Raw genomic sequence first — 55,626 nt, 5'->3', positions numbered from 1 at the left:
GCGGGCACCGCCGACCTCGCCGGTGAAGCCGCAGCGCGGGTGGAAGCCGCAGCCGGAGGGCGGGGTGAGCAGGCTCGGCGGCGCCCCGGGGATCGGGTGCAGCTCCTCGTGGACGTCCGAGCTGAGCCGGGGCATCGAGCTCAGCAGGCCCCAGGTGTACGGGTGCTGGGGCTGGGTGAGGATCTCCTTGACGGAGCCCCGCTCCACGGCGCGGCCCGCGTACATCACCAGCAGGTCGTCCGCGGTGTTGGCGACCACGCCGAGGTCGTGGGTGATCAGGATGATGGCGGAGCCGAACTCCTGCTGGAGGTCCTTGAGGAGGTCGAGGATCTGCGCCTGGACGGTGACGTCCAGGGCGGTGGTCGGCTCGTCGGCGATCAGCAGCTCGGGGTTGCAGACCAGCGACATGGCGATCATCGCGCGCTGGCGCATACCGCCGGAGAACTGGTGCGGGTAGTCGTCCACCCGCAGACTGGGCTGCGGGATACCGACCTTGGTCAGCATCTCGATGGCGCGCTGCCGGCCCTCGCGCTTGCTGGCGCCGGTGTGCTTGATGAACGGCTCCGCGATCTGCCGGCCGACCGTGTAGTAGGGCGACAGGGCGGTCAGCGCGTCCTGGAAGATCATGGCCATCTTGTTGCCGCGGAGCTTCTCCAGGGTCTTCTCCCTGGCCCCGGTCAACTCCTGGCCGTCCAGCGTGATGTTGCCGGAGAGTTCGGTGTTCTTGGGGTTGTGCAGCCCCAGGACGGCGAGGTTGGTGACGGACTTGCCGGATCCCGATTCGCCGACGATGCCGAGCGTCTGCCCGCGCTCCAGGTCGAAGGAGAGTCCGTCGACCGCCTTGACGATGCCGTCCTCGGTGGAGAACCGCACATGCAGGTCGCGGACGGAGAGGAAGGGGTCCGATCCGGTCGGGACCGGCGTGTCCTCGGTCTTGGTGAGTGTGGTCACTTGGGCTCTCCTAGGACAGGCGCACGCGCGGGTCGATGAGGGCGTACGTCGCATCCACGATGATGTTGAACACCAGGATCAGGGCGGCGCTGAAGATCAGCACGCCCAGGATCATGGGGAGATCGAGGGTGATGACGGAGTTGATCGCCAGTCGGCCGAGGCCGGCCAGCGAGAAGGTGTACTCGGTGATCATGGCGCCGCCGAACAGCGAGCTCAGGTCGATACCGAGGATCGTGACGATCGGGATCAGTGAGCCGCGCCAGGCGTAGCGCATGAAGACATAGCGCGCCGGCATGCCCTTGGCCTTGGCCGTGCGGACGTGCTCCTCCTGGAGCTGCTCGATCATCGTCGAGCGCGCCATACGGGTGTACTGGGCGGTGAAGATCGTCGACATCACCAGCCACGGCAGCAGCAGGCCCATGAACCAGCCGACCGGATTGCTGGTGAGCTCCACGTACTTGGGCGACGCCATGATGCCGCTGTAGACGAAGATGCCGAGAACGACCGGCCCCAGGATGTAGATCTGCACCGAGCTGAGCACCATGGAGGCCCCGGTGACCGTCTTGTCCAGCAGCGAGCCCTTCTTCCAGGCGGCCAGCAGACCGGCGCCCAGGCCGATCACCAGGAAGGCGACCGCACCGCCGACGGCCAGCGACGCCGTGGTGGGCAGCCGGTCCATCATCGTCGCCCAGACGTCCTGCTTGGTGGCGAAGGAGTAGCCGAAGCAGGGGGCGCTGCAGTGCCCGATGGTGTAGTCGCGGCCCGTGAAGATGCCGGCGAGGAAGTCCCAGTACTGCGTCGGCAGGGGCTTGTCGAGGCCGAGGTTGTGATGGATCAGGGCGACATTGTCGGCGGTGCAGTTCTTGCCGCACGCCATCATGGCCGGATCGCCCGTGGAGAAGAACACGAAGAACGTGAAGGCGCTCAGCAGGAGGAGGATGACGACCGCGCCGAAAATCCGGCGGAATAGGAAGGGAAGCATGGCAGTTCGCTGCTCTCAGGACGGCGGCGGCTGTGGGGAGTGACGGAGTGGCGGGGAAGGCCCCGGAGAGCGCGCGCTCCGCCGTGCCGCGCGCTCTCCGGACCGCCTTCCGGTGCTTGCTTCGGTGTGCCTCTTACTTCTTGAGGAACACCGTGTTCACGTCCAGGTAGTTGGTGTCGCTGTTGTAGCGGATACCACCCACGTTGGAGCCGTGCAGCTGGAGCACCTTGGTGTAGAAGACCGGGGCGGCCGGGTTGACCTTCTCCACGATGTACTGGTGCAGCTTCTGCCACTCCGCGGTCTGCTTCGTGACGTCCGTGATCTTCTCGATGCGGTCGATCTCGGCGCTGACGTGCTTGTCGCGGATGTGGGAGTAGTTGGCCGCGCCGTCCTGGATCTGCCGGGGGTCGTACGACGGCGGGATGACGGTGGAGGCGTCCGCCCAGTCCTGGCCCCAGCCGGTCATGTAGATGTCGAAGCCGTTGTCGACCTTGCCCATCTGCTGGTACCAGGAGGCCGCGTCGACCTCCTTCTTCTGGACGTCGAAGCCGGCCTTGTTCAGGGCGTCCTCGATGACCGCGGCTTCCTTCTGGCGGATCTCGGTGTTGGAGTAGGCGTAGACGAGCTTCTTGCCCGTCGCACCGGCCTCCTTGAGGAGCTTCTTGGCCTTCTCCGGCTCACCGTTGGGGTGCGTGAGCTTGCCGTAGGGGTCGTAGCCCTTCTTGTAGCCCGCCACGGTCGGGGCGAGCAGACCGCCGGCGATCTCACCGCCGTAGCTGCCGCCGTTGATGCGGACGATCTGGGCGCTCGGCATGGCGTAGGTGATCGCATCACGGATCTTCTTGTCCTTGATGCGGTCCATGTTCATGTTCATCTGCCAGACGTAGGGCTGGTAGCCCTGCACCAGGCGCTTGCTGGCACTGGGGTTGTCCAGCACCTGCTTGGTCTGCGTCGGCTCCACCGAGTTGGTGAAGCTGATCGCGTTCTTGGACTCACCCTGATCGGCCATCAGGCGCTTGGTGGAGTCCGAGAACTGGTGGTTGAAGGTGATGTCGAAGGCGTCGACGTACTGGTGGCGCGACGGGTCGGTCTTCGGGTCCCAGTTCGTGTTGCGCACCAGCTTCGCGGACTTGCCCTCCTTGAAGGAGGCGAACTTGTACGGGCCGGCGCAGACCGGCTTGACGTCGTAGTTCTCCTTGGTGTCCTTGGCGCCCTCCGGCACGGCGCTGTAGCCCGCGATGGCGAGCGCGTAGGGCACCTGCGACTGCGGCTTCTTGAAGTGGAAGATGACCGTCTTGTCGTCCGGGGTGTCCAGGACGTTCTTGGGCAGGTGGTCACCCTTGTACGGACCGTCCGGCAGGGCCTTGCGGTACGAGGTGCCCTCGCCCGACAGCCACGTCTGCAGGTACGTGGGGCCGTCGGTGATGAACTTGGCGTACATCCGCTCGATGGTGTGGCGGATGTCCTTCGAGGTGATCGGCTTGCCGTCCTCGAACTTGATGCCGTCCTTGAGCGTGTACTTCCACGTCTTGCCGCCGTCGGACATCTGGCCCGCGTCGGTGGCGAGGTCGCCGACGACCGTCTTCTTGCCCGAGTCGTCCTGCTTGTACGTGGTCAGGCCACGGAAGATCAGCTTGGACAGGTCGCCCAGGTCGCTGACGTACATCTGCGCCGGGTCCAGGTGGTTGAAGCTGTCACGCTGGAAGACGCGGAGCGTGCCGCCCTTGCGGCCGCCCTTGACCTCGGCGGCCGGGCCGGTGGAGTCGGCGACCGTGCCGAGCGCCACGGTCTTCGACTGCTCGGCGGCGTCCTTGTCCGTCTGGGACTTGTCCTTGCCGCCGCCGCCGCCGCTGCTGCAGCCGGTGAGCGCGAGTGAACCGGCCGCCAGGGCCACGATCACGGCGCGTGCTCTGCGCGTAGATAGAGCGTTCATGAGGTTCCAAGCACCTGCCTGTCGGTTGTTGTCCAGATGTGCTGTCTGACGCAACCGGTACGAGCCCGGCCCGGGGGGTGACAGCGGCCCCCTCAAATGGACGATCAGCGCCCGGACTTGGGATCGAAGGCGTCCCGGACCGAGTCCCCGAGCAGGTTGAAGCACAGCACGAAGATCACCATCGCGGCGCCGGGGAAGACCAGGAAGGTCGGGTCGTTCTCGTAGACCATGCCGGCCGTGTGGAAGAGCCGTCCCCAGTCCGGGGTCGGTTCCATGATGCCGACGCCCAGATAGGACAGGCCGGCCTCCGCCGTGACGAACAGCGGGAGCATGTAGGTGGCCTGCACCAGGATCGGTGTGACCACGTTGGGCAGCAGTTCCTTGCGGATGATGCGCCACGGCGAGGCACCGGTGATCTTCGCGGCCTCGACGAACTCCCGCTCGCGCAGTGACAGCACCTGGCCGCGCAGCAGCCGGGCCAGACCCATCCAGCCCAGCGCCCACTGCACCAGGATCAGCGCCACCACGCGCACATAGGTGGGGGTTTCGTCGCCCGGCGGGATGAAGAACGCGACGACCACGGGCATGAAGGCCACGAAGGTCAGCTGGCTGGGGAAGGCGAGCAGGAAGTCGATGACCCGGCCGAGCCAGTAGTCGGTCCGGCCGCCCATGTAGCCGGCCGTGACGCCCAGGAGGGTGCCGGTGATCACCACGAGGATGGTCACCGCCAGCGAGATTCCCAAGGACATCCGCATGCCGTAGAGCAGGTTGGTGAACAGGTCGCGGCCGAGCGCCGGTTCGATGCCGAACCAGAAGTCGCCGGAGATACCGCCGTTGGCACCCATCGGATAGCCGAACTCGTCGAAGAGGCTCGGGTCCTCGTTGCCGTAGAAGGTGTACGGGTTCTTGCCGTACACCTTGGCGATCACCGGGGCGAGCGCGGCCACGACGAAGAAGGCCAGCACGACGAAAGCGCAGATGACGCCTGTGCGGTCGCGCTTGAAGCGCCGCCACATCAGTTGGCCGGGGGAACGGCCAACGAGCTCACCGTCCTTGCCGTCCTTCGTCTTCTTCAGACCCTTGGAATCAAGTCCTGGGGTATCGGACTTGGTTGCCGCGGTCTGGGATGGACTAGTCATCGCGAAGTGCCCCCGCGCCGAGTTCTCTTGGAACGTGAAGCGGCACCTGGTCGCACCGCTGGATGAGCGGACTGTCGCAAGTGATTTATGGCGGAGTCAAGGGGATCGGGTGTGCTCGTGAACAGGTCGTCTACTTCTTGAGCGAAGATTGCGCAGATCGACGCTCAGGCGTGCTTGACAGGGGGTCGCGATATACGGCATGGGGGACATATCGTCACCAACTGCTTTAACATGAAGGCAACTTCACTGTCGCAACACCGATATACGGACGCGCCATGATGAACAACGTACGGCCGTGCGGGTGCCGTAGACCGGCCGGGACGCCAGGCGGCGTCCCGGCCGGTTGCTGCTTTGTCCGTGTTTCGTCCGTCGCCCCGTCCGGGTCTGTTGTCCCCGGGCCGGGACTGCAGTAGACCTGCGGTGGGCGCCTCCTGTGCGGGGTGCCGTGGACGACTCAGGTACTTCGATGCGGACGGGGGCGAGCCGTGTCCACAGTGCGGGACAGCGTTCTCACCCGCGGCGCGCGCGGCCTCGGCGCGCTGGTCTGCCTGCTGCTCGCGCTGCTCAGTGCGGGCTGGATCATCCGGGACCTGACCATCGCCCAGCACGGTGCGGATGTGTGGCGGGCCTGGCTCGGCGAGACGCCCCGGCCAAGGGAGTTCACCGCCTGGGCCACCTCGGTGCTCGACCCGCTGCTGGTGCTCGGCGCGCTCGTCGCCGCGGTCGCCGTGCTGCGCGCCGCCGTCGCCTCGTCCGTGGCCACGGGCGCCCTGCTCGCCCTGGCGGCCGCCACCGCACTGCTGCGGACCCCGCTGCTGTGGATGCTGGGCGCGGGCTGGCTCCAGGGACTGGACAGCGGTCTCACGGTGCGGGCGCGGCTGACCGCCCTGACCCAACTCGCCCTGGCGGTCGCGCTGATCGTGGTGTGCGTGGCGGGGCGGCAGCCGGACGGGACCACGGGGCACGGTGCGCGCGGGCTGCCGGAGCCGGCGTCCTCGGCGTACGGAGTGGTCCGTGCGGTGCCGCGCGGAGCGGGCCCCGGGGTGCCCGGCAGGCCGTTCAAGGGGCCGGCCGTCACCGCCGCCGTCCTCCTGGGCGCCGCCGGACTCGCCGTCGCCGGCTGGGAGTTCCGCTGGTGGGAGCGGCTCGACGGGGACATCTACCGCAAGGGGCTGCTCGGCGACGCCTCCGTCTTCCGCGCGCTGCTGCAGCCCCCGGTGCACTGGCAGGCGCTGGCGCTCGCGCTGCTGGCCCTGGGGGCCGCGGCCGCCGCACTGCGCCGGGCGGCCTGGGCCAGACCGGCGGCGCTGACCGCCGCGGCCCTGCTGTGCGTGCACGGGGCCGTGGCGCTCGCCTTTGCCCTGCGCACCGGGGAGTTGGGCCGCCTCGCCGCGCTGCCCGCCCGGGCCCAGCTGGAGGTGGGCACCGCGGCCTTCGTGGCCGCTGCCGGGCTGGCCGCGGTGATCGCGGCGGCCCGGCCCGGTGTCCCGTCGGCCGCCCCGGACGCGGACGAGGTGCTGGCGTACGGCGCCGCCCCGGGCGAGGCACGGCCGCCGCACGCCCCGCCCCCGCCGTCCACGCTCCCGCCCGGTTGGTGAGACGGGTGCCAGGGCGCCCGACGCCTACCTCCTCAGGACGGCATCCCCAACGACCGCTTGAGGAAGTCGACTTGGAGCAGCAGGAGGTTTTCGGCCACCTGTTCCTGTGCGGCCATATGCGTCACCCCGGACAGCGGCAGCACCTCGTGCGGGCGGCCCGCCGCCAGCAGCGCCGAGGACAGCCGCAGTGAATGGGCCACCACCACGTTGTCGTCCGCGAGTCCGTGGACGATCAGCATCGGGCGGTGCGGCTCCACCGCTCCGGACAGCCCCTCGTCCGTGAGCAGCGAGTTCTCCGCGTAGACCGCCGGTTCCTCGGCCGGGTGACCGAGGTACCGCTCCTGATAGTGGGTGTCGTAGAGGCGGAGGTCGGTCACCGGCGCCCCCACCACCGCCGCGTGGAAGACATCGGGGCGGCGCAGCGCGGCGAGCCCGGCGAGATAGCCGCCGAAGGACCAGCCGCGGATGGCGACCCGCTCCATGTCAAGGGGAAAGGATCCGGCCAGTGCCTGGAGGGCGTGGACCTGGTCGTCCAGTGTGTACTCCGCGAGGCGCCGGGAGACCGACTTCTCCCATGCGGGGGAGCGGCCCGGGGTGCCCCGGCCGTCCGCGACGATCACCGCGAACCCCTGGTCGGCGAACCACTGGGAGGTCAGATGGGCGTGGTGCGCGGCGACCACCCGCTGGCCGTGCGGACCGCCGTACGGGTCCATCAGCACCGGCAAGGGACCGTCGCTCTCCCGGTATCCGCCGGGCAGCAGCACCGCACACGGAATCTCCCGTTCCCCGGCCAGGACCAGACGGGGGCGGGCGGTCAGGGACGGCTCCTCGGCATGCGAACCGATCGTGGCGAGCGTCTTCTCACCGCCGTCGGGGTCCAGCCGCACCACCTCCACCTGGGTGCCGGGCCGCTCCAGCGATGCCTGGGACAGCACGGTCAGCGCACCGCCGCGCACCGCGGAGGACACCGTCGGGTACGGGCGCTCGCCCACCCGCTCCCAGCCGCCCTGGTCACCGCTGCCGCGGAACCAGGCGCGGTAGACGCCGATGTCGTGCAGGTCCGTGCCGCTCGCGGAGAAGAGGACGTCGTCCTCGCCGATGTCCAGGACGGCCCGGACGTGCAGCGGCGCCCCGGTCAGCGGGCGGTCGCCGACGAACAGCTTGCGTGCGCCGCCCTCGTCCGCGATCCGCACCAGCCGGCCGTCCGGCGTCCAGGCCGGCACCCCGGGGAACGGCTCGACCCACGCCTCGTCCTCGTCCTCGTGCACCGTCCGGGTCGTGCCGGTCGTGGTGTCGACGGTCAGATAGCGCTGGTCGCGCTGGTCGCGGGCCTGGACGAGCAGCAGCGGCGGCCCGGCCGCGGACCAGTGGACGCGCGCGAGATAGGGGTAGCGCTCGGTGTCCCAGGCAATGTCGGTGCGGGAGCCGTCCAGCCTGAACAGTGCGAGGGTGACCCCGGCGTTGCGGGTGCCCGCCACCGGGTACGCGACCCGGGTGGGCTCCCGGTCCGGATGGGCGGGGTCGGAGATCCACCAGCGCTGCACCGGCGCCTCGTCGACCCGCGCGGCCAGCACCGCATCGCTCTCCGGTGACCACCAGAAGCCCCGGTAGCGCCCCATCTCCTCGGCCGCGACGAACTCCGCGAGCCCCCAGGTCACCTCGGGCCCGTCGGGCTCGGCCAGCACCCGGTCCGCCGGCCCGGCGGCTGCCGCGCCGTCTTCGCCCCCGTCGCCCCCGTCCGACGTCGTCGCGCCGTCCACCGCCACCACCCGCAGCCGGCCGTCCGCCACAAAGGCCACCTGCCGGCCGTCCGGCGACGGCCGGGGGTCCACCACCGGCCCCTGGACCGGGAGTTCACGGGTGGTGCCGGCCCGCAGCTCGGAGACGAACAGCCGGCCCGAGAGCGTGAACGCCGCCAACTCCACGGCGGCGTCCGTCGCATAGCCGACGATGCCCGCCGAGCTCTCCCGGGTGCGCTCGCGGCGGGCCCGCTCCTGCGGGGGAAGGTCCTCGTCTGCGCCGGCCAGCAGGGCATGCGGGTCGGCGGCCGGGAACTCCCGTCCCTCTTCCAGGTCGAGCACCCACAACTGCTGGCTGCGATCGGTACCCGAACGGGAGCGGAGGAAGGCGACGCGCGCGCCGTCGGGGGAGAGCGCGTAGCTGCGCGGTGCGCCCAGGGTGAAGCGCTGCGTACGGGCGTATTGCCGCGGAAACGAAGGCTGTCCGGTCATGGTGCCGAGCCTAGGGGGTGTCCGCCCGCTCGTGGCCTGATCGGATCCAGCGACCGGCCCGAGGGGGGAACGGCTCACCCTGGTCGCACTCGTGAAGATCATGTGCGCCCCCGCTCTGCTTCCGTGCTCCGACTTATGCGCTAGCGCGGAAAGTTATGATCCCTTGCGCGTAGTGGGTACGGGGTAAAGAGCCCTTGGCATACCCGGGTGCGCGGGTCGTGAGAACGGCCTGGGCACCCACAACCCTGTCCGGACCGTGAGTACTTGGAGGTGAGCCGCCGTGGCACTCTCGATTTCGGCGGTGGTGCTGCTGGCGATCATCGTCTTCTTGCTTGTCAAGAAGTCTGGACTGAAGGCCCCGCATGCCCTTGTCTGCATGCTGCTGGGCTTCTATCTGGCCAGCTCGTCCATCGCGCCGACGATCAAGCAGCTGACGACGAACGTCGCCGGCATGCTCGGGAACATCAAGTTCTGAGCCGCCCCCGGCCGGTCCCGGCCGCTGTGCGCCCGTCCGCCGGCCCGGCGCACGGGCGGCGGCCGGGATCGCCTGCGGGCGGCGGACCGGGCGGCTCGTAGGCTGTCGGCATGACCGATCAGCCCGCCCGTCCCCCGCAGCCACCCGCCGAGGGGAGCGCCTCGCCCGCCGCCTTTTCCCGGCGGCTGCTGCTGGTGCATGCGCACCCCGACGACGAGTCGATCAACAACGGCTTGACCATGGCCAAGTACGCGGCCGAGGGCGCGCTGGTCACCCTGGTGACCTGCACCCTCGGCGAGGAGGGCGAGGTCATCCCGCCCGAGCTCGCCCCTCTCGCCCCGGACCGCGACGACACCCTCGGCCCGTACCGCGCCGGCGAGCTGGCCGCCGCGATGGAGGCCCTGGGCGTCACCGACCACCGCTTCCTCGGCGGACCGGGCCGCTACCGGGACTCCGGGATGATGGGCGCTCCCCAGAACGACCGGCCGGACGCCTTCTGGCAGGCCCCGCTCGACGAGGCGGCCGGCGCGCTGGTGGCGGTGATCCGAGAGGTCAGGCCGCAGGTCCTGGTCACCTACGACCCGAACGGCGGATACGGCCACCCCGATCACATCCAGGCGCATCGCGTCGCCATGCGCGGTGCCGAGCTCGCCGCGCAGGCGGATTTCCGGCCGGAACTGGGCCGCGCGTATGCGATCGGGAAGATCTACTGGAACTGCAACCCCCGGTCCGTGGTCGAGGAGGGCTTCGCACGGCTGCGCGCGGCCGGCCACAGCTTCCCCGGTGTGGCCGCGGTCGACGATGTCCCGGGCGTGGTGCCGGACTCGGAGGTCACGGCGTCCCTCTCCGGCGCTCCTGAGTACGCGGCCGCGAAGTCCGCGGCGATGCGGGCGCACTACACCCAGATCGCGGTGGACGGGCCGTTCTTCGCGCTCTCCAACGACTTGGGCCAGCCGCTGTTCGGCACCGAGCACTATCGGCTGGTGCACGGCGTCCCGGGTGCCGCCGACGGGGTCCGGGAGGACGATCTCTTCGCGGGTATCGGCGAAAGGGTGGGTATGGAGGAGAGTGCCCGGATCGAGGAGGCGGCGGAATGAGTACGGCGAAGGGCGGCGGGACCGCCGGTGAGGGAAACGGCGGCGCGGCCTCCGGCAAGGGGAAGCGGTCGCGGGCGGGCTCGGGCGGTGCGTCCGGTGCGCGCTCCGGCGCTCCGGTGGCGCCGGTGCCCGGTGCCGCGCTGACCGCACCGCTGACGGCGGGACGGGTCGGTATATACGTGCTGCTTCTGGTCGCGGGCGTCCTGGTGGCGGGTGCCGGAACGCTGCTCCAAGCGGCCTGGTTCCCCGGCGGTTTGGTGCTGGCGCTGTGCGGCGTCGGCGGCCTCTTCTACGGGGGTGCCAGGGGGACCGGCACCTCCGCGGGCGTGCTGGTGCCCGGCGCGGCCTGGCTGGTGACCGTGTTCCTGCTGCTCAGCAACGTCCGGCCGGAAGGCGACTTTCTCTTCGGTGCGGGGCTCGGCTCGTACATCTTCCTGCTGGGCGGCATCGTGGTCGCTGTGATCTGCGCCACCGCGACGCAGATGCGCCCGGTGGGCGTCCGGCACGGCCGAGTTGGCGGATGACGTGGTCCATACCGGGACGGATGCCGCGCCGGTCCGGGTGAACGGACCGGGCCCCGGGGGTTCGCCCGGGGCGGCGGTGTTCGTACGCTCCCGGGGTGGCCGCCCGCGGCGGACAGTATGGTGGTGCGCGCCGTCGCGCCGCCCTGGGGGCACCTCCCGGCCTGTGGCCGGGGATCATCTCTGACGAGCGGCGGAGCCAACCGGGAGAACCTGCTTTGAGTCGTGAATCTGACAGTTCGTCCTCCGGCCCCCAGGGCCGTGGCGGAGCCGCGTACCCGTCCGGGACGCCGCCGTACGGCTCGCCCAGGGGAGAGGCCGGCGAGACACCGGCGCCCGGTGCCGCCGCGCAGCCGGAGGAGCCCAAGACCGAGACCACACTGACGACGCGGATCAAGATCAATATTCCGGGGTCGCGCCCCATCCCGCCGGTCGTCGTGCGCAAGCCCGTCGGTGAGGAGCCCGGCATGAACGGATCGGCTGGTTCCGGCGGTTCCGCCGGTTCCCGCGGCACGCCCCGCACCGGCGAGCGGAACGCGGAGCGTACGGCGAACACCCCCCGGCCCGAGGCTCCGGCGGACGAGGCCCCCACGGGCGGCCAGGCCGAGAAGACCAGCGACTGGTTCGCGCCGCGCAAGCCGCAGGCCGGGTCCGCCGGTCCCTCCTCGTCCACCGGCTCCCACGCGGTACCGCCCGCCCCGGGCGGTGCGACCCCGCCGCGCGGCCCCTCGGGCGCCCCGTCGCCGCAGCGCCCCGACCTGCCGTACTTCTCCGACAGCCCGGCCCCGCAGGAGGGCGGCTCGCCGTTCGACGGCAGTGCCCGGCCGAGCGGCGGTTCGCCGTTCGACGGCGGTCCGCGGGGCGGTGCCTCGCCGTTCGACGGTGCGACGCCCGGCGGCGGTTCGCCGTTCGACACCGCCGGCGGGCCCGCCCGGGACCACAGCCCGTTCGACGCCCCGGCGGGCGGCCCGAGCGGTCCGAGCGGTCCGAGCGGCCTGAGCGGCCCGAGCGGTCCGACGACCGGCCCGGCGCGCGGCAGCTCCGCGCTCAACCTCCCGCCCGGCTTCAGCGACACCGGCGGCACGCCCCGGATCGACGACACCGCGGAGCTCACCCCGCAGCCGCCGGCGCCGCTCGCCGGGCCGGGCAGCGGCCTCGGTGCCGGCGGCGGCGTCACCGGCGGACTGCCCGGCGCCCCCAAGGGCCCGGCGTCCGGCGTCCCGAAGGGCACGCGCGGGACGAAGGGTCCCCAGGACCGCGGGCCGGGCGGCGCTCCCGGCGGCCGTGACCGGGTGTCCGGCGACACGCTGGTCAGCGGCATCCCCAAGGTCCCCGGGGCCGAGAAGCCGTCGCCCCCGTCGCCGTTCGCCCAGGTCCCGGCCGGTGAGGGCGACAGTGCCGCCCCCAAGCCGCGGCCCAAGATCCCCGAGCCGATCAACCCGCCCAAGAAGGGCCGCAACAAGCTCGTTCTCGTGGGTGTCGGCGTCGTGGTGCTGGCCGGTGTCGCCTATGGCGCCGGGCTGCTGCTCGACCACGCCGACGTGCCCAACGGCACCACCGCGCTCGGTGTGGACATCGGCGGCACCACCAAGGAAGAGGCCGTCAGGAAGCTGGAGTCGGCGCTCAAGGACAGCCGCACCGCCCCGCTCAAGCTCACCGTCGACGGCAAGCCCGCGACCCTCCAGCCCGCCAGGGCGGGCCTGGACATCGACCCGCAGGTGACGGTCCGCAAGGCGGCCGGCCGGGACTACAACCCGGTCTCCGTCATCGGCTCGCTGTTCGGCGTGCACCGCGAGGCCGCGCCCGAGGTGATCGTCGACGACGAGAAGCTCCAGGTCGCGCTGCAGAACGCCACCGGACCCGGGGGTGCCGCCGAGGACGGCGGGATCACCTTCGAGAACGGCAAGGCGGTGCCGCACTACGGCGCGCCCCACAAGGCGATCGATGTGGGCGCGTCCAAGAAGAAGGTCACCGACGCCTACCGCAAGCGCGCCGGGACCGGCACCGACGCCCCCGTGGTGCTGGCCGCCGGCACCCAGCAGCCGCAGGTGAGCAAGGCCGCGGTGAACCGGGCGATGAAGCAGTTCGCCGAGCCCGCGATGTCCGGTCTGGTGACGGTCCGTACGGATGCGGCGCACACGGTCTCCTTCAGCCCGGAGAAGTCCATCCCGAAGTTCCTGTCGTTCAAGATCATCAACGGCGCTCTGGTGCCGTACTACGACCGGCCGGCCCTCAAGGCGCTCTACGGCGACACCTTCAACGGCGTCCTGGTGACCAAGGGCGACGGCTCCAAGCACCCGGTCAGCGTCGAGGAGGTGGCGAGCGCGGTCGGCAAGGCACTGCTCGGCACCAGCTCGGCCGAGCGGGTCCAGACCATCGCCACCGACGGCAACTGACTGCCGTACAGCACGAAACCGCAGGTGAGAGGCCCCGCGGGGCGTTTTCTCGGCTCCTCCGAGACGACGCCCGGGGGCCTCTCACCTGTGGGTGGGGCGAGCGGGCCGACCGCCCCCGGTGCGGTGTCGGGCGGATTCCCGCAGGCTGGAAGTGTGATGGCTGCCGACCGACCCGCCGAGCGCCGCCGCCTCGCTCCCGTGCTGCTGATACTCGCGATCCTGGTCGTCACCGTGCTGGACGCCACGACCGGCCCGGAGCTGCACGTCTCGGCCTTCATGGGCATCGCCCCGCTGTACGCCGCGCTGCGCTGCCCGTTCCGGCAGACCGTCCTGGTGGCGGCCGTCTTCGTGGTGTGCCTGACGTACGTCGACATCTTCACCGTGCCCGACTGGGCCCCGGCCAGCCGGGTCGTCGGCGTCTTCGGCGTGTTCCTGGTGGCCGCCTTCTCCCTGGTGCTGTGCCGCACCCGGCTGCAGCGGGAGGCGCTGCACGCCCGTACGAGCATGGTGGCCGACACCGTCCAGCGGGCCATGCTGCGCGAGCTGCCGCTCAGCGCCGGGGCGGTCGAGGCGTACGGCTTCTATGTCTCCGCCGAGGAGGGGGCCCGGGTCGGCGGGGACATCTACGAGGCCACCGACACGCCCTACGGGCTGCGGCTGATGATCGGCGATGTGCAGGGCAAGGGCATGCCGGCGATCGGCGCGGGCCTGGAGGTCCTGGTGTCGTTCCGGGAGGCCGCACAGCATCTGGACGCGCTGGAGTCGGTGGCCGAGCGCATGGAGCAGGCGCTGGCCCGCTACAACACCCGCTCGGCCGAGGAGGGCACCGACGAGCGCTTCGTCACCGCGCTGCTGATGGAGGTGCGCGGCCCGGACGGCCCGGACGGCGCGGCGGAGGGCCGGGTGCTGTCCTGCGGCCACATCCCGTACTACCTGGTGCGGCACGGCAAGGTCCACGAGCGCCGGGACGGTGAGGGCGCGCTGCCGCTCGGCCTGGCCGCGCTCAGCGGCGAGCCCCGCCACAGCGTCCGGGTGCACCCCGAGCCCGACGACTGGGTCGTGCTGTGCACGGACGGGGTGACCGAGGCACGCGGCAAGGACGGTGAGTTCTACCCGCTCGCCGAGCGGCTGGCCCGGTGGACGCACCTGGAACCCGCCGAGCTGGCCCGTACGCTCCGCGCCGACCTCGAAAGCTTCACCGGCGGCCGCCTCAAGGACGATGCGACCGTGCTGGTCGTCCGGCGCCGGGCGCCCCCCGCCCGCACCGCTCAGTTGAGCATGGCCCGTGCCGCAGCGGCCTGACGCCGTATCGCGGTCGCCCCGGCCGGCTCGACGGCCTCCACCACCCGGGCGTACTCCTCCAGCTCGGCCGCCCCGGCGAGGAACTCACCACGCTCGACGAGCAGTTGGGCGCGCTCATGGCGCAGCCGCGCCGGATGGCTCGGCAGCAGCAGCGACAGCTCCAGCGCCCACAGCTGCACCGCACTGTGCTCCGGGCGGGCCTGCGCCCAGGCCCGGATGTTGTTGAGCATGCGCAGCACGATCTCCAGCGGATCGGCGGGCGTCATCATCTGCGCGCTCAGCGGCTCCCCGGTCGCCCCCGCGACCAGCAGCTCCGCGTCCTCGTCGGTGAGCGGCCGCCCGCCCTCGAACGGATCGGCCAGGACATGGCTGCCGGCGGGGTCGCCGAACCCGACGACGAAATGACCCGGCAGCGCCACCCCGTAAACCGGGGCACCGGCCCGCCGTGCGACCTCCATCCACACCACCGACAGCAGGATCGGCAGGCCCCGGCGCCGCCGCAGCACCTCGTGCAGCAGCGAGGACTCCAGCCGCCGGTAGTCGGCGGGCGAGCCGCCGAAGCCGCACCGGGTGCCGAGCAGCTCGGCGAGGTTGCGGGCCCAGGCCCCGGGGCCCCCGGCCGGGGCGTACGGGAGCAGCCCGGCCAGCCGGTCCAGTTCGATCTGGACCGCGTCGCAGCCCGCCTCGTCCAGCGCGGGATCGGCCTCGGCGCCGATCAGCAGGCACAGCAGCGCCAGGTCGGGCCGCTCGGCGCGCGCGGCCTCGGCGAACTGCTGCCGCCGTGCGGCGCGGGCGGCGTCCCGCTCCGGCTCGGGTTCCTGGGGCATATCGGTGGGGTACCCCTTCAGCGCCGGCCGCCCGGCAGGGCCCGCCGGTAGTGATAGCCGTGGTGGTCGGTGAAGCCGAGCCGGTCGTAGAACGCGAGAGCCCCCGCGTTGTCGGCCTCGACCTGCAGATACGCGGCCGAGGCGCCCTCCTCCAGGGCCCGCTCGGCGAGCGCCGCCATCACCAGCGTGGCCAGCCCCTGCCGCCGCGCGGCCGGGGCCACTTCCAGCGCCGCGAAGCCCGCCCAGCGCCCGTCGACGACCAGCCGCCCGATCGCCGCCGTCCCGCCGTCCGCGCCGTGCACCGTCGCGAACCACACCGAAGGCCCGCCGGTCAGCACCCGCAGGGCGGTCCGCGCGGCCTCCTCGGACGGGTCGGCCTCGCCGGTCCGGTTGTACAGGGCCAGCCAGTCCGCGCCGGGCTCCCGGGACAAGGTGACGCGGCTGGGGGCACCCCCGGCGGAGCCCGGCGCGTCCGCCCCGGTGTCGGCGAGCGGTGCCAGCGCCGCGATCCGGACCGTGGTGTGCCGCTCGTCGGTCCAGCCGCGTTCCGCCAGCTCTGCGGCCAGCCGTTCGTCGGTGTCCGCCCGCCCGGTGGCGACCACGATCACCGGCGGCAGGCCGCGCTCGTCATACCACTGGCCGATCTGCTCCAGTGCCGTCTCCAGAGGGACGCCCGGGTCGCCGAGCGGCAGGACGGAATTGGCGCGGCGGGTGAATCCGCCGGAGGCCCGCAGCGTCCACTCCCCGAGACGTGCCGTCTCCACGGCGGGCCAGCCGCGGGCCGCGACGGTCTGGAGCTCACGGGCGGTGGCCGCCGGTCCCCTCCGGCGGGCCGGCTCCCCCGAGGGCGGGTGCGCCGCTCCGTACCGGGCGGTGGCCGGGCGGTCGGGCACGACCTTGGCCGCCACCAGTGACGTCTCCTCGATCCGGACGGTCTCACCACTGCGTCGTGTGATGCTCAGCACACCTTGATCCCAGGATGTGAGAACGCCGACCGCGTCGGTGAACGCGGGGACCCCCGCGCCGCCCCCGGTCAGACGCCGGACGGATACCCTTTTGCCCACGTCAGCACGGGTGATACGGACCTCCGCGCGTCCGCCGGCCAGGAATTCCATCGCTCAAACCGCCCCTCTTGTTCGTCTCGCGCCCGGGAACGGAGATACTAGATGGCGGGCATCGACGACGCCGCGCTCCCGCGCGCCCAGCGGCGGTACTGCCAATCGGTCCGCCGGCCCTACCGAGGAGGAACGACAGCGTGACCTACGTCATCGCGCAGCCTTGTGTCGACGTCAAGGACAAGGCGTGCATCGAGGAGTGCCCGGTCGACTGCATCTACGAGGGCCAGCGGTCCTTGTACATCCACCCGGACGAATGCGTCGACTGTGGCGCCTGTGAGCCGGTCTGCCCGGTCGAGGCGATCTTCTACGAGGACGACACCCCCGAGGAGTGGAAGGACTACTACAAGGCGAATGTGGAGTTCTTCGACGAACTCGGCTCGCCCGGTGGCGCCAGCAAGCTCGGCCTGATCGAGCGGGACCACTCCTTCATCGCGGCGCTGCCGCCGCAGAACCAGTAACGACCCGAGGATCAAGGGGGAGCCTGCCCGCTCCCTCTTGCTCCCATGTCGTTGGGGGCACCTCCCAGTGTCAGCCACGGGAGGTCGCACGGCGCCGCCCCGGTCCCGTACGGCCTGCCGCCGTACGGGACCGCAGCATTTCCGCCGACGGCCCCGCACCACCCGAGAAAGAGAGCACCGTGGGCGCAGCACCGTCTCCCCGGCCCGAATCGCTCCGCGGCCGCCTGCCCGTCTTCCCGTGGGACCGCCTGGAGCCGTACAAGACCACCGCCGCCTCCCACACCGACGGCATCGTCGACCTCTCCGTTGGCACCCCGGTGGACCCGGTCCCCGCGCTGGTGCAGGAGGCGCTGACCGCCGCGGCCGACAGTCCCGGCTACCCGACGGTGTGGGGTACGGCCGCGCTGCGTGACGCGCTCACCGGCTGGGCCGCCGAGCGCCTCGGCGCCCAGGGCCTGGAGCACACCAATGTGCTGCCGGTCGTCGGCTCCAAGGAGCTGGTGGCCTGGCTGCCGACCCACCTGGGCCTCGGCCCCGGCGACAAGGTCGGCTACCCGCGGCTCGCCTACCCGACCTACGAGGTCGGCGCCCGTCTGGCCGGTGCCGAGCCGGTCGTCTACGACGATCCCACGGACCTGGACCCCAGCGGTCTGAAGCTGCTGTGGCTGAACTCGCCGTCCAACCCCACCGGCCGGGTGCTGGGCGCCGACGAACTGCGCCGCACCGTCGCCTGGGCGCGCGAGCACGGAGTGCTGGTCTTCAGCGACGAGTGCTACCTCGAACTGGGCTGGGAGGCCGACCCGGTCTCCGTGCTGCACCCGGACATCTGCGGCGGTTCCCACGACGGCCTGGTCGCCGTCCACTCGCTCTCCAAGCGCTCCAACCTCGCCGGCTACCGCTCCGCGTTCCTCGTCGGCGACGCCGCGGTCCTCGGCGACCTGCTGCAGATCCGCAAGCACGGCGGCATGATGATCGCGGCGCCCGTCCAGGCCGCCACCATCGCGGCGCTGGGCGACACCGCCCATGTCACCGAGCAGCGTGCGCGCTACGCCCGCCGCCGCAGCGCGCTGCGCGGTGCCTTCGAGGCCGCCGGCTTCCGCATCGAGCACAGCGAGGCCTCGCTCTACCTCTGGGCGACCCGCGACGAGCCCTGCTGGGACACCGTCGGCGAGCTCGCCAAGCGCGGCATCCTCGTCGCCCCCGGTGAGTTCTACGGCCCGGCAGGGGAGCGGTTCGTCCGGATCGCCTTCACCGCCACCGACGAGCGGGTGGCCGCCGCGGTGCGCCGTCTGGCGGAGTGAACCACGGCTGACCACGCGCAGGGGCCCGGGGAGTGTGAACTCCCCGGGCCCCTGCGGCGTCGTACGGGCCGGACGGCCGGTCAGCGGCCGCCGAGCGGCAGACCGCCGAGCAGGCCCGTGGCGGGCGCGAGCAGGCCCTGGGGCGACCCGACGAGCCCCTTGGCCGCGTCGAGCGGCAGCGTGCTGGTCGAGACGCCCTTCTTGGCGATCGGGCGGACCACGCTCTCGGCCTTGTCAGCGGCGCTCTGGGTGAGCGGCATGGCCTTCTTCACGACGGGGCCGGCGGTCTCGACGAGCGCCGGGGCGAGCTTCGTGGCCGCCTTGCTGCCGGCCGCGTTCACCAGGCCGACGCCGTCGCGCGCGGTGTGGTCGAGGGTTTCGCTGGTGTTCTGGGAGTCCAGGGGCGCCGTCAGTCCGCCGAGTGCCTTGGTGGGCAGCTCCGCAGCGCTCGCGGAGCCGGCCGCAGCGACCACGGGAGCGGCACCTGCTGCAACGAGCAGGGCGGCTCGGGCGATCCGACGCGTAACGGGGAGGGACATGGTGCTCCTTTTACGGAGAAGGACTCGTACTTCTGACAGATGTGCCATGTCCGCCTGGCGGACGCACTGACTACCGCGTCAGAACCCCGAAGGTTGCGGTGAACTCCGGTAAAGAGTTGGTAACGCGTCACATAATCGGCCCTGGATAAAGACGGGCAATATGTGCACGGGCCGAGGGATCGCGGAAACGTCACAGCCCTTTGCGTGCAAGGGAATTGGCCGACTGCTCGTATCGCACCCGGCCAACTCCCTTCCGGTAAAAGGGAATTGCTGCCGATGCCCCTTCCGGGGGACCGGGCAAACTATTGCGCGGTGATGATACGAACGTGGTGCGCGGCCACCGCGGAGCCGGCCGGCTTCCGCTGCCAGCCCTTCCCCGCATCGTCCGCCGCCCACGTCCGGCCGGCGTAAGAGATCTGTTCGATACGCAGCTCGGCGGAGTGCGCCATCGCCCAGATCGCCAGCTCCCAGCCGCGCCGCCCGCCATCGTCCGCGGCCACCGGACCGGACTGCCGCACCGGTATCGTCACGCCGCTCCCGCCGCCCGCGGTGCGGCCTCCGCTGCCGCCCGTCCGCGGCAGCACCTCGGAGCCGAACTCCCGCACCAGGCGCTCCCGCACCTTCGCGGCGCCGCCCGCCTGCCCGTCCACCGGGCGGCTCTCGGTGCAGGTCATCGCGTCCTGATCGCGGCCGGTGAGCGCGCCGGTCAGCCGTGCGGCGTTCGCCTCGTGCTTCGCATAGGCCTGCGGATAGCCACTGCGCTGCACCTTCTGCGCGGCGACGGTCAGCGGCAGCCGGGAGTAGCCGGGCACCTTCGCCAGATGCTGGTAGAACTCCCCGGCCGAATAGACCGGGTCCATGATCTGCTTCACGGTGCCCCAGTCCTGCGACGGGCGCTGCTGGAAGAGCCCGACCGAATCCCGGTCACCGAAGTCGATGTTGCGCAGCCCCGACTCCTGCATCGCGGTCGCCAGCGCGATGGTCACCGCCCGCTCCGACAGCCCGCGCGAGGACGCCACGGCCGAGATCGTCGCGGCGTTCGCGGCCTGCTCCGGGGACAGCTCGTACGGCTTCGCATCGCCCTCGGCGCGGACCGTGCACTGCGGTGCCCCCGGGCCACCGGTCACGTACTGCACCACGAGGTAGCCGGCCAGTCCGATCAGTACGGCGACGGCTGCGGTGATACGCCACGGACGGGTGCGGCGGAGGGGAGCTGAGGGCTGGGCTGACACGGGGCCACCGTACTGGAGTGCTGCCGATAGGGTCGGATCCATGGAGCGCTCCACAGATCACCCCGCCCTCGACCTCTCGCTCGACGCCGCCGCGCTCACCGCGCAGCTCGTCGACTTCCCCTCCGAGAGCGGCAACGAGAAGGACCTCGCCGACGCCGTCGAGCACGCCCTGCGCGCGCTCCCGCACCTGACCGTCGACCGTTACGGCAACAACGTCGTGGCCCGTACGCAGCTGGGCCGCGACGAGCGGGTGGTGCTCGCCGGACACCTCGACACCGTGCCGATCGCCGGCAACGTCCCCTCCCGGCTGGACGAGAACGGCGTGCTGTGGGGCTGCGGCACCTGCGACATGAAGTCCGGCGTCGCGGTCCAGCTGCGGATGGCCGCCACCGTCCCGGCCCCCAACCGCGACCTGACCTTCGTCTTCTACGACAACGAAGAGGTCGCCGCGCACCTCAACGGCCTCGGCCATGTCGCCGACGCCCACCCCGACTGGCTCACCGGCGACTTCGCCGTCCTCCTGGAGCCCTCCGACGGCCAGGTGGAGGGCGGCTGCCAGGGCACCCTGCGGGTCCTGCTGCGCACCACCGGCGAGCGCGCCCACTCCGCCCGCAGCTGGATGGGCGCCAACGCGATCCACGCCGCCGCCCCGATCCTGGCGAAGCTGGCCGCCTACGAGCCGCGCCGCCCGGTCATCGACGGCCTCGAATACCGCGAGGGCCTCAACGCCGTACGCATCGAGGGCGGCGTCGCCAACAACGTCATCCCGGACGCCTGCACGGTCACCGTGAACTTCCGCTACGCGCCCGACCGCACCCCCGACGAGGCGATCGCCCACGTCCGCGAGGTCTTCGCGGACTGCCCGGTGGACGAATTCGTCATCGACGACCACTCCCCGGGCGCGCTGCCCGGACTGTCCCACCCGGCGGCCAAGGCGTTCATGGAGTCCGTCGGCGGCACCGCGATGCCCAAGTTCGGCTGGACCGATGTCTCGCGCTTCAGCGCCCTGGGCGTCCCGGCGGTCAACTACGGACCCGGCTACTCCCTGCTGGCGCACAAGAAGGACGAGCGGGTCGAGGTCGACCGCATCCTGCACTGCGAGGAACGGCTGCGCGCCTGGCTGACGGCCTGACGTCCCCCGGGCCCGCCGCCGACCGATCGCCTCCCCGTCGAATTCCCCTGCTCTTCACGTCAGCGGATCTACGCTGAAACGGCAAACGATCTGCCAGCGGAGGGAGCACGACATGGCCAGTCCCGAGGGCGCACCGGTCCCGGAGGAGCAGCGGCTGGGTCCCGTACTGCGCCGCCAGGAGCAGGTGCAGACCGGCACCACGGACCAGCGGCTGCTGGACTCCGAAGGCCCCTCCGAGTGGGTGCACACCGATCCCTGGCGCGTGATGCGCATCCAGTCGGAGTTCGTCGAGGGCTTCGGCGCGCTGGCCGAGCTGGGCCCGGCCGTCAGCGTCTTCGGCTCGGCCCGTACACCGCGTGACTCCAAGGAGTACGACGCCGGCGTACGGATCGGGCGGGCCCTGGTCGACGCCGGGTTCGCGGTGATCACCGGTGGCGGTCCCGGCGCCATGGAGGCCGTCAACAAGGGCGCCAACGAGGCCGGCGGCACCTCCGTGGGGCTGGGCATCGAGCTGCCCTTCGAGCAGGGTATGAACGACTATGTGAACCTCGGCGTCGACTTCCGGTACTTCTTCGTCCGCAAGACGTGCTTCGTGAAGTACGCCCGGGGGTTCGTGGTGCTCCCCGGCGGCCTCGGCACCCTCGACGAGCTCTTCGAGGCGCTCACCCTCGTCCAGACCCGTAAGGTCACCCGCTTCCCGATCGTGCTGTTCGGGACGGCCTACTGGAGCGGACTGGTCGACTGGCTGCGCGACACTCTCATCGCCCAGGGCAAGGCGTCGATGCACGATCTGGAGCTCTTCCACCTCAGCGACGACGTGGACGAGGCCATCGCGCTGGTGACCAAAGAGGTCGGGATCTGAGGAGGCCGGGATCTGGGGAGGCCGGGATCTAGGGGAGGCACCCCCTGGGCCCGGTGTTTTCAGGCCAGTCCCCGGCGGGCGACCGCCGGGGGCCGGTGGCCGGCGATCGAGGCCACCATGTCCAGCACCTGCCGGGTCTCGGCGACCTCGTGGACGCGGTAGACCTGGGCGCCCAGCCAGGCCGAGACGGCGGTGGTCGCCAGGGTGCCGAGCACCCGTTCCTTGACCGGTTTGTCGAGCGTCTCGCCGACGAAGTCCTTGTTGGAGAGCGAGACCAGCACCGGAAACGGGGTATCCCCTGCTCCGGCGAAGCCGAGAGCTCGGGGAACGGCCTGGGCCATCTCGCCCAGCCGGCGGGTCGCCTCCAGGCTGTGCCGGGTGTTCTTCCCGAAGTCGTGCCCCGGATCGATCATGATCGCCTCCCGCCGGACGCCCAACTCCACGGCCCGCTCCGCCAGTCCGAGCGTCACCCGCAGGATGTCGTCCATGACGTCGTCGTACGTCACCCGGTGCGGCCGGGTACGCGGCTCGGCGCCGCCCGCATGGGTGCACACCAGGCCCACGTCATGGCGCGCGGCGACCTCCGCGAGCCGTGGATCGACGCCGCCCCAGGCGTCGTTGAGCAGATCCGCGCCGGCCTCGCACACCGCCTCGCCGACCTCGTGCCGCCAGGTGTCGACGCTGATCACCACATCGGGGAAGCGCTTGCGGACCTCGGCGACGAACCCGACCGTGCGGCGGGCCTCCTCCTCGGCGCTCACCTCCTCGCCGGGACCGGCCTTGACGCCGCCGATGTCGATGATCGCGGCACCGTCGGCCACCGCCTGTTCCACCCGGGCGAGGGCGGGTTCGTCACGGAACGTGGCGCCCTGGTCGTAGAACGAGTCCGGCGTCCTGTTGACGATCGCCATGATCACCGGATCGTGCGCGCCGAACTCGCGATTCCCCAGCCGCAGCATTCCCTGACTCCCTCTCCGTGGTCCGGGAGCGACCCTAACTGTCACACCCGCATGGCACGATCAGTGCAGGCACATAGTCCGGGGAGTTGGTCGTGTTCTGGTTCTTGCTGATCGCGATGGTCGTGGTGGTGGCCGCGGTCACGCTCGTGGTTGTCGGCGGCGGTGACGGTGGGGGGCTGCGGGATTCCGAGCCGGACCGCCTGCACGACCCGCTGCCGGAGGACCGCCCCGTGACCCGCGCCGACGTGGACGCCGTCCGCCTCCCGGTGACCGTTCGTGGCTATCACATGACCGACGTCGACGACGTCCTGGACCGCCTCGGCGCCGAACTCGCCGAGCGGGACGCCCGGATCGCCGAGCTGGAGTCCGCGCTGGCCGGTGCGCATGCCTCCGCCATGGGCGGCCCGGGGCTGATACAGGACGGTCCGCCCGTGCTCGGGCCGGTGCCGGAGGCGGGGCCCGTCCCCGAGCCCGGCAGCCGGGAATCCGCCGACGCGCCCGAGGCCCCCGGCAGGGCCCCGGAAGGCGAGGAGCGGGCATGAGCGGTGTGGTGAGGGAACCGGACGGCGTCCCGCGCTGCCCGTGGGGGATGGAGTCGGCGCAGATGGCCGACTACCGCGCCTACCACGACACCGAATGGGGCCTGCCGGTCCACGGCGACGACGCCCTCTTCGAGCGGATGAGCCTGGAGGCGTTCCAGTCCGGGCTCTCCTGGATCACGATCCTGCGCCGCCGCACCGGCTTCCGCGCCGCGTTCGCCGGCTTCCGGATCCCGAAGGTGGCGCGGTTCACGGACGCGGACGCGGAGCGGCTGCTCACCGACACCGGCATCATCCGCAACCGCGCCAAGATCGCCGCGACGATCAACAACGCCAAGGTCGCCGCCGAGCTGGCCCCCGGCGAGCTCGACGACCTGATCTGGTCCTACGCCCCCGACCGGGCGGGCCGGCCGGTGCCGCGCACCGTCGGCGATCTCCAGCCGACGACCCCGGAGTCGACGGCGCTCGCCAAGGACCTCAAGAAGCGCGGCTTCCGCTTCGTCGGCCCGACCACCGCCTACGCGATGATGCAGGCGTGCGGCCTGGTCAACGACCATCTGGCGGAGTGCCACGTCCGGGCGGCAGTGGAAGCGGCGGCTGGCTGACCCGGGCCGGCCGGCGGGGCCGGCCAGGGGCGGTCAGCGTCCCAGGAAGACCGGCTTCTCCTTCTTCACGAACGCCTCGACCGCGATCGTGTGGTCCTCCGACGCCCCGGCCCGGCCCTGCAGTTCGTCCTCCTTGCCGAGGGTCTCGACGAGCGAGTGCCCCGCCCCGTAGGCCAGCGACTCCTTGATCGCGGCATACGCGGCGGTCGGGCCCTGGGCCAGCCGGCGGGCGACGGCCGCGGCCGTCTCGGCCAGCTCCTCGGCGGGCACGACCTTGTTGGCGATACCCAGGTCGTAGGCCTCCTGGGCGCTGATGTTGCGCGGGAAGAGCAGCAGATCGGCGGCCCTGCTCTGGCCGATCAGCCGCGGCAGGGTCCACGACATCCCGGAGTCGGCGGTCAGCGCGACGCCCGCGAAGGAGGTGTTGAAGGAGGCGGAGTCGGCGACCACGCGGTAGTCGGCGGCCATCGCGAAGCCCGCGCCGGCGCCCGCGGCCACCCCGTTCACGCCCGCCACCACGGGCTTGGGCATCTCGGTCAGCGCCGTCACGATGGGGTTGTAGTGCTCACGCACGGTGTTCATGGTGTTCCCGGAGCCGGTGGCCCGGTCCTCGGCCAGCAGGCCGATGTGCTCCTTGAGGTCCTGCCCGACGCAGAAGGCGCGCCCGGTGGCGGTCAGCAGAACGGCGCGCACGGCGGGATCGGCGGCGGCCTCCTTGAGGGTGTCCCGCAGCTGGACCTTCGCCTCCATGTTCAGCGCATTCATCGCATCGGGGCGGTTGAGCGTGATCGTCGCAAGTCCGTCGGTCACGTCATAGAGCACGGTGTCGGCCATAGTGGGAGTCCCCTCCGTCGCGGCTCGGACTGCTCGGCAGCGGCAGTCAGCGCTCAGGATGCCGGAGATCATCGGGCATCGGCATGTGACGTACATCAAAGATTGCGGGCGCGCCGGGGGTCGGCGGGTGGCGAAGTATTGCAGCCGGCTCTCCGAATTGAGGGGGTTTGAGGGAGCGCGTTGCCGAAGGGATGCAGCCCGATGTTGGTCATCGGGTCGTTCGATGCGGGATAATGGCCTGGAAGCAATGTGTTCGATGCCGGTGACACGTGCCTATTCGGGCCGTCGGCTGAGATGAGCTGGTTTCAGGAAGGGGAACGAGCATGGCGGCCATGAAGCCGCGGACGGGCGACGGCCCGCTCGAGGTGACCAAGGAGGGGCGGGGCATCGTCATGCGTGTTCCGCTCGAAGGCGGCGGGCGGCTCGTCGTCGAGCTGACCCCCGACGAAGCCAAGGCCCTGGGTGAGGCCCTGGACAAGGTCACCGTCTGACAAGGGCGGCGCAACCGGCGGTTTCCCGGGGCTGTGCCCCGGTATCCCCAGCCGAATAACCCCGGCCCCGGCACGTGGCGCGCAGTAAAAGCGCGCCGCGTGCCGGGGCCGTTTCGTACGCCGGTGCCGGGGTGGGTCAACCGCGCTTGACCGCGCAGAGCAGTCCGTCACCGACCGGCAACAGGGACGGCACGAGTGTCGTGCTCTCTCTTACGGCCCGCAGCAGTTCCCGCAGCCGCAGCACCTCAGCGGGCTGCACCGCCGAATCGACCGTACGGCCGTCCGCGAAGACGCCCTCGAAGCACACCAGGCCGCCGGGGCGCAGCAGCCGCAACGATTCAGCGAGGTACTCCAAGTACTCCATCAGGTCGCCGTCGCAGTACACGAGGTCGTATCCGCCGTCCGCGAGCCGGGGCAGTACGTCCAGGGCGCGGCCGGGGATGAAGCGGGCGCGGTTGCCGGCGAAGCCCGCGGCGCGGAACGCCTGCTTGGCGAACGTCTGCCGCTCGGGTTCGAGGTCCACGGTGGTCAGCACCCCGTCGGGCCGCATGCCGTGCAGGAGATAAATGCCCGACACGCCGGTGCCGGTGCCGATCTCGGCGACCGCCTTGGCGTCCACGGCGGCGGCGAGCAGACGGAGGGCCGCGCCGGTGCCGGTGGTCACCGTGCGGATGCCGGCTTCCCGTGCGCGGTCGCGGGACCAGTGCAGGGCGGCCTCGGCGCTGTCGTCGATGGTCCCGGCGCCGTACGCCTCGGCGAATGCCAAGCTCGTCTGCCGGTTGCCGGTAATGGCCCTCTCCTGTCCCCGTAGTTGACGCAACCGTGACTGTATCCGCTGCGTGCGGGAACCCGCAGATGGGACCGGGCGTTATGAAGGGGTAGCGGGAGGACGGGGGGATGCACCGGTGAAGACCGTGCGAGACGCGAACCACGACGAGAAGCAGGACCAAATGCAGGTCAAAACTGCTTATCCGGAGCTAACGGGCGAGGTGGATATGGTAGGGGCTCTACTGGACACCACCAGAGCCACCAGGGGAGGTGCGGCTGCGGCGGGTGACCGAGGGGTGCTGAGGCGCTTGAAAAGGTCGTTCGCCGAGCCGAAATCCGTGACAAACACTGCTGACCGTTTCCGCCCCCATGGCCCGAAGGGCAGGGGAGGGGCCCCCACTGCCGACTCCGCGACCACCGCGACCTTTGCCGCAGACGCGGATGCGCAGGCGTGGACTCCGCCCAGCTGGGAGGAGATCGTCAGCACCCACAGTGCACGGGTCTACCGCCTCGCCTACCGCCTCACCGGCAATCAACACGACGCCGAAGACCTCACCCAGGAGGTGTTCGTCCGCGTCTTCCGTTCGCTGTCGACGTACACCCCCGGCACCTTCGAGGGCTGGCTGCACCGCATCACGACCAACCTCTTCCTGGACATGGTCCGGCGCCGTCAGCGTATTCGCTTCGACGCGCTCGGTGACGATGCGGCCGAGCGGCTCCCGAGCCGCGAGCCCTCCCCGCAGCAGCATTTCAACGACACCCACTTCGACGCCGATGTGCAGCAGGCGCTGGACACCCTGGCACCCGAGTTCCGTGCCGCGGTCGTCCTGTGCGACATCGAGGGCCTGTCCTACGAGGAGATCGCCGCGACCCTCGGCGTCAAGCTCGGCACGGTCCGCAGCCGGATCCACCGTGGCCGCTCCCATCTGCGCAAGTCCCTCAAGCACCGTGCCCCGGCCACCCGCGCCGAAGAGCGCGAGCAGCGGCGCTCGCTGGCAGTGGTGCCCTCTCAGGAGGTCGGAATCGCGTGAGCGGCAGCGGCGGTCCGTCCCCCGCCGAGCAACATCTCGGCGACCGCCTTGCGGCCCTGGTCGACGGCGAGTTGGGGCATGACGCGCGCGAGCGGGTGCTCGCGCATCTTGCGACCTGCGGTAAATGCAAGGCAGAGGCCGATGCTCAGCGTCGGCTGAAAAACGTATTCGCCCAGACGGCACCCCCCGGTCCCTCCGAGGGCCTGCTGGCGCGACTGCAGCAGCTGCCCGGCGGTGACCCCGAGGGCCCCGGCAGCCGGCTCGGCAGCGGCGGCCTCGGACGCAGCGACTTCGCCCGAGGGCGCGGTGACTTCACCCGAGGTGGCGGCGCGTTCCGCTATATGCCCTCCGGCGACCACTCCGGCCATGCCATGGCGGCACTCCCCGTCCAGCCCCGCGCCCGCGGCTTCCGGGTGCCCGAGACCGACCGCCCCGCACAGCGGCGCCGGTTTGCCTTCGCGGCGGCCGGTGCGGTCTCCCTCGCGGCCTTTGCGCTGGGGGGCGCCCTCCCGCTGGAAGCGGCCGTCGATCTGCCCGGCGGACGCGTCGACGGCGGCGGCACGGCCGTCACCCCGCTCAGCGCCACCCCGGCTGCCGACAGCGGTTCCCTGCTCCGCGGCGCGGAGTTCGCCGCCGAGAACTCCCGGTCCGGCGGCCGGCAGCCGTCCGGCGGTCCCACCATGGCCCCGGCCCCCAGCGCCATGGCCCTGTACGGCCCTGGTACGGCGCCCGCCCCTTATGCGTCGGCATCGGCACCGTCCGCACCGGCCGGGCGGTTCGGTCTCTCGCCGCTGATAGCCCCGACCGGTCCGGCCTCGGCGTATCACCTCGCGCCCCTGACAGCCGCGACCGGCAACACCCCGGTGCGGAAGAACCCGCCGGCGCTCCCACCGCTGGAGCCCAAGCGTCCGCTGATCGGCTCCGCTGCCGCAGTGGGCCCCGCCGCCGAAGGCGGAGCCACCGCCCGGCGCTGACCGTCCCCTGCGCGGCCCCACGCGGAACTGGTTGAATCCCTGTGGGGCGGCGCACCCCTGACCGGGCGCGTCCGCGAGGTGGTGGTGGCCCGCGCACGACGCGGGCGAAGTCTGGGGAGAGCATGGACGACGGTAAGGCCGCCGGGCCGAAGCTGAAGTGGTGGAGCCGTCCGGGGGGTGCCCCGGGCACAGAACCGTCCGCCGAGGCCGGCCCGCAGACGGTGCCGTCCGCCGGCAGCCCGGCGGACGGGACGCGCACCGAGGGATCCGGCACGACCGATGTGCGGAGCGCCGAGGACTGGCTCGTGTGTCCGCCGGAGCGGGCGGAAGCACCGGGCGGGACGACGGCCTCGCCGGCCGGGTCCGGGCCGGCCGGTGTCACGGTGGCCGACGCGTCCGGGGCGGCCGGTGCCGCGATGGCCGAAGCGTCCGGTCTGGCGAAGGAGTCGACCGCCCGGCCGTCCCACGCGCCGGGCACGTCCTCCGGGCAGCAGCCGGAGGACTGGACGGTGCGTCCGCCGGAGCCGCGGAACGGCTCGGTGACGCCCGAGCGGTCCGTCGAGGCGGCCGAAGGGACCGGGATCGCCGATGAGTTGACGGTGGTGCAGGGTGCCGCAGCCGTGGACGGACCACACCGTGAGACTGCCGGGGTGGTGGGCGGACCGCACGGTGAGACTGCTGGAGCGGTGGACGGACCGGGCGGTGAGACTGCCGGAGCGGTGGGCGTCCCACACCAGGAGACCTCCGGAGCCGTGAGCGGCCAGGCCGCCGGTGTGCGCTCGGCCCCGGCAACCATGACGCTCGGTCAGGTGCGCGGTGACACGCGGGACGAGGCCACGCCGACCGCCCAGACCCCGGACGCCTCGGCTACGGCGGCCACCCCGGCTACGGCGGCCGCCCCGGCTACGACGGCCACCCCGGCCACCCCGGCCACGACGGCCGCCCCGGACGCCTCGGCCATCCCGGCCGCCCCGGTCACGGCGGCCACCCCGGCTCCGACTGCCATCCCGGCCGCCCCGGACGCCTCGGCCACGACCGCCACCCCGGCCACGACCGCCACACCCGCCACCCCGCCCGCCCCCGCACCCGAAGCCGCTCCGGTTCCGCCCGTGGTGCCCGCGTCGGCCGAGGCTCCGGGTGCGGCGCCGCGGCGGCAGCAGCCGCTGCACGCCGAGGATCCGTATGGCACCCCGCCCTACGGCGGCCCCGGGCCATGGGCGCCCGCGCCGCCCGTACAGCGGCCGATGGCGACCCCCGCACAGGGCACGGTGCTTCCGCCGCAGCCCGGACCGCTGCCCCCGTACGGCGCCCCGGCCGCCCCGCAGCCCGCGATGCCGGCCGCGCCCTACCCGGGCCCGCCGCAGTCACCGCCGCCCGCAGCGCCGCCCGGCACGGCCGCCGAGGAGCGCTCGACGCAGGCACCGGGCGCCGATCAGCCGCACCCGGCCGGCGCGGCCGACACCGCCCATCCCCGGCCCGCCACCGAACCGGCCGCACCCCACCGGCCGGGACTCCAGAAGCCCGCCGCCCCGCAGCCCGCCCCCGGACCGGCCGCGGCCCCCCGGCCCACCGGCTTGCCGAGCACCCCCCTGGACCCCGCGGCCGGGCCGGGCGCCGGACCCGACACCTCACAGGAGGGCGCGGACGGCGCCTTCGTCCCCCACCCCGGCGACGGCGGCCCCCGCCCCGCCTCGGCGACCGCGCCCTACGCGGCCGGGCCGCCCCCGGGCACCGCCGGGCCCGGCGCCCCCGGCCCGGCCGCCGCCCCCGGGCACGCCCCCGCCCCCCACGGCGCCTGGCAGCAGTACGACCCCTGGAGCGCGCCGCTGCCGGGCGGCCCCGTCGCACCGCCGCCCGGCCGGCGCGGCCGGCGCGGGCCGCTGGTGGCCGGAGCGGTGGCACTCGCCCTGCTCGCGGGCGGCGTCGGCGGCGGCATCGGCGCCTATGTCGAGCGCTACGGCGGCATCAGCGACATCAAGCTTCCGCAGTCCGCGGCCGAGGAGGGGGACCGCAAGCCCGACAGCGTCGCCGGGATCGCGCAGACCGCGCTGCCCGGGGTGGTCACGCTCCACGTACGGGGCAGCGCCGAACAGGGGACGGGCACCGGCTTCGTCCTCGACCACCAAGGGCACATCCTCACCAACAACCATGTCGTCGAACCGGCCGGCAGCGGCGGCGAGATCTCGGTGACCTTCAGCGGCGGCCAGACGGCCAAGGCCAAGGTCGTCGGCCGGGACGGCGGCTATGACCTCGCCGTCGTCCAGGTGGAAGGCGTCGCGGGCCTGCGGCCGCTCACGCTCGGCAACTCCGACTCGGTGCGGGTCGGCGACCCGGTGGTGGCGATCGGCGCACCGTTCGACCTCGCCAACACCGTCACGGCCGGGATCATCAGCGCCAAGCAGCGCCCGATCACCGCGGGCGGCCAGAAGGGCGACGGCAGCGATGTGTCGTACGTGGACGCGCTGCAGACCGACGCCCCCATCAACCCGGGCAACTCCGGCGGCCCGCTGGTGGACGCCAAGGCGCGGGTGATCGGCATCAACAGCGCCATCCGCGCGGCCGACAACGGCAGCGGCCTGGATGGCGGCGGCAGCCAGGGCGGCAGCATAGGGCTGGGCTTTGCCATACCCATCAACCAGGCCAAGCGGGTGGCCGAGGAGCTGATCAACACCGGCCGGGCGACACACCCGGTGATCGGCGTCACGTTGGAGATGGAGTACGCCGGCGACGGGGCGCGGGTCAGCGGGCGCAGCAAGGACGGCAAGCAGCCGGTCACCCCGGGCGGCCCCGGCGCCAAGGCCGGGATCAAGGCCGGCGATGTGATCACCAAGGTGGACGGTGCCCCGGTGCACGGCGGTGAGGAGCTGATCGTCAAGATCCGCAGCCACCGACCCGGCGACACGCTGGTGCTGACCCTCCAAAGGGGCGGCAAGGAGAAGTCCGTACGGCTCAGCCTGGGATCCTCCAGTACGGGCTGATCGTTTGCATGGTGTTGGTACGGGCGACTCCCGCCCGACGTACGGGGCCAGGTACCGTGATAGTCGGCCTGGCCCCTAGGCCACCGAAGGCCGCGGATAACCCAAGGAGCTGCAAGGTGTTCTTCGACATAGGACCCCTCGAGCTGGTGGCGCTCGTGATCCTTGCCGTGCTCATCTTCGGTCCGGACAAGCTCCCCAAGGTCATCCAGGACGTCATGTCCTTCGTCCGCAAGGTCCGGGCGTTCTCGGACAGCGCCAAGGAAGACATCCGCAGTGAGCTGGGGCCGGAGTTCAAGGACTTCGAGTTCGAGGACCTCAAGCCCAAGAACTTCGTGCGCAAGCACGTCCTGGAGAAGGACGAGTACGGCCTCAAGGACCTTCAGGAGATCCGTAACGGCTTCGACCTGAAGAAGGAGATGGCCGAGGTCACCGACGCCGTCCACGGCCACGACAGCGCCTCCTCCGCCGCGCCCTCGAACGGCTCGGGCCCGAGCCTGTCCAAGGAGTCCCCGGACGCCTCAGCCGGGCGCCCCGACCTGGTCAAGAGGACCGCTCAGCCGGACGAGCGTCCGCCGTTCGACGCCGACGCCACCTGACACACACCGGTATGACTGTCTGCGTGGACGCCTATGGCTATGCTCCGGGTGTCCGGGGTTCGGTCGCCTGAGGGGGGCGGGCCGCCCACGACGCAGGGCAACAAGGAGGCTCCGCGCAGATGGAGACGACCAGTCCGTCAGCGAGACATGAGGCCGGCGCCGGCCGGAAGGTCGACGGCTATCTGCTGGCCGCGTTCCCGTGGTACGGCCTCGACGAGGCGTTCACCGGCCCGCGCTGGCTGATGCAGGTCGGCGCGGCCGCGGACGGCACCGTCGAGCACGGCGCCACCGGGCACGGTGAGGAGCCCACCATCAAGGTGGAACCGCCGCAGGACGAGCGGTTCGCGGTCGTGGTGACGGTCGCCAGCCGCCCCGTGCGGCGCAGCGGTGACGGGACCGGCGTCCTGGAGGCGACCTCGGTCTCGACGGCCGCCTGGCTCGCCGGGTCGGGGCTGCTCGCGCAGACCTGGCCGACCCAGATTGACCGGACGCTGCGCCAGGACTGGCTGGACCAGCAGACGATGCTCGCCTGGGAGCTGGCCGACGACCTCGGCGGCGGGAGCTGGAGCGAGCTGATGCTGCCGGTGGACGGGGTGCCCACATCCTTCGCCTACCGCGAGTCCGAGTACGGCTGGGTGCTGGCCGGCTCGGCGAGCGAGGGTTCCGAGGACGTGCACATCGGCGCCTACGGGCGCGGGATGAGCGCGTACGGGCTGGGCTTCTCGGTGATCAAGGACCTGTCCGCGTACGAGGGCTGACCAGCCACGCACGAGGGCTTGTCGGAGGGCCGGACGGCCCGGCGCCGGACGGCCCGGTGCAACAGCGAGAGGGGCGGCCCCGTGTGGGCCCGCCCCTTTCCGCGTCATCCGCGTCATCCGCGTGCCAGGTGCTGCGCCCTGTGCGGTCGCAGCACCTGTCGCCGTCTTCAGAACTTGTTGCGCGGGGTGATTCCCAGCGACATACCGGACAGACCCCGCTGCCGGTCGCCCAGCTTGCCCGCGATCGACCGGATCGCCGAGCCGGCGGGGGAGTCGGGGTCGGTCAGCACGACCGGCTTGCCCTCGTCGCCGCCCTCGCGCAGCCGGACATCGATCGGGATGGCGCCGAGCACCGGCACCTGCGTGCCCGTCGTCCGCGTCAGGCCCTCGGCGACCCGCTCGCCGCCGCCGGTGCCGAAGACATCGACCATTTCGTCGCAGTGCGGGCAGGGCAGCCCGGACATGTTCTCGACCACGCCGACGATCTTCTGGTGGGTCTGCACGGCGATCGAACCGGCCCGCTCGGCGACCTCGGCGGCGGCCTGCTGCGGGGTGGTGACCACCAGGATCTCGGCGTTCGGCACCAGCTGCGCCACCGAGATCGCGATATCGCCGGTGCCCGGGGGCAGGTCCAGCAGCAGAACGTCCAGATCGCCCCAGTAGACGTCGGCGAGGAACTGCTGCAGCGCGCGGTGCAGCATCGGGCCGCGCCAGACGACGGGGGCGTTGCCCGGGGTGAACATGCCGATCGAGATGACCTTCACGCCGTTCGCCGACGGCGGCATGATCATGTTCTCGACCTGAGTGGGCTTGCCGTCGACACCGAGCATCCGGGGCACCGAGTGGCCGTAGATGTCGGCGTCCACGACACCGACCTTCAGGCCGTCCGCCGCCATCGCCGCGGCGAGGTTGACCGTCACCGACGACTTGCCGACGCCGCCCTTGCCGGAGGCGACCGCGTAGACCCGGGTCAGCGAACCGGGCTGGGCGAAGGGCACCTCACGCTCCGCGGTGCCGCCGCGCAGCGAGGTCGCCAGTTCCTTGCGCTGCTCGTCGCTCATCACATCGAGCTCGACGGCGACGCTGGTGACGCCGTCGACCTGCGCGACGGCGTCGCGCACGCTGTTCGTGATCGTCTCGCGCATCGGGCAGCCGGAGACGGTGAGATAGACCACGACCGCCACCGCGCCGTCCGCCGCGATGTCCACCGATTTGACCATCCCCAGCTCGGTGATGGGGCGGTGGATCTCGGGGTCGTTGACCGTCGCGAGCGCTGCGCGGACCGCGTCCTCGCTCGGAACGGCGCCTGATGGGGGTACCACCCGGACGGAGTCTGGGGGAGTGTCGGTAGCCATGTCCCGATGGTACGGCGCGTGAGGGTGCCTCCGGAAAGCCCGTCAGCGGTCGCGTTCATCACTCTCGGCGTCAGCGGGCTGCCGCAGCTCCAGATCCCTGAGCATGTCCTGGAGCTCGGAGCGGATCCAGTCGCGGGTGGCGACCTCGCCGAGACCCAGCCGCAGTGCCGCGATCTCCCGGGTCAGATACTCGGTGTCGGCGATGGAGCGCTCGTTCTGCTTGCGGTCCTGCTCGTGGGTGACCCGGTCGCGGTCGTCCTGGCGGTTCTGCGCCAGCAGGATCAGCGGCGCGGCGTAGGACGCCTGGAGTGACAGTGCCAGCGTCAGAAAGATGAACGGGTACTCGTCGAACCGCACGCTGCTGGGCGCGGTGGTGTTCCAGATGACCCACAGAATGATGGTGACCGTCATCCAGACGATGAAGCGGCCGGTCCCCAGGAAGCGGGCGATCTTCTCCGAGAGCCGTCCGAAGGCCTCCGGGTCGTACTCGGGCAGGAACGTACGGCGGGGCGCCCGCGGCTGGTCGAGGCGGACCCGCGGGCGGTCCGGGGCGCCCCGGCGCAGCGCGGAGGCGCCGTTCGCCCGCGGCCGTTCCCTGCCGCCGTCCCGTTCCTCAGCGCCCATGCGCGGCCTTCCCGAGGCTGCCGTTGCCGGTCAGACCGGCCGCCGCGGTGCCGTGCAGCCCGTCCTCCCGCCAGTCGTCCGGCAGCAGATGGTCCAGCACGTCGTCGACCGTGACCGCGCCCAGAAGGGCCCCGCTCTCGTCCACGACCGGCGCGGCGACCATGTTGTACGCGGCCAGATAGCTGGTCACCTCCGGCAGCGGGGTGCCCGGCGGCAGGGCGGGCAGATCGGTGTCGGCGATCGAGCTGACGAGGGTGAACGGCGGGTCGCGCAGCAGCCGTTGGAAGTGCACCAGGCCCAGGTACTTGCCGGTGGGGGTCTCGTCCGGGGGCCGGCAGACATAGACCTGGGCGGCCAGGGCGGGGGAGAGGTCCGGGTCGCGGACCCGGGCCAGCGCGTCCGCGACGGTCGCGTCCGGCCGCAGCACGATCGGCTCGGTGGTCATCAGCCCGCCCGCGGTCCGCTCCTCGTACGACATCAGCCGCCGTACGTCCGCGGCCTCCTCCGGCCGCATCAGCGTCAGCAGCCGCTCCTTCTCCTCCTCCGGCAGCTCGGAGAGCAGATCGGCGGCGTCGTCCGGGTCCATCGCCTCCAGCACGTCGGCGGCCCGCTCGTCCTTCAGCTTGCCGAGGATCTCCACCTGGTCGTCCTCCGGCAGCTCCTCCAGGACGTCGGCGAGCCGGTCGTCGTCGAGCGCCGCGGCGACCTCGGCGCGCCGCTTGGGGGAGAGGTGGTGCAGCACCCCGGCCAGGTCGGCGGGCCGCAGCTGTTCGAAGGTGGCGAGCAGGCTCTCCGCGCCCTGCCCGTGCTCCTCCAGCGAGAAGCCGGTCACCGCCGACCACTCCACGGTCAGCGCCTCGCCCTTGCGGCGCAGCGCCCCGCCCTTCCCCTTCCGGACGAAGACCTTGTCGATCTCCCAGTCGCGGCGGGCCGGCAGCTGGGTGATGCCGATGTCGAGGACGGTGACCTCCTCACCGGTCTCCACCAGCCGCACCCGCCGGTCGAGCAGCTCGCCGAGGACCAGCGTCTCGGTCGCCCGCTGTTCGAAGCGCCGCATGTTGACCACGCCGGTGATCACGATCTGGCCGGAGTCCACGCCGGTCACCCGCGTCATGGGGACGAAGATCCGGCGCCGGCTGATCACCTCGACGACCACGCCGAGCAGCCGCGGCGGGCGGTCGCCGACCCGGAGCAGCGCGACGAGGTCCCGCAGCCGTCCGACCTGGTCGCCGTTGGGGTCGAAAACGGCGCTGCCGGCGAGATGGGAGACGAAGACCCGGGGAGTCACGACTGCCATGCAGAGCGCCGCCCTTCTCCCGTTCGGCCCGAAATAAGGCATTGATCCGGGTTCAGGCTAACGCGCCCGGGTCCGCGCCGCCCCGGTGGAAGAGGCCGTAGGGTGACCGCCACGCACCCGCCGAAGACCCGGCGCTGCCCAGGTACGCTGCCGTACTGCTGTCGAGGTCACCCGCATCAGGAGGCAGAGCCGACGTGAGCGCAATCCCCCCGGGGGCCGGCCCCCGACCCCTGCCCGGAACCCGTCGTACGGGACGGGCTGCGCTCGTGGGGGCGGTCTGCGCGGCACTGACCGTGGCGCTGGCCGGCTGCGGCGAGGAGGCCGACCCGGACGCCGGCACCAATGGCGTGGGCAAGCTGCCGGCCGCGAAGATCGAGTCCAGGGCGCAGGCCGCGGCCCAGCGCGCCGATACGGTGCACCTCTCCGGCAATGTCGTCAGCCAGGGCCGCACCTACAAGCTCGACATGAGCCTGGCGAAGGACGGCGCCAAGGGCGAGCTGACCACGAAGGCGGCCGCCTTCCAGCTGCTGCGGGTCGGCGAGGAGCTCTATCTGAAGGCGGACGCGGCCTTCTGGGCCGGTGAGAAGAGCGGCAGGTCGGGCACGCCCGACCAGGCGGCGGCGAACAAGCTCGGCGGCAAATACGTCAAGGTGCCCGCCAAGGACCCCGTCTACAAGCGCTTCAGCGGCTTCACGGACAAGGACACCCTGCTCGCCGGTCTGCTCGGGCTGCACGGCAAGCTGACCGCCGGTGACCGCGACGACCTCGACGGGGTCCGCACCATCCGGCTCACCGCCGCCGCGGGCTCCGGCGGCACCCTGGACGTCTCGCTGGAGGGCACGCCCTACCCGCTGCGGCTGCAGCGGGCCGGCGGCGCGGGCGTGGTGCGGCTCGCCGACTGGGGCAAGAGCGTGGACCTCAAGGCCCCGCCCAAGGACCAGGTCGTGGACTACGGCACCCGGATCTCCGGCGGAGGCCGGTAACGGGGCACGGCCGCGCGCCGGGCCCGCCAGTCGCACCGGACCGCGCGCCGGGCCCGCCGCCGCACCGGACCGCGCGCCGGCGCGCCCTGGGCCACGGCGCAGGGCCGGACGGCCCGGGGCTCAGCCCTTGCGTCCCCGCCGCAGCAGCTTCGGCAGTGCGGCCGGGACGGGCCGCCGGGTGGTCGCGGAGGTCGCCAGGGGAGGCGCGGCGTGCGACTCCTCCGGCATCCGGCCGGGGCGCTGTGCGGCGTCCCCGGTCGGCTCCAGCCGCAGTACCCGGCACTCGCGCGCCCAGCGCTCCGTGAGGGTGTCCGCGTCCGGTGCGTTGAGCCGCTTGCCCTTGAGCTCGCCGACCGCGGCCCGCCAGGCCTCGCTCTCCGGCGCCAGCTCGACGACCTCGGCCTGCCAGGCGACCAGCCGGCCGCCCTTGTCCTTGCTGCGGACGGTGACCGTCGCCGTCCCGCCGTCGGTCAGCCCGAGGTCGGCCAGCGGCTGCTCGCCGGCGCCGTCCCCGACGAGGCAGGCGGCTCCGTCGAGCCACAGATGCCACAGCGCACGGGACGGGCCCACCGTCCCCCGTACCCAGATGAGGCCGGACTTCTTCGTGGCCTCTTCGATGAGCGCCCGATCCTGCAGGGCCTGCGACACGGTCTCCGTCATACGGCTCAGCCTAATCTCCCCGGCCGTGGGCGACCGGGGCCGCCCAGGCGCTGAGATACGCGGACCCGCAGGCCACACCGGCGGGCGGCACCGGGCGGCGCTGCGGGCGGGTGCCAGGGACCAGGGTCACAGCCATCCGTTGCGCTTGAACCCGCGGTGGATGCCGAAGCAGATGGCGACCGTCGTCAGCAGCACGGCCGGATAGCCGAACTTCCAGTGGAGCTCCGGCATGTAGTCGAAGTTCATGCCGTAGATCCCGGCGATCATCGTGGGCACGGCGAAGATCGCCGCCCATGCCGTGATCTTGCGCATGTCCTCGTTCTGCGCGACGGCGGCCTGCGCGAGGTTGGCCTGCAGGATGGAGTTGAGCAGATCGTCGAAGGACAGCACCTGCTCATTGACCCGCGCCAAGTGGTCGGCGACGTCCCGGAAGTACTTCTGGATGTCGGAGTCCACCAGCCGCATCGGACGCTCGCTCAGCAGCTGCATCGGCCGCAGCAGCGGCGACACCGCCCGCTTGAACTCCAGTACCTCACGCTTGAGTTGGTAGATCCGCCCGGCGTCGCCGCCCTTGGGGGAGCCCTTGCTGCTGACACCCTTGCCGTTCGAGCCGGAGCTGAAGACGTCGATCTCCACCTCGTCGATGTCGTCCTGCACCGCCCCGGCCACCGCCATGTAGCCGTCGACGACCTGGTCGGCGATGGCGTGCAGCACCGCGGACGGCCCCTTGGCCAGCAGCTCCGGGTCGTCCTGCAGCCGGTGCCGCAGCGCGCGCAGCGAGCCCTGGCCGCCGTGCCGCACCGTCACGATGAAGTCCCGGCCGGTGAAGCACATCACCTCGCCGGTCTCCACGACCTCGCTGGTCGCGGTCAGCTCGGTGTGCTCCACGTAGTGGACCGTCTTGAAGACGGTGAACAGGGTCTCGTCGTAGCGCTCCAGCTTGGGCCGCTGGTGGGCGTGCACGGCGTCCTCGACGGCGAGCGGGTGCAGCCCGAACTCCTGGGCGATACCGGCGAATTCGGCCTCGGTCGGCTCATGCAGCCCGATCCAGGCGAAGCCGCCCCCGGCCCGGACACCGGCCATCGCCTCGGCCGGGGTGACGTGCTCGCTCACCCGGCGGCCCTCGCGGTAGACACCGCAGTCGACGATGGCGCTGTTCACACAGGCCGGGGCGGATTCATAGCGGTACGGAGAGTCGTCGCGACGCCGGGACGGACGGACGGCGGCGCGCAGGTCGCGGATCATCGACATGGCAGGCTCCTTCACGGGCCGGCCGTCAGCGCGGGCGCGGGGGGCAACGCTGCCCGGAACGTGGACGTACGAGGCGTCATCGGCCGTACGTCCGCAAAGCGGGCGGCGCTCCGTGCGGGGGCACTGACGGCAGTTCGCAGAAAACACGGAACAAAGAGTCGAAGGCGCTCTTCCGTCATCTACTTCCGGCGCAAAGGTGCTTCCCTGGTTTCACCGCTGAGCGGCGGGGTACGGAAGCTCTCGGATCAGGAGATTCGCTGCGCGAGGGGGATGACAGGAGAACTATCGGTACTGCACGGTCGACTCGGATCCACCGCAGCCCCACCTCCTCCGGCCGGTCCCCGTTGGGGGACGACGTCATTCCCTGACCAGACGGCAAGGCTATCAGCCGCCTGAAGCGTTACGGTGCCGCTTTGCCCGTTCAATACGAAGAACGGGGACGCCGCACAGCAGCTCGACGAGGGGTGACGGCCGGTCGAGTGGCCGGCCGTATGCTCGCGCCATGTCTGACGTTCTTGAGCTGGTCGAGGCCCGGTTGCGGACAACCCTGGGCGAGCCGGATGCGCGCGCCGCCGTCACCTTTCTCGGGACCGACCGTATCGAGGTCCTCCGCTTCGTGGACAGCGGGGTGGTCCGTTACGCCACGCTCGGGATGTCCGCGCAGCCCATGGCCGACCCCACTGCCGTACTCGCGGATCCCCTGCGCGGTCCGCGCGCCGAGCTCGTGCTGTCCGTACGGGGCGGCCGCGCCGACACCGACAAGGCGCTCCGGCCGCTCGCCGTGCTCGCCGCGTCCCCGCAGGTCGAGGGGGTGGTCGTGGCGCCCGGCGCCTCGCTGGACGTGGGGGAACCGCTGTGGCCGGGCGCGGCCTTCACCTCGGTGCTGGTCGCGTCGCCCGGTGGTCTCGTCGAGGACCTCGAACTGGACGAGCCGATGGAGCCGGTCCGTTTTCTGCCGCTGCTGCCGATGACGCCCAATGAGGCGGCCTGGAAGCGGGTGCACGGCGCCGAGGCCCTGGAGAAGCGCTGGCTGGAGCACGGCACGGACCTGCGTGATCCGCTGCGCACGGGCGTGCCGCTCGACTGACCCGCGAGCCGCGGGTACCGGTGCGCCCCGCCGGCCCTCCGGGGAGAGGGCGGACGGGGCGTCAGTTTCCTTGCGGGGGCGGGCGTGGCGGCCCGGTGCGCCTCACCGGGCGAAGGCCGTGACCCCGTCCTCCGTCGCATGCTGCGGCGCCTGCTCCGCGGCCTCGGTGGTCAGCGCCCGGCGCCGGACGGCGACAATGCCGGCGCCGATCACCGCCGCGCCGGCCGCGACCACGAAGGGGAGGTGGACATCGGTCCACTCCTCGATCTTGGGCGCGAGGAACGGCGCGGCCGCCGCCGCGAACCAGCGCACGAAGTTGTAGCCGGCGCTCGCCACCGGGCGCGGCGCGTCCGAGACGCTCAGCGCCAGTTCCGTGAAGACCGTGTTGTTCAGGCCGATGAAGGCGCCGGACAGGACGGTGCAGACGAGGGCGGTGGTGTGGTCGCCGTAGCCCAGCACGATCAGGTCGGCGGCGAGCAGCAGCAGTGCGGCGCACAGCACCTTCAGCGAGCCGAAGCGGTGCTGCAGCCGGGGCGCCACGATCACCGAGAACACCGCGAGCAGCACCCCCCAGGCGAAGAAGGCGCCGCCCGACTTGTAGGGGGACATGTTCAGCACGAACGGAGTGAAGGCCAGCACCGTGAAGAACGCGTAGTTGTAGAAGAACGCGGAGACGGCGGTGGCGGCCAGCCCGCCGTGGCCGAGCGCCTTGACCGGGGCGAGGAGCGAGGTCCGGGCGGCCGGCTTCGGCTGCTCCTTGAGGAAGGCCGTGATGGCGAGGAAACCGACGGCCATCAGGACGGCGGTCCCGAAGAACGGGTACCGCCACTTCATGTCACCGAGGACCGCGCCCAGCAGCGGGCCGCAGGCCATGCCGAGCCCCAGCGCGGACTCGTACAGCAGGATCGCCGCGCTGCTCCCGCCGGCCGCCGCGCCCACGATGACCGCCAGCGACGTGGAGACGAACAGGGCGTTGCCGAGGCCCCAGCCCGCCCGGAAGCCGACCAGTTCGCCGACCGACCCCGACATACCGGAGAGCGCCGCGAAGACCACCACCAGCGCCAGTCCGGCCAGCAGCGTCTTACGGCCGCCGATGCGGCTGGAGACGAAGCCGGTGACCAGCATCGCGACGGCGGTGATCAGGAAGTAGGAGGTGAAGAGGAGGGAGACCTGGCTGTTGGAGGCGTGCAGGCCCCGGGCGATCGAGGGGAGGATCGGGTCGACGAGGCCGATGCCCATGAAGGCGACGACCGAGGCGCCCGCCGTGGCCCAGACGGCCTTCGGCTGGCGGAGCAGGGAGGTGCCGCCCTCCTCGAACGGATCGTCCGCGCCGCCGTGGCCGCCGTTCTTCGTGCCGCTCATGCTGCGGTTCCCCTTCCTGTTGCCGGTTGCGTACCCCTGGTCCGCGGCGGCTCTGTGTGACCGCCGAGATCGTTGACGTTTACACACAATAAGTTAGGCGACCTAAAGAATGCAAGCTGCAACTAGTTCTTCGGCGGGATGGGCCCGCCGGGGGCAGCAGTCAATTGCGCGGCGGCGTAAGTGATTCGGGGCACACCGGTCGGGTGATCGTCCTTGACGCGGCGGCGGGGCTGGAGGACCGTGGGTCCCTATGAGGGGCGAACCCAGTTGCCCGAAGTGCGGAGGCCGGGTAAGGGCGCCCGGTCTCTTCTCCGACACCTGGCAGTGCGCCCTGCACGGCACCGTGCATCCGCTCCAGCCGGTCGTCCCGCCGAGCGTCGAGGCGCTCGGCGTTGTCGTGCACCGCGCACAGGTGCCCGTATGGATGCCCTGGCCGCTGCCGGTCGGCTGGCTGTTCACCGGGGTGGCCTGTGCGGGCGACGACCGCAGCGGCGGCCGGGCGACCGCGGTGGCCTGCACGGGTCCCGGACCGCTCGGCGGCCCCGGCGAACTGCTGCTGATCGCCGAGGAGCTGGGCGTCGGACTCGGCGCGCGCTACGCCGGCATCGACGGCCCCGACCCCGGCCGCCACATCTGCGTTGACAAGCACCCGCACGCCAAGGTGCTCGCCGCCGGCCGCCCGACCCCGCTGTGGCACGTCGACGACGCGCCCCCGGACCGCGCGGTCTTCGCGGGCGAGGCGCGCGGACTGTGGATCTGGGCGATCGCCTGGCCCGAGCAGTCCGGCCTGATGATGTACGACGAGCTGGTGCTGACCGATCTGCGCGAGGCCGGCGCCGAGGTGGATCTGCTGCCGTGCGGGGCGCTGTCGCCGCGGATTCTGAGCTGACCGCTGACCGCTGACCGCTGACCGCTGACCGCTGACCGCTGACCGCTGACCGCTGACCGCTGACCGCCGTGCGCCGTGCGCCTGGGCGGGGCCGCTGTGCCGTCCGGGGGCGGTGCCGTCCGGCGGGGGGCCGGTGCCATCCGGCCGCCCGGTATCCTTCTGAGGTCCCCTTACGGTGTACCTACGCCCGGCGTTTCCCGGGCCCCGTCCCCGTCCGTCCCGCAGCAGTCTGGAGTCCGCGTCGTGCGTATCGATCTGCACACCCACTCCACGGCCTCCGACGGTACGGACACCCCCACCGAGCTGGTGCGCAATGCCGCGGCCGCCGGTCTGGACGTCGTCGCGCTGACCGACCACGACACCGTCGGCGGCCACGCCGAGGCGCGGGCGGCGCTGCCCGGGGGACTGGCGCTGATCACCGGCGCCGAACTCTCCTGCCGGATCGACGGGGTGAGCCTCCATATGCTCGCCTACCTCTTCGACCCCGAGGAGCCGGAGCTCGCCCGCGAGCGGGAGCTGGTGCGCGACGACCGGGTGCCGCGGGCCCAGGGCATGGTTGCCAAGCTGCAGGACCTCGGTGTGCCCGTCACCTGGGAGCAGGTCGCCCGGATCGCCGGGGACGGCGCCGTGGGGCGCCCGCACATCGCCACCGCCCTCGTCGACCTCGGCGTGGTCCCCACCGTCTCCGACGCCTTCACGTCCGAGTGGCTCGCCAACGACGGCCGGGCGTACGTGCAGAAGCACGAACTCGATCCGTTCGACGCGATCCGGCTGGTCAAGGCGGCGGGCGGGGTCACCGTCTTCGCGCATCCGCTGGCCGTCAAGCGCGGCCTCTGTGTACCGGAGAGCGTGATAGCCGAACTCGCCACGGCCGGCCTCGACGGCATCGAGGTCGACCACATGGACCACGATGCCCCGACCCGCGCGCGGTTGCGCGGAATGGCCGCCGAGCTCGGCCTGCTGACCACCGGCTCCAGCGACTACCACGGCAGCCGCAAGACCTGCCGCCTCGGCGAATACACCACCGACCCCGAGATCTACGGCGAGATCGTGCGCCGCGCGACCGGCGCCTTCCCCGTTCCCGGCACCGGCGGCTGAGCCCGCCGCGGCCGGCTGCCGCACCGCGCGCCCCGGTCCGCAGGACCGTCTCCCACCGGGCTGTATCCGTCCGGGCGATGCGCAGGCTCGTGCCCGCCCGCCGTCCCGTCTCCACCACCCCCTCCCGCTCTCTTCCTACGGGCCCGCGCCCGCTGCGCCGGTCCGTGGCTCGTCCCGTACCACCTCTCACAAGGCCTTCACCGTGTTCGACGTCGCCGTCTTCAGTACGCTCTTTGTCACCCTCTTCGTGATCATGGACCCGCCGGGGATCACCCCGATCTTCCTGGCCCTGACCTCCGGCCGGCCGGCCAAGGTGCAGCGCCGGATGGCCTGGCAGGCGGCCGCCGTCGCCTTCTGTGTCATCGCCCTCTTCGGCCTCTTCGGCCGGCAGATCCTGGGGCGGCTGCACATCTCCACGCCCGCGCTGATGATCGCGGGCGGTCTGCTGCTCCTGCTGGTCGCGCTGGATCTGCTGACCGGCAAGTCGGAGGAGCCGACCCAGACCAAGGACGTCAATGTGGCGCTGGTGCCGCTGGGGATGCCGCTGCTGGCCGGGCCCGGAGCGATCGTGTCGGTGATCCTCGCGGTGCAGCACGCACACGGCGTCGCCGCGCAGATCTCCGTCTGGGCGGCGATCGCGGCGATCCATGTGGTGCTGTATCTCGTGATGCGGTTCTCGCTGGTGATCATCCGGGTGATCAAGGACGGGGGAGTGGTCCTGGTCACGCGGCTGGCGGGCATGATGCTCTCCGCGCTCGCCGTGCAGCAGATCATCAACGGCGTTCTTCAGGTGATCCAGGCGGCGGCCTGACGCACTCGCGGCACACTGCCGCGGACAGCGCAGCGCCCCCGTACGACCTGTGCGTACGGGGGCGCTCGTGCGGTGCGGCCGATCGCGGTCGGCCGTCAGATGCGGTGCGTCGTCGGGCGGCGGAAACGTGTTAACGGACGGCGGTGTCGGCCGGGCGGATGTAGATGCGCTGGCCTATCGAGGCGGCCTGCTGCACGATCCGGTTGACGGAGGCGGCGTCCACGACGGTGCTGTCCACGGCGGTGCCGTCGACATCGTCCAGGCGCATGATCTCGAAGCGCATACGGCTTCTCCCTTCGTCTGATCCTCCTGCGGAGAACTCTTGGGCCGGAGCTGCCCGGCGTCACTGCCAGGCGCTCCGTACTGGTAGAACGTCCTGCCCAGTGCAATCATTCCCTACGCTAAAGAAAAATTTCGACGGTCTAAGTACGCCGGGACGAGAGCGGTTGTGCCCGCAGAGTGACCGCCCGGACAATGGGTCCCGTATGAATGACGTCCGGCCCACGGGCCCTACCGACCTCGCCGCGCTCGCCGCCGGAATCGAGCGCACCAATGAGCTGCTCACACGAGTGCTCGCCGAGGTCGCCACGACCCCGTCCACCCATGCGGCGTTCGTCGACGCGGGCTATGTGTACGCCGCAGCGGGCCGGCTGGTCGCCGGCACGGAGGACCGCAAGGCCTTCGACCTGGACGCGGAAGGGATCATCGAGGCGTTCATCGACAAGGCCCGGATGATCTTCCCGGACAGCCGGCTGCTGCGCGTCTACTGGTACGACGGCGCCCGCCGCCGCATCCACACCCAGGAGCAGCAGCGGATCGCCGAGCTGCCCGATGTGAAGGTCAGGCTCGGCAACCTCAACGCCAACAACCAGCAAAAGGGCGTCGACTCCCTGATCCGTTCGGACCTGGAGTCGCTGGCCCGGCACCGCGCGATCAGCGACGCGGTGCTGATCGGCGGCGACGAGGACCTGGTCTCCGCGGTGGAGGCGGCACAGGGCTACGGCGCACGGGTGCACCTGTGGGGCATCGAAGCCTCGGGCGGCCGCAATCAGGCCGAGCCGCTGCTGTGGGAGGTCGACAGTGCGCGCACCTTCGACCTGGAGTTCTGCAAGCCGTACGTCACCCGGCGGGCCGGTGTCGAATTCTCCGACCAGACGGTGGGCGAGGGGCCGGCGCCCAGCCGCGACGACGTGCGCTTCGTCGGCGCACAGGTCGCCGCCCAGTGGCTGTCGGAACGGGGCCGCGAGTGGGTGGCCGGGCTGCTCCCCGGTCACCCCTATCTGCCCGGCGCCGTCGACCAGGAACTCCTGACCACCTCGGAGGCGCTGCTGCGGCACTCCCTGCGCGGCCATGCCGATCTGCGCCGGGTCCTGCGCGACGGCTTCTGGGACCACGTCCAGGGGCAGTACTAGAGGGTGTCTCCCGGGTCTCCCCGGTCTCCGTGGTCTCCCCGGTCTCCGGGGTCTCCGTGGGCCGCAGCCCATCGGACAGACTCGGACGGCCGTTGGAGGCCGTCCCGGAGCGAGAAGGGCGCGGGGATCAGGCCCGTGCGAGCAGCTCCGTGAGGCGGTCGAAGAAGCCCGACCAGCCCGCCTCCGCCTGGCGGTACTGCTCGGAGGTGAGATTGCCGCCGAGCTGACGGAAGGCCATCTCCGTACGGTCCCCGAGGTCGGTCAGGGTGACCCGGACGATCTCGCCCTCGATGCCGTCCGGCGCGGAGGCGTCCTTGAGGGTGAACTCCAGCCGCTCCGGGGGCGCGACCTCACGGTAGACACCGGAGAACGGCAGCTCACCGCCGTCCGGAGTCTGCATCACCAGGCTCCAGAACCCGCCCGGCCGGGGGTCCATCGTCATCCGGTCGACCGGCACCGCCAGCTCCCCGCCGAACCAGTACGCGAAGTGCTCGGGCGTCGTCCACGCCTCGAAGACCAGCTCACGGCGGGCATCGAAGGCCCGGGTGAGCGCGATGCCGTGGGGGCCGCCTTCGGGATCGGCCGGGGGGTGCGCCGGATTCTCGGTCATGAGGGAGCCCTTCGTGCGAAGCCGGTGCGGACCGGACGCCGGTGCCGGTCCGCCTCCCTCGATGCTCGCCGAACCGCTCGGCGCTGTCCTGGCGACACCGCCCGCTCGGCCCACACTGCCCGGACCACACCGCTCGGCCCACAGTGCCCGGACCACAGTGCCCGGCCCACACCGCCCGGACCACACCGCCCGGCCCACAGTGCCCGGCCCTCACCGCCCGGCTCTCAGCCCACCCCGCTCCAGAACCCCGCCAGCGCCTCCGCCGTCTTCTCCGGGCGTTCGGCGTTGGGGGAGTGCTCGGCGCCCTCGATGACGGTGCGCCGGGCGGACAGCCGCTCGGCCATCGCATCCATCCACGACACCGGCCAGGCATAGTCGACGGCGCCGGAGACGACATGGGTGGCCAGCCCCGTACGGGCCAGCTCCGCCACCCGGTCCGGCTCCTCCAGCATCTGCCGGCCGGTCGCGATCAGCTGCTCGGGAACGGTGTTCAGCCAACGACGGTGCAGAAACGCGCCGACTTCCGGCGGCGTCGCCGCGTCCGCCGCCTCCGGGTGATCCAGTTCGCGCATCGCCCGCCAGACGCTCTCCATGTCGAGCGTGCCGAGCGCCTCGATCAGCATCCGTACCCGGGCCTGCTGGGACGCCTCGATGGCGGCGGGCCCGGAGCTCATCACGGTGAGCGAACGGAACGGGGCCGCATCCAGCAGCACGGCGGCCCGGGTGATCAGCCCGCCCAGGGAGTGCCCCAGCAGATGGACCGGGCCGCTGTCCGGCTCCCGTACGGCCTGCGCCTGAGCCAGCACATCGAGTGCCAACTCCCTTTGCGCATATGTTAGTTCGTCGCGTGGTCCGGGGGATTCGTGCTGCCCGCGCCCGTCCACCGCGACCGCCCGGAACCCGGCCGCGGCGAGCGGTGCCAGCAAGGCGAGGAAGTCCTCCTTGCTGCCGGTGAATCCGGGCACCAACAGGGCGGTCCCGATCGGCGCGGCCTCGGGCCGGGCGTCCAGCACGGCGAACGAGCCGCGCTCGGTGTCGAGTCGGTACGCACGGGCGCACGGGGGCAGTGTGAGGGTGGGCGGCCTGCTCATGAGGTGAGGTTATCCGGGCGGACGGCAGAGCGGGGCCGGGACGCCGACGACCCGGCACCCGCAGTGCGGGGCCGGGTCGTCGGTGCCGGAAAGGTCCGGCGTGGACCGGGAGGGTCAGCTCTCGGGCGTCGCCTCGGCCACGGGGGCCTTGGTGCGGGTGCGGCGGCGCACCGGCTTGGCCTCGGCGGCCTCCGCCGCGTCCGCGGCCGGCTTGGCAGCGGCGCTCTTCCGCGTCCGCTTCGGCTTGGCCGGAGCGTCCTCGGCGGCGGGGGCGTCCGCCGTGGCCTTCGCGGTCGCCGCGGCCTTCCGCGTGCGCTTGGGCTTGGCCGGTGCGGCCTCGGTGCCCTCGGCGGTGTCCACCGCGGCCTCGGCGGCCTTGGCGGCGGCGGTCTTCCGCGTCCGCTTCGGCTTGGCGGGAGCCTCCACAGCACCCTCGGCCGTGTCCACCGCGGCCTCGGCGGCCTTGGCGGCGGCAGTCTTACGGGTCCGCTTCGGCTTGGCCGGAGCCTCCACCACGGTGTCCGCGGCCTCGGCCACGGTCTCCGTCACCACTGCCGGCGCCGTCTCCGCGGCGGCCTTGGCGGCGCTACGGGTACGGCGGCGCGGCTTGGCCGGCGCCTCGGCGGGCTCCGTCACGGTCGCGGCCTCGGCGGCGAGCGCCGCGCCCTGCGCCGCCAGCGCCCTCGCGGCGACCTCGACGGTCTGGAAGCTCTCGGTCTCCACCGGACGGGCGACCCGGGTACGGCGGCGGCGCGGCTTGGCGGGCTCGGCCGGAGCCTCGGTCGCCACGGCGGCCGCCTCGGTCACCACGGCGGCGGTGTCCGCAGCCTCGGCGACCGGCGCCGGCGCGGCACCGGACTGGCTTGAGCGGGTCCGGCGACGCCGGCGCGGCTGCCGCGGTCCGGCGGCGTCCGTGGCCTCGGTGGCCTCGGCGGCAGCGGGCGAACCGGTCGCCTGCGCCTCGGCGTCGGCCTGGCCGTCCAGCGGAGTGCCGCCACGGGTACGGCGGCGCTGCCGCGGGGTACGGGTGCGCGGGGGGCGCTCCTCCTCGACGACGGCGCCCTTACGGGGACCACGGCCACGGCCGCCGGTCTCGCCCAGGTCCTCGACCTCTTCCGCGGCCAGCCCGGCCCGGGTGCGCTCGGCGCGCGGCAGCACGCCCTTGGTGCCCTCGGGGATGTTGAGCTGCGCGTACAGGTGCGCCGAGGTGGAGTAGGTCTCCTCCGGCTCGTCGAACGGCAGGTCCAGCGCCTTGTTGATCAGCTTCCAGCGCGGGATGTCGTCCCAGTCGACGAGGGTGACCGCGGTGCCCTTGGCGCCCGCCCGGCCGGTACGGCCGATGCGGTGCAGGTAGGTCTTCTCGTCCTCGGGCGACTGGTAGTTGATGACATGTGTCACACCCTCGACGTCGATACCGCGGGCGGCGACGTCGGTGCAGACCAGGACATCGACCTTGCCGTTGCGGAAGGCGCGCAGCGCCTGCTCACGGGCGCCCTGGCCGAGGTCGCCGTGCACCGCGCCGGAGGCGAAGCCACGGCGCGCGAGCTGGTCGGCGATATCGGCGGCGGTCCGCTTCGTACGGCAGAACACCATCGCCAGGCCCCGGCCCTCGGCCTGGAGGATGCGGGAGACCATCTCCGGCTTGTCCATGGAGTGCGCGCGGAAGACGTGCTGGGTGGTGTTGCGGACGGTCTGGCCCTCGTCGTCCGGCGCGGTGGCGCGGATGTGCGTGGGCTGCGACATGTAGCGCCGGGCCAGGGAGATGACCTGGCCGGGCATGGTCGCGGAGAACAGCATCGTCTGGCGCTTGGCCGGCAGCAGCTGGATGATCTTCTCGACGTCGGGCAGGAAGCCCAGGTCGAGCATCTCGTCGGCCTCGTCCAGCACCAGGCTCTTGACCTGCGAGAGGTTGAGCTTCTTCTGGCCTGCCAGGTCGAGCAGGCGGCCGGGGGTGCCGACGACGACGTCGACGCCCTTCTTCAGCGCCTCGACCTGCGGCTCGTAGGCACGGCCGCCGTAGATGGCCAGCACCCGGACATTGCGCACCTTGCCGGCGGTGAGCAGGTCATTGGTGACCTGCTGGCACAGCTCGCGGGTGGGCACGACCACCAGGGCCTGCGGGGCCTCGGTCAGCTGCTCGGGCCGGGAGCGGCCCGCCTCGACATCCGCGGGGACCGTGACGCGCTCAAGGAGCGGCAGGCCGAAGCCCAGGGTCTTACCCGTGCCGGTCTTGGCCTGGCCGATGACGTCGTTGCCGGAGAGGGCGACGGGGAGCGTCAGCTCCTGGATGGGAAAGGGGGAGATGATGCCGACGGCTTCCAGCGCCTCGGCCGTCTCGGGAAAAATCCCGAGGTCTCGAAATGTAGACAGAATCTTGCCTCTTCTGTGAGACGCGGCGTGAGGCGGCGAAGGGGGTCGTACCGCACCTTCGTACGGGTTCGTACGGGCCGGCCTGAGGCGGCCGGTGGGGCGGGACCACTGCCAACGCTCAGGCACTCCTGCCGCGAGCGGTGTCCCTCCTGCTGTGCGTATGTCTGCTACGCGCCGCAAAAGAGGGCGGTCGGTTTGGAGCCGATCGGGCCACCGACCGGGCATCCGCTTCGTGGAACGACCCACCGATACTCGGCAGGTCCAAATACCACTGTACCCCGGATATGGCGTGCCCATCCGAAGGCTTGTATGAGTGAGGAATACATCACGGCCCGGTCCGGCCCCCGAGCGCCGGCTACGACCGTCGTTCGTACGGGGGAACGGCAGTGGCTGACCAGGGCCTTCCCCGAACCGCCGAGCGGGCTATTGTGCCGGTCATGGGAACGCCTGACAACGCCGCGGCTGACGCGCAAGAACACACCGGGATCGCCGCCCAGAACTGGGCGCAGGCATCCGCCGACCCGCAGTACCGGGCTGCCGTGATCGATCTGCTCGGCGCGCTCGCTTACGGCGAGCTGTCCGCCTTCGAGCGCCTGGCGGAGGACGCCAAGCTCGCGCCGACGATGGACGACAAGGCCGAACTGGCCAAGATGGCCTCGGCCGAGTTCCACCACTTCGAGCGGCTGCGCGAGCGGCTCGCCCAGATCGAGGCGGAGCCGAACGAGGCGATGGAGCCGTTCGCCGCCGCCCTGGACGAGTTCCACCGCCAGACCGCGCCGTCGGACTGGCTGGAGGGCCTGGTCAAGGCCTATGTGGGCGACTCGATCGCCAGTGACTTCTACCGCGAGGTCGCGGCCCGGCTGGACTCCGACACCCGCGGTCTGGTGCTGGCCGTGCTGGACGACACCGGACACGCCTCGTTCGCCGTGGAGAAGGTGCGCGCGGCCATCGAGGCCGAGCCGCGGGTCGGCGGGCGGCTGGCGCTGTGGGCGCGCCGTCTGATGGGCGAGGCGCTCTCGCAGGCACAGCGGGTGGTCGCGGACCGCGATGCGCTCTCCACGATGCTGGTGGGCGGCGTGGCCGACGGCTTCGACCTGGCGGAGGTGGGCCGGATGTTCTCGCGGATCACCGAGGCGCACACCAAGCGGATGGCGGCGCTGGGGCTCGCGGCCTGACGTCCTGCGGGGTGCCGGGCGGCTCAGGCCGTCCGGTGCCCCTTCAGTGCCGGGGCCGGCCGGCGAAGGCGCCGGTGCGGCGGGCGTACCAGGACCGACAGCAGAGCCGCCCCCACGGCGACCGAGGCGACCATCACCTGGACGGGATACCCCGGACCGAGGATCGAGCGGGTCAGCACGGCACCGAGCAGCGCCGCGACCGGGCCCGTTGCCAGCGTGAGGGCGCGCGAGGGGAAACGGTCGGGCAGCCATCGCGTGGCGGCCAGAGCGATGGCAAAGCCGATGAGCAGGGCGCCGAGCGCTTCCCAGATCATGCTGTTCCCTCCCGCGTGACAACGCCGATCGGTCGAACAAATCGGTCGTAGGCGGTCGTACCCAAGGGGTACCGGCGGCAACCCTCCCGGCGCCGGTCCGCTGCCTGATCAGCCCAGCCGAACCGACTCGAACGGCCTGATCTGCGCAAACGCGGCTGCCCGGGGCCCGGAAACGGTGCGCGGCCGAGCCTGGAAGAGACACCGAAAAGCGGCGGCCCGGGGAGGAAGTCCCCGGGCCGCCGCCCCTGTCACTTGGCGGGCGCCACAGTCGGCGCCCCCTGCTCAGAGCGCGCCGAACCCGACCTTGCGGGCGGTCGGCTCGCCGATCTCCACATAGGCCAGCCGGTCCGCCGGGACCAGGACCTTACGACCGTGGTCGTCCACCAGGCTCAGCAGCTGTGACTTGCCGCCCAGCGCGTCGGACACAGCGCTCTCGACCTCTTCGGCAGACTGCCCGCTCTCCAGAATGATCTCGCGGGGCGCGTGCTGCACGCCGATCTTGACCTCCACGGCTTTTGTCCCTCCGACGGTCTGGGGGTCCCCAGCGTCAGCTGGGGGAGGATGCGCGGTCATCCGCGCCGTACGCAGCACACATTAGCCCGGTACGGGGATGCGCAGGACGCCATGGGCCACGCCCGCAGCGAACAGGGTCAGTGCGCGTCGCCGCCCTGCAGCGGGAAGCCGGCGATGCCCTTCCAGGCGAGCGACGTCAGCAGCTGCACCGCGGTGTCCCGCGGGACCTGGCTCTCCGAGGACAGCCAGTAGCGCGCCACCACCTGGGAGACCCCGCCCAGGCCCACGGCCAGCAGCATCGACTCGTCCTGCGACAGCCCGGTGTCCTCGGCGATCACGGCGCTTATGGCTTCGGCGCACTCCAGCGACACCTTGTCCACCCGCTCACGGACCGCCGGATCATTGGTGAGGTCCGACTCGAACACCAGCCGGAAGGCGCCGCCCGGGTCCTCCACGTACGCGAAGTAGGCGTCCATCGTCGCCGCGACCCGCTGCTTGTTGTCGGTCGTCGACGCCAGCGCCGCACGCACCGAGTGCAGCAGGGACTCGCAGTGCTGGTCGAGCAGGGCGAGGTAGAGGTCCAGCTTGCCCGGGAAGTGCTGGTAGAGCACCGGCTTGCTGACACCCGCCCGCTCGGCGATGTCGTCCATCGCGGCCGCGTGGTAGCCCTGCGCGACAAAAACTTCCTGGGCGGCGCCCAGAAGCTGGTTGCGCCGGGCTCGACGTGGCAGGCGTGTGCCCCGCGGGCGCGTCGCCTCGGTCTGCTCGATGGCGCTCACGCTGCCTCCCAGAAATTGTTCCGTACGCGGCCAGTACAAGGTGGTGCACCGCGCCCGCCATCGTACTTTTGGGTAACCCGGCTGTGCGCGGTCCGGGCCGAGAATTTATGCCCGGCCCCGATACCGGAAGCCGACATAACGCCCCAGGTCATCGGTATTCGTCTTCGTTGAGCTCCACGACACGGGCCTGTTCGGCGCGATCCGCCTCGTTCGCGGAGTCCGGGTCGACAGTGGTCAGCGGCTCGTCGCGGTGCGGGGTGACGTCGGCGTACTGCTCCGCCGTGTCCGCTTCCGGTGCCTCGACATCGAACTCGGTGGCGTCGCTCTCGTCCTCGAAAGTATCCGGATCTGTCGGGTCGACGCGCATGGTGGCTCCCTTTCTCGCGTGCTCGCTTCGACGGCTGGTGCCAGGCATGACAGCAGGGGCCGGGGCGGCTGCCCTCGACTACGAGCGTAGGAGAGTGGCCGCGGCAGCGCGATGCGGTGTGTGACCGCGGACACACGATCGGGGGCGTGATCGTCTCGTAACATCGACGCATGTCTTCGACCGAGTCGCCGGACACCGCGACCGCCGCCTTCCCGGTGCCCCCGGCCGGCCCCGGCCGGCACGGCGCGGCGGAGACGGTGCACACCGTGACCCTGCCGGGCCTGACGCTGACCGTACGGGCACCGGCCGGGCGGCCCGCGCCGCGGGACGGCGGGGAAGGCGCCGGCGCCGGGCGGGACCGCGAGCCCGCGCTCTACGTCCACGGCCTCGGCGGCTCCTCGCAGAACTGGTCGGACCTGATGCTGCTGCTCGCCGACCGGGTGGACGGTGAGGCGATCGACCTGCCCGGCTTCGGGCAGTCACCGCCGTCGGCCGACGGTAACTACTCCGTCTCCGCGCAGGCCCGCGCGGTCATTCGCTATCTCGACGCGGCCGGGCGCGGCCCCATGCACCTCATCGGCAACTCCATGGGCGGGGCCGCCGCCACCCGCGTGGCGGCCGTGCGCCCCGATCTCGTGCGCACCCTGACGCTGATCTCTCCGGCGCTGCCCGAGCTGCGACCGCAGCTGACGGCGGTGCCCACGGCGCTGCTCGCCGTGCCCGGCATCGCCGGACTCTTCGGCCGGCTCACCCATGACTGGACGCCCGAGCGCCGCACCCGTGAGGTGCTGGCGCTCTGTTACGGCGATCCCGGCCGGGTCAGCCCGGAAGGGTTCAACGCCGCGGTCGACGAATATGCGCGACGGCTCGAACTCCCTTATTTCTGGGAGGTGATGGAGCGCTCGGCGCGCGGTCTGGTGAACGCGTACACGCTCGGCGGACAACATAATTTGTGGCGACAGGCAGAGAGAGTGCTCGCCCCCACCCTTCTCGTCTACGGTGGGCGCGACCGCCTGGTCTCCTTCCGGATGGCGCGGCGGGCGGCCGCGGCGTTCCGCGGTTCGCGACTGCTGACGCTGCCGGAGGCGGGGCATGTGGCGATGATGGAGTACCCGGAGGCAGTGGCGCGGGCCGTCCGCGAGCTGTTCGACAGTGAAGTGACCGACGTGACCGCTGATGCGGGCAGGAGCTGACACACCCCGTGGGACGCCATAGCCGCCGAGCCCGGCCGGAAACCGCAACGGACACCCCGGAGACGGCCGGTCCGCCCGGTAACGGCCCCTCGGGGGGCACGTCAGCCGGACCGGGCCCGGGGCGCCGCAGACGCGAGCCGTTCGAGGGCGACGTGGTGCGCGGCGGGCATCCCGAACAGCGTGAGCCGGGCGGCGGCTGGGGCGAGTTCCCCGGGGCGCCGGCCTCCCCGGTGGCGCCCGGCCAGGGCGCGCCCCGGATTCCCCGGCCGCGCGCGGAGATGTTCGGCGGACCGCCCGTTGCCGCACAGGGCAGCGGGCCGGGGCCGCGGCGTGAGTATGTGGATGCCTTCGACGCCGGGCGGTTCCCGGGCGGCCCGGGAGGCGCGGGCGACCCGGACGACGATGTGTTCCGGGCCGGCGCGCCGCGGACCACGGGTCCGGCGGCCGGTGCGCACGGGTCCGGCGCGGACGGGGTGGCCCCCGGCGGCCGGTACACCGGCCGGTCGGTCGTCTACGACCGGAACGAGATCGACGAACTGGACCGGCAGGCCGAGTTCGGCACGGACGGCGCGGGGCCGGACGGCCCCGGGGGCCAGGACCCGGACGAGGGATACGACGCGGAGGAGTCGCGGCACGGCGCCAAGAAGGGCGGCAAGGGCCGGACGTTCACCGGCGCGGCGGCCGCGGCGGTGACCACCGTGCTCGCCGTGGTCATCGCGGGCCAGGTCGCCGAGCAGCGCAAGGAGGGCGGTGACCCGCAGCCGCGCAGCGGGAACGACCGTACCGACGGGGTCGACGACGAGGCCTCCAGGTCGCACAGCAGGCCCACCCAGGACGCCAAGCCCGCCAGTTACGACGAGAAGATGACCCAGGTCTTCCCGCTCGATGCGAAACTGACGGCCACCGGCCGGTTCAAGCCGGTCGGCGGTGACGCCAAGGCACCCGGCAAGGGCAAGGTGCTGCGCTATCGCGTCGATGTCGAGGAGGGGCTGCCGCTGGACGGCGAGCTGTTCGCCGAGGCGGTGCACAAGACCCTCAACGATGAGCGGAGTTGGGCACACGGCGGGAAGATGGCCTTCCAGCGGGTGGATTCCGGCGACGTCAATTTCGTGATCACGCTGGCGAGTCCGGGGACCACCGACACCTGGTGCGCCAAGTCCGGTCTGGACACCAGCCAGGACAAGGTCTCCTGTGACTCCGCGGCCACCGACCGGGTCATGATCAACGCCTACCGCTGGGCGCAGGGCGCTCAGACCTACGGCCACGACAAGATGCACGCCTACCGGCAGATGCTGATCAACCACGAGGTCGGCCACCGGCTCGGGCACAACCACGAGAGCTGCTCCCGGCAGGGTGCACTGGCCCCGGTGATGATGCAGCAGACGAAGTTCCTGACGACGGACGGGGCGACCTGCCGGCCCAACTCCTGGCCGTTCCCCACCCAGCGGTGAACGGCCCCGGCGAGCCACTGCCCGAAGGCACCGGCCTGCGCCGCGAGTCCGGCCGCCGGTGTCTCCCCGGCGGCCGTCCCGGTGTCCGGTCCGCAGGGCGTGGCGGAACGGCGGGCACTACGGGCGGTGGCCTGACGCTCACATAGCGCGAAGAAACGCCCTTTGGGGCGGAAAGTCACGTACGTTCACCCCTTCCGGTGGCGCGATGGACAACCGTCCACAGCGGCCCCCCGCCCGGTGGAAATATTTATACAAACAACGGGCGGGCGGGCGCGAAGATAAGCACACGGGAGAAATGCAAGTAGAA

The 55,626-nt window shown here is 71.9% G+C and carries 53 protein-coding genes (1 of these 53 only partly in view); 27 read left to right on the top strand and 26 right to left on the bottom strand.

Features of this window, described 5'->3' with window-relative positions; genetic code table 11:
• The 4 genes from AB0C46_RS21630 to AB0C46_RS21615 all read right to left on the bottom strand — a co-directional run.
• A protein-coding gene (locus tag AB0C46_RS21630; RefSeq protein WP_362829584.1) for an ABC transporter ATP-binding protein crosses the window boundary here: on the bottom strand, nucleotides 1–951 show its 5' portion. It extends 111 nt beyond the left edge of the window; only the first 951 of its 1,062 coding nucleotides appear in the window; it begins with the start codon at nucleotides 949–951; its stop codon lies off the left edge, out of view.
• Nucleotides 952–961: 10 nt separating this feature from the next.
• Nucleotides 962–1,933: an ABC transporter permease gene (locus AB0C46_RS21625; RefSeq protein WP_362829583.1), complete on the bottom strand. Its 972-nt coding sequence runs from the start codon at nucleotides 1,931–1,933 to the stop codon at nucleotides 962–964.
• A gap of 133 nt (nucleotides 1,934–2,066) precedes the next feature.
• Nucleotides 2,067–3,866: an ABC transporter substrate-binding protein gene (locus tag AB0C46_RS21620; RefSeq protein ID WP_362829581.1), complete on the bottom strand. Its 1,800-nt coding sequence runs from the start codon at nucleotides 3,864–3,866 to the stop codon at nucleotides 2,067–2,069.
• 104 nt (nucleotides 3,867–3,970) lie between these two features.
• A complete protein-coding gene (locus tag AB0C46_RS21615; protein ID WP_362829580.1) occupies nucleotides 3,971–5,005 on the bottom strand; it encodes an ABC transporter permease in 1,035 nt (344 codons plus the stop codon).
• Nucleotides 5,006–5,490: 485 nt separating this feature from the next.
• On the opposite strand from AB0C46_RS21615, the gene AB0C46_RS21610 reads away from it, so the two are divergent.
• Entirely contained in the window at nucleotides 5,491–6,603 is a 1,113-nt protein-coding gene (locus AB0C46_RS21610; RefSeq protein WP_362829578.1) for a hypothetical protein, read from the top strand.
• 32 nt (nucleotides 6,604–6,635) lie between these two features.
• On the opposite strand, the gene AB0C46_RS21605 is transcribed toward AB0C46_RS21610, so the two are convergent.
• Nucleotides 6,636–8,834, bottom strand: coding sequence for a prolyl oligopeptidase family serine peptidase (locus tag AB0C46_RS21605; RefSeq protein WP_362829576.1), 2,199 nt, complete (start codon nucleotides 8,832–8,834; stop codon nucleotides 6,636–6,638).
• Between the two features lie 280 nt (nucleotides 8,835–9,114).
• Here AB0C46_RS21605 and AB0C46_RS21600 point away from each other — a divergent pair, with 280 nt between their 5' ends.
• The 5 genes from AB0C46_RS21600 to AB0C46_RS21580 all read left to right on the top strand — a co-directional run bounded on the left by AB0C46_RS21600 (nucleotide 9,115) and on the right by AB0C46_RS21580 (nucleotide 14,625).
• Entirely contained in the window at nucleotides 9,115–9,309 is a 195-nt protein-coding gene (locus AB0C46_RS21600) for a hypothetical protein (RefSeq protein ID WP_006603310.1), read from the top strand.
• Between the two features lie 110 nt (nucleotides 9,310–9,419).
• Nucleotides 9,420–10,406, top strand: coding sequence for an N-acetyl-1-D-myo-inositol-2-amino-2-deoxy-alpha-D-glucopyranoside deacetylase (gene mshB / locus AB0C46_RS21595; protein WP_362829575.1), 987 nt, complete (start codon nucleotides 9,420–9,422; stop codon nucleotides 10,404–10,406).
• The gene (locus AB0C46_RS21590) at nucleotides 10,403–10,930 is read left to right on the top strand and encodes a DUF6113 family protein (RefSeq protein WP_362829574.1); all 528 of its coding nucleotides are present in this window, start codon (nucleotides 10,403–10,405) and stop codon (nucleotides 10,928–10,930) included. The genes mshB and AB0C46_RS21590 overlap by 4 nt, the downstream gene beginning before the upstream one ends.
• Before the next feature lie 215 nt (nucleotides 10,931–11,145).
• Entirely contained in the window at nucleotides 11,146–13,323 is a 2,178-nt protein-coding gene (locus AB0C46_RS21585; protein ID WP_362829573.1) for a hypothetical protein, read from the top strand.
• A 156-nt stretch (nucleotides 13,324–13,479) separates the two neighbouring features.
• Nucleotides 13,480–14,625, top strand: a complete 1,146-nt coding sequence (locus AB0C46_RS21580; protein ID WP_362829572.1) for a PP2C family protein-serine/threonine phosphatase — start codon at nucleotides 13,480–13,482, stop codon at nucleotides 14,623–14,625.
• On the opposite strand, the gene AB0C46_RS21575 is transcribed toward AB0C46_RS21580, so the two are convergent.
• Together AB0C46_RS21575 and AB0C46_RS21570 are read right to left on the bottom strand one after the other, a co-directional pair.
• Entirely contained in the window at nucleotides 14,592–15,452 is an 861-nt protein-coding gene (locus AB0C46_RS21575) for a transglutaminase-like domain-containing protein (protein ID WP_362829571.1), read from the bottom strand. The genes AB0C46_RS21580 and AB0C46_RS21575 overlap by 34 nt on opposite strands.
• Before the next feature lie 17 nt (nucleotides 15,453–15,469).
• Nucleotides 15,470–16,567, bottom strand: coding sequence for a GNAT family N-acetyltransferase (locus AB0C46_RS21570; RefSeq protein ID WP_362829569.1), 1,098 nt, complete (start codon nucleotides 16,565–16,567; stop codon nucleotides 15,470–15,472).
• A 140-nt stretch (nucleotides 16,568–16,707) separates the two neighbouring features.
• Between AB0C46_RS21570 and fdxA the strand changes: the two genes are divergently transcribed.
• Both fdxA and dapC read left to right on the top strand, forming a co-directional pair.
• Nucleotides 16,708–17,028 (top strand): ferredoxin, encoded by a 321-nt coding sequence (gene fdxA / locus AB0C46_RS21565; protein WP_006603298.1) that lies wholly within the window; start codon nucleotides 16,708–16,710, stop codon nucleotides 17,026–17,028.
• 179 nt (nucleotides 17,029–17,207) lie between these two features.
• Complete coding sequence (gene dapC, locus AB0C46_RS21560) at nucleotides 17,208–18,329, top strand: succinyldiaminopimelate transaminase (RefSeq protein ID WP_362829568.1); 1,122 nt, start codon at nucleotides 17,208–17,210, stop codon at nucleotides 18,327–18,329.
• 80 nt (nucleotides 18,330–18,409) lie between these two features.
• On the opposite strand, the gene AB0C46_RS21555 is transcribed toward dapC, so the two are convergent.
• Nucleotides 18,410–18,868, bottom strand: a complete 459-nt coding sequence (locus AB0C46_RS21555) for an ATP-binding protein (protein WP_362829567.1) — start codon at nucleotides 18,866–18,868, stop codon at nucleotides 18,410–18,412.
• 302 nt (nucleotides 18,869–19,170) lie between these two features.
• Nucleotides 19,171–20,100 carry a heavy metal transporter gene (locus AB0C46_RS21550; protein WP_362829565.1) on the bottom strand — a complete coding sequence of 310 codons (930 nt, stop codon included), beginning with the start codon at nucleotides 20,098–20,100 and terminating at the stop codon, nucleotides 19,171–19,173.
• Nucleotides 20,101–20,140: 40 nt separating this feature from the next.
• Here AB0C46_RS21550 and dapE point away from each other — a divergent pair, with 40 nt between their 5' ends.
• Together dapE and AB0C46_RS21540 are read left to right on the top strand one after the other, a co-directional pair.
• Nucleotides 20,141–21,232, top strand: coding sequence for a succinyl-diaminopimelate desuccinylase (gene dapE, locus AB0C46_RS21545; RefSeq protein ID WP_362829564.1), 1,092 nt, complete (start codon nucleotides 20,141–20,143; stop codon nucleotides 21,230–21,232).
• A gap of 112 nt (nucleotides 21,233–21,344) precedes the next feature.
• Entirely contained in the window at nucleotides 21,345–22,094 is a 750-nt protein-coding gene (locus AB0C46_RS21540) for a TIGR00730 family Rossman fold protein (protein WP_362829562.1), read from the top strand.
• 59 nt (nucleotides 22,095–22,153) lie between these two features.
• On the opposite strand, the gene folP is transcribed toward AB0C46_RS21540, so the two are convergent.
• Nucleotides 22,154–23,053, bottom strand: coding sequence for a dihydropteroate synthase (gene folP, locus AB0C46_RS21535; RefSeq protein WP_362829561.1), 900 nt, complete (start codon nucleotides 23,051–23,053; stop codon nucleotides 22,154–22,156).
• 92 nt (nucleotides 23,054–23,145) lie between these two features.
• On the opposite strand from folP, the gene AB0C46_RS21530 reads away from it, so the two are divergent.
• Together AB0C46_RS21530 and AB0C46_RS21525 are read left to right on the top strand one after the other, a co-directional pair.
• The gene (locus AB0C46_RS21530; protein ID WP_362829559.1) at nucleotides 23,146–23,595 is read left to right on the top strand and encodes a DivIVA domain-containing protein; all 450 of its coding nucleotides are present in this window, start codon (nucleotides 23,146–23,148) and stop codon (nucleotides 23,593–23,595) included.
• Entirely contained in the window at nucleotides 23,592–24,197 is a 606-nt protein-coding gene (locus AB0C46_RS21525; protein WP_362829558.1) for a DNA-3-methyladenine glycosylase I, read from the top strand. Before AB0C46_RS21530 ends, AB0C46_RS21525 begins: the two co-directional genes overlap by 4 nt.
• 33 nt (nucleotides 24,198–24,230) lie before the next feature.
• Here the strand turns inward: AB0C46_RS21525 and AB0C46_RS21520 are convergent, their stop codons facing one another.
• Complete coding sequence (locus tag AB0C46_RS21520) at nucleotides 24,231–25,031, bottom strand: enoyl-CoA hydratase-related protein (protein WP_362829557.1); 801 nt, start codon at nucleotides 25,029–25,031, stop codon at nucleotides 24,231–24,233.
• 323 nt (nucleotides 25,032–25,354) lie between these two features.
• Between AB0C46_RS21520 and AB0C46_RS21515 the strand changes: the two genes are divergently transcribed.
• Nucleotides 25,355–25,522: a DUF3117 domain-containing protein gene (locus AB0C46_RS21515; protein ID WP_006603288.1), complete on the top strand. Its 168-nt coding sequence runs from the start codon at nucleotides 25,355–25,357 to the stop codon at nucleotides 25,520–25,522.
• Between the two features lie 136 nt (nucleotides 25,523–25,658).
• Here the strand turns inward: AB0C46_RS21515 and AB0C46_RS21510 are convergent, their stop codons facing one another.
• Complete coding sequence (locus tag AB0C46_RS21510) at nucleotides 25,659–26,342, bottom strand: O-methyltransferase (protein WP_362829556.1); 684 nt, start codon at nucleotides 26,340–26,342, stop codon at nucleotides 25,659–25,661.
• A gap of 286 nt (nucleotides 26,343–26,628) precedes the next feature.
• Here AB0C46_RS21510 and sigE point away from each other — a divergent pair, with 286 nt between their 5' ends.
• The 5 genes from sigE (at nucleotide 26,629) to AB0C46_RS21485 (ending at nucleotide 32,627) form a co-directional block, all read left to right on the top strand.
• A complete protein-coding gene (gene sigE, locus AB0C46_RS21505; protein WP_266439337.1) occupies nucleotides 26,629–27,321 on the top strand; it encodes an RNA polymerase sigma factor SigE in 693 nt (230 codons plus the stop codon).
• Nucleotides 27,318–28,295 (top strand): zf-HC2 domain-containing protein, encoded by a 978-nt coding sequence (locus AB0C46_RS21500; RefSeq protein ID WP_362829554.1) that lies wholly within the window; start codon nucleotides 27,318–27,320, stop codon nucleotides 28,293–28,295. The genes sigE and AB0C46_RS21500 overlap by 4 nt, the downstream gene beginning before the upstream one ends.
• Nucleotides 28,296–29,539: 1,244 nt before the next feature.
• Nucleotides 29,540–31,273: a trypsin-like peptidase domain-containing protein gene (locus AB0C46_RS21495; RefSeq protein ID WP_362829706.1), complete on the top strand. Its 1,734-nt coding sequence runs from the start codon at nucleotides 29,540–29,542 to the stop codon at nucleotides 31,271–31,273.
• A 116-nt stretch (nucleotides 31,274–31,389) separates the two neighbouring features.
• On the top strand, nucleotides 31,390–31,869 hold the full coding sequence (locus AB0C46_RS21490) for a sec-independent translocase (RefSeq protein WP_362829552.1): 480 nt from the start codon (nucleotides 31,390–31,392) through the stop codon (nucleotides 31,867–31,869).
• 119 nt (nucleotides 31,870–31,988) lie between these two features.
• Nucleotides 31,989–32,627: a hypothetical protein gene (locus AB0C46_RS21485; RefSeq protein ID WP_362829550.1), complete on the top strand. Its 639-nt coding sequence runs from the start codon at nucleotides 31,989–31,991 to the stop codon at nucleotides 32,625–32,627.
• A gap of 167 nt (nucleotides 32,628–32,794) precedes the next feature.
• Here the strand turns inward: AB0C46_RS21485 and AB0C46_RS21480 are convergent, their stop codons facing one another.
• From AB0C46_RS21480 to AB0C46_RS21470, 3 genes are read right to left on the bottom strand one after another with little or no spacing between them, the layout of a single operon-like run.
• Nucleotides 32,795–33,982, bottom strand: a complete 1,188-nt coding sequence (locus AB0C46_RS21480; protein ID WP_362829549.1) for a P-loop NTPase — start codon at nucleotides 33,980–33,982, stop codon at nucleotides 32,795–32,797.
• Between the two features lie 42 nt (nucleotides 33,983–34,024).
• The gene (locus tag AB0C46_RS21475; RefSeq protein ID WP_362829548.1) at nucleotides 34,025–34,606 is read right to left on the bottom strand and encodes a DUF1003 domain-containing protein; all 582 of its coding nucleotides are present in this window, start codon (nucleotides 34,604–34,606) and stop codon (nucleotides 34,025–34,027) included.
• Nucleotides 34,596–35,903 (bottom strand): CBS domain-containing protein, encoded by a 1,308-nt coding sequence (locus AB0C46_RS21470; RefSeq protein ID WP_362829547.1) that lies wholly within the window; start codon nucleotides 35,901–35,903, stop codon nucleotides 34,596–34,598. Before AB0C46_RS21470 ends, AB0C46_RS21475 begins: the two co-directional genes overlap by 11 nt.
• A 266-nt stretch (nucleotides 35,904–36,169) precedes the next feature.
• On the opposite strand from AB0C46_RS21470, the gene AB0C46_RS21465 reads away from it, so the two are divergent.
• Nucleotides 36,170–36,886 carry a hypothetical protein gene (locus tag AB0C46_RS21465; RefSeq protein ID WP_362829705.1) on the top strand — a complete coding sequence of 239 codons (717 nt, stop codon included), beginning with the start codon at nucleotides 36,170–36,172 and terminating at the stop codon, nucleotides 36,884–36,886.
• A 120-nt stretch (nucleotides 36,887–37,006) separates the two neighbouring features.
• Here the strand turns inward: AB0C46_RS21465 and AB0C46_RS21460 are convergent, their stop codons facing one another.
• Complete coding sequence (locus tag AB0C46_RS21460; RefSeq protein WP_362829546.1) at nucleotides 37,007–37,546, bottom strand: hypothetical protein; 540 nt, start codon at nucleotides 37,544–37,546, stop codon at nucleotides 37,007–37,009.
• Nucleotides 37,547–37,672: 126 nt separating this feature from the next.
• Complete coding sequence (locus AB0C46_RS21455) at nucleotides 37,673–38,797, bottom strand: magnesium and cobalt transport protein CorA (RefSeq protein ID WP_362829545.1); 1,125 nt, start codon at nucleotides 38,795–38,797, stop codon at nucleotides 37,673–37,675.
• Between the two features lie 502 nt (nucleotides 38,798–39,299).
• Between AB0C46_RS21455 and AB0C46_RS21450 the strand changes: the two genes are divergently transcribed.
• Nucleotides 39,300–39,884 carry a suppressor of fused domain protein gene (locus AB0C46_RS21450; protein ID WP_362829544.1) on the top strand — a complete coding sequence of 195 codons (585 nt, stop codon included), beginning with the start codon at nucleotides 39,300–39,302 and terminating at the stop codon, nucleotides 39,882–39,884.
• A gap of 102 nt (nucleotides 39,885–39,986) precedes the next feature.
• Here AB0C46_RS21450 and AB0C46_RS21445 read toward each other — a convergent pair whose 3' ends face one another.
• The gene (locus AB0C46_RS21445) at nucleotides 39,987–41,246 is read right to left on the bottom strand and encodes an MFS transporter (protein ID WP_362829542.1); all 1,260 of its coding nucleotides are present in this window, start codon (nucleotides 41,244–41,246) and stop codon (nucleotides 39,987–39,989) included.
• A gap of 250 nt (nucleotides 41,247–41,496) precedes the next feature.
• On the opposite strand from AB0C46_RS21445, the gene AB0C46_RS21440 reads away from it, so the two are divergent.
• The 3 genes from AB0C46_RS21440 (at nucleotide 41,497) to AB0C46_RS21430 (ending at nucleotide 44,044) form a co-directional block, all read left to right on the top strand.
• On the top strand, nucleotides 41,497–42,135 hold the full coding sequence (locus AB0C46_RS21440; protein ID WP_362829540.1) for a DUF6758 family protein: 639 nt from the start codon (nucleotides 41,497–41,499) through the stop codon (nucleotides 42,133–42,135).
• Between the two features lie 243 nt (nucleotides 42,136–42,378).
• Entirely contained in the window at nucleotides 42,379–43,233 is an 855-nt protein-coding gene (locus tag AB0C46_RS21435) for a PHP domain-containing protein (RefSeq protein ID WP_362829539.1), read from the top strand.
• Between the two features lie 202 nt (nucleotides 43,234–43,435).
• Nucleotides 43,436–44,044, top strand: a complete 609-nt coding sequence (locus AB0C46_RS21430) for a MarC family protein (RefSeq protein WP_362829537.1) — start codon at nucleotides 43,436–43,438, stop codon at nucleotides 44,042–44,044.
• A gap of 130 nt (nucleotides 44,045–44,174) precedes the next feature.
• Here AB0C46_RS21430 and AB0C46_RS21425 read toward each other — a convergent pair whose 3' ends face one another.
• Complete coding sequence (locus AB0C46_RS21425) at nucleotides 44,175–44,327, bottom strand: hypothetical protein (RefSeq protein ID WP_086569723.1); 153 nt, start codon at nucleotides 44,325–44,327, stop codon at nucleotides 44,175–44,177.
• Nucleotides 44,328–44,529: 202 nt separating this feature from the next.
• Here AB0C46_RS21425 and AB0C46_RS21420 point away from each other — a divergent pair, with 202 nt between their 5' ends.
• A complete protein-coding gene (locus AB0C46_RS21420) occupies nucleotides 44,530–45,456 on the top strand; it encodes an NYN domain-containing protein (protein ID WP_362829535.1) in 927 nt (308 codons plus the stop codon).
• Between the two features lie 127 nt (nucleotides 45,457–45,583).
• Here the strand turns inward: AB0C46_RS21420 and AB0C46_RS21415 are convergent, their stop codons facing one another.
• From AB0C46_RS21415 to AB0C46_RS21405, 3 genes are all read right to left on the bottom strand, one after another.
• The gene (locus tag AB0C46_RS21415) at nucleotides 45,584–46,066 is read right to left on the bottom strand and encodes an SRPBCC domain-containing protein (protein WP_362829534.1); all 483 of its coding nucleotides are present in this window, start codon (nucleotides 46,064–46,066) and stop codon (nucleotides 45,584–45,586) included.
• A gap of 224 nt (nucleotides 46,067–46,290) precedes the next feature.
• Nucleotides 46,291–47,157: an alpha/beta hydrolase gene (locus tag AB0C46_RS21410; protein ID WP_362829532.1), complete on the bottom strand. Its 867-nt coding sequence runs from the start codon at nucleotides 47,155–47,157 to the stop codon at nucleotides 46,291–46,293.
• A gap of 114 nt (nucleotides 47,158–47,271) precedes the next feature.
• Nucleotides 47,272–49,653: a DEAD/DEAH box helicase gene (locus AB0C46_RS21405; protein WP_362829531.1), complete on the bottom strand. Its 2,382-nt coding sequence runs from the start codon at nucleotides 49,651–49,653 to the stop codon at nucleotides 47,272–47,274.
• Nucleotides 49,654–49,964: 311 nt separating this feature from the next.
• On the opposite strand from AB0C46_RS21405, the gene AB0C46_RS21400 reads away from it, so the two are divergent.
• A complete protein-coding gene (locus tag AB0C46_RS21400) occupies nucleotides 49,965–50,702 on the top strand; it encodes a ferritin-like fold-containing protein (protein ID WP_362829530.1) in 738 nt (245 codons plus the stop codon).
• A gap of 23 nt (nucleotides 50,703–50,725) precedes the next feature.
• Here AB0C46_RS21400 and AB0C46_RS21395 read toward each other — a convergent pair whose 3' ends face one another.
• From AB0C46_RS21395 to AB0C46_RS21380, 4 genes are all read right to left on the bottom strand, one after another.
• On the bottom strand, nucleotides 50,726–51,016 hold the full coding sequence (locus AB0C46_RS21395; protein WP_362829529.1) for a hypothetical protein: 291 nt from the start codon (nucleotides 51,014–51,016) through the stop codon (nucleotides 50,726–50,728).
• A gap of 282 nt (nucleotides 51,017–51,298) precedes the next feature.
• Entirely contained in the window at nucleotides 51,299–51,526 is a 228-nt protein-coding gene (locus tag AB0C46_RS21390) for a DUF3107 domain-containing protein (RefSeq protein ID WP_018089430.1), read from the bottom strand.
• A gap of 140 nt (nucleotides 51,527–51,666) precedes the next feature.
• Nucleotides 51,667–52,308 (bottom strand): TetR/AcrR family transcriptional regulator, encoded by a 642-nt coding sequence (locus AB0C46_RS21385; RefSeq protein WP_362829527.1) that lies wholly within the window; start codon nucleotides 52,306–52,308, stop codon nucleotides 51,667–51,669.
• Nucleotides 52,309–52,456: 148 nt separating this feature from the next.
• Nucleotides 52,457–52,675, bottom strand: coding sequence for a hypothetical protein (locus AB0C46_RS21380; RefSeq protein WP_362829526.1), 219 nt, complete (start codon nucleotides 52,673–52,675; stop codon nucleotides 52,457–52,459).
• Between the two features lie 170 nt (nucleotides 52,676–52,845).
• Between AB0C46_RS21380 and AB0C46_RS21375 the strand changes: the two genes are divergently transcribed.
• Both AB0C46_RS21375 and AB0C46_RS21370 read left to right on the top strand, forming a co-directional pair.
• Nucleotides 52,846–53,868: an alpha/beta hydrolase gene (locus AB0C46_RS21375; RefSeq protein WP_362829525.1), complete on the top strand. Its 1,023-nt coding sequence runs from the start codon at nucleotides 52,846–52,848 to the stop codon at nucleotides 53,866–53,868.
• Nucleotides 53,869–53,876: 8 nt separating this feature from the next.
• Complete coding sequence (locus AB0C46_RS21370; RefSeq protein ID WP_362829523.1) at nucleotides 53,877–55,319, top strand: DUF3152 domain-containing protein; 1,443 nt, start codon at nucleotides 53,877–53,879, stop codon at nucleotides 55,317–55,319.
• The last annotated feature ends 307 nt before the right edge of the window (nucleotides 55,320–55,626 follow it).

Origin of the sequence: Streptomyces sp. NPDC048637 (genome assembly GCF_040650675.1) — a bacterium.
GTDB lineage: Bacteria > Actinomycetota > Actinomycetes > Streptomycetales > Streptomycetaceae > Streptomyces.
This window is presented reverse-complemented; position numbering and strand designations above follow the sequence as displayed.

Excerpts from the sequence above, each read along its gene's own strand:
- folP (WP_362829561.1), bottom strand. The coding sequence starts at position 23,053 with ATGCTGCGGCTGGGGAATCGCGAGTTCGGCGCGCACGATCCGGTGATC.
- AB0C46_RS21380 (WP_362829526.1), bottom strand. The coding sequence starts at position 52,675 with ATGCGCGTCGACCCGACAGATCCGGATACTTTCGAGGACGAGAGCGAC.
- dapE (WP_362829564.1), top strand. The coding sequence starts at position 20,141 with ATGGAGCGCTCCACAGATCACCCCGCCCTCGACCTCTCGCTCGACGCC.
- AB0C46_RS21575 (WP_362829571.1), bottom strand. The coding sequence starts at position 15,452 with ATGCCCCAGGAACCCGAGCCGGAGCGGGACGCCGCCCGCGCCGCACGG.
- AB0C46_RS21410 (WP_362829532.1), bottom strand. The coding sequence starts at position 47,157 with ATGAGCAGGCCGCCCACCCTCACACTGCCCCCGTGCGCCCGTGCGTAC.
- mshB (WP_362829575.1), top strand. The coding sequence starts at position 9,420 with ATGACCGATCAGCCCGCCCGTCCCCCGCAGCCACCCGCCGAGGGGAGC.
- AB0C46_RS21555 (WP_362829567.1), bottom strand. The coding sequence starts at position 18,868 with ATGTCCCTCCCCGTTACGCGTCGGATCGCCCGAGCCGCCCTGCTCGTT.
- AB0C46_RS21440 (WP_362829540.1), top strand. The coding sequence starts at position 41,497 with ATGAGGGGCGAACCCAGTTGCCCGAAGTGCGGAGGCCGGGTAAGGGCG.
- AB0C46_RS21470 (WP_362829547.1), bottom strand. The coding sequence starts at position 35,903 with ATGGCAGTCGTGACTCCCCGGGTCTTCGTCTCCCATCTCGCCGGCAGC.
- AB0C46_RS21495 (WP_362829706.1), top strand. The coding sequence starts at position 29,540 with ATGGCGACCCCCGCACAGGGCACGGTGCTTCCGCCGCAGCCCGGACCG.
- AB0C46_RS21540 (WP_362829562.1), top strand. The coding sequence starts at position 21,345 with ATGGCCAGTCCCGAGGGCGCACCGGTCCCGGAGGAGCAGCGGCTGGGT.
- AB0C46_RS21615 (WP_362829580.1), bottom strand. The coding sequence starts at position 5,005 with ATGACTAGTCCATCCCAGACCGCGGCAACCAAGTCCGATACCCCAGGA.
- AB0C46_RS21395 (WP_362829529.1), bottom strand. The coding sequence starts at position 51,016 with ATGATCTGGGAAGCGCTCGGCGCCCTGCTCATCGGCTTTGCCATCGCT.
- AB0C46_RS21455 (WP_362829545.1), bottom strand. The coding sequence starts at position 38,797 with ATGTCGATGATCCGCGACCTGCGCGCCGCCGTCCGTCCGTCCCGGCGT.
- AB0C46_RS21570 (WP_362829569.1), bottom strand. The coding sequence starts at position 16,567 with ATGGAATTCCTGGCCGGCGGACGCGCGGAGGTCCGTATCACCCGTGCT.
- AB0C46_RS21620 (WP_362829581.1), bottom strand. The coding sequence starts at position 3,866 with ATGAACGCTCTATCTACGCGCAGAGCACGCGCCGTGATCGTGGCCCTG.
- AB0C46_RS21415 (WP_362829534.1), bottom strand. The coding sequence starts at position 46,066 with ATGACCGAGAATCCGGCGCACCCCCCGGCCGATCCCGAAGGCGGCCCC.
- AB0C46_RS21590 (WP_362829574.1), top strand. The coding sequence starts at position 10,403 with ATGAGTACGGCGAAGGGCGGCGGGACCGCCGGTGAGGGAAACGGCGGC.
- AB0C46_RS21460 (WP_362829546.1), bottom strand. The coding sequence starts at position 37,546 with ATGACGGAGACCGTGTCGCAGGCCCTGCAGGATCGGGCGCTCATCGAA.
- AB0C46_RS21515 (WP_006603288.1), top strand. The coding sequence starts at position 25,355 with ATGGCGGCCATGAAGCCGCGGACGGGCGACGGCCCGCTCGAGGTGACC.
- AB0C46_RS21475 (WP_362829548.1), bottom strand. The coding sequence starts at position 34,606 with ATGGGCGCTGAGGAACGGGACGGCGGCAGGGAACGGCCGCGGGCGAAC.
- AB0C46_RS21400 (WP_362829530.1), top strand. The coding sequence starts at position 49,965 with ATGGGAACGCCTGACAACGCCGCGGCTGACGCGCAAGAACACACCGGG.
- AB0C46_RS21445 (WP_362829542.1), bottom strand. The coding sequence starts at position 41,246 with ATGAGCGGCACGAAGAACGGCGGCCACGGCGGCGCGGACGATCCGTTC.
- AB0C46_RS21420 (WP_362829535.1), top strand. The coding sequence starts at position 44,530 with ATGAATGACGTCCGGCCCACGGGCCCTACCGACCTCGCCGCGCTCGCC.
- AB0C46_RS21450 (WP_362829544.1), top strand. The coding sequence starts at position 39,300 with ATGTCTGACGTTCTTGAGCTGGTCGAGGCCCGGTTGCGGACAACCCTG.
- AB0C46_RS21480 (WP_362829549.1), bottom strand. The coding sequence starts at position 33,982 with ATGGCTACCGACACTCCCCCAGACTCCGTCCGGGTGGTACCCCCATCA.
- AB0C46_RS21525 (WP_362829558.1), top strand. The coding sequence starts at position 23,592 with ATGAGCGGTGTGGTGAGGGAACCGGACGGCGTCCCGCGCTGCCCGTGG.
- AB0C46_RS21485 (WP_362829550.1), top strand. The coding sequence starts at position 31,989 with ATGGAGACGACCAGTCCGTCAGCGAGACATGAGGCCGGCGCCGGCCGG.
- AB0C46_RS21625 (WP_362829583.1), bottom strand. The coding sequence starts at position 1,933 with ATGCTTCCCTTCCTATTCCGCCGGATTTTCGGCGCGGTCGTCATCCTC.
- AB0C46_RS21425 (WP_086569723.1), bottom strand. The coding sequence starts at position 44,327 with ATGCGCTTCGAGATCATGCGCCTGGACGATGTCGACGGCACCGCCGTG.
- AB0C46_RS21580 (WP_362829572.1), top strand. The coding sequence starts at position 13,480 with ATGGCTGCCGACCGACCCGCCGAGCGCCGCCGCCTCGCTCCCGTGCTG.
- AB0C46_RS21375 (WP_362829525.1), top strand. The coding sequence starts at position 52,846 with ATGTCTTCGACCGAGTCGCCGGACACCGCGACCGCCGCCTTCCCGGTG.
- AB0C46_RS21605 (WP_362829576.1), bottom strand. The coding sequence starts at position 8,834 with ATGACCGGACAGCCTTCGTTTCCGCGGCAATACGCCCGTACGCAGCGC.
- AB0C46_RS21520 (WP_362829557.1), bottom strand. The coding sequence starts at position 25,031 with ATGGCCGACACCGTGCTCTATGACGTGACCGACGGACTTGCGACGATC.